46 protein-coding genes, 4 tRNA genes, 1 pseudogene and 1 riboswitch (1 of these 52 only partly in view) are annotated in these 57,165 nt (G+C 71.1%); of the genes and pseudogenes, 25 read left to right on the top strand and 26 right to left on the bottom strand.

Annotated elements, in window-relative coordinates:
• The 4 genes and pseudogenes from WBK31_RS07000 to WBK31_RS06985 all read left to right on the top strand — a co-directional run.
• On the top strand, positions 1-360 hold the 3' portion of the coding sequence (locus WBK31_RS07000) for a hypothetical protein (RefSeq protein ID WP_378784233.1). 15 nt of this gene lie to the left of the window's left edge; the window shows 360 of its 375 coding nt (coding positions 16-375); the start codon falls outside the window, past its left edge; the stop codon is at positions 358-360.
• 16 nt (positions 361-376) lie between these two features.
• Positions 377-919: pseudogene (locus WBK31_RS06995) on the top strand (nucleoside hydrolase); the annotation flags it as partial.
• A gap of 307 nt (positions 920-1,226) precedes the next feature.
• Entirely contained in the window at positions 1,227-1,745 is a 519-nt protein-coding gene (locus WBK31_RS06990) for a hypothetical protein (protein ID WP_406674500.1), read from the top strand.
• 221 nt (positions 1,746-1,966) lie between these two features.
• Entirely contained in the window at positions 1,967-3,175 is a 1,209-nt protein-coding gene (locus WBK31_RS06985) for an MFS transporter (protein WP_406674499.1), read from the top strand.
• Positions 3,176-3,180: 5 nt separating this feature from the next.
• Here WBK31_RS06985 and WBK31_RS06980 read toward each other — a convergent pair whose 3' ends face one another.
• From WBK31_RS06980 to WBK31_RS06965, 4 genes are all read right to left on the bottom strand, one after another.
• Complete coding sequence (locus WBK31_RS06980; RefSeq protein ID WP_378784236.1) at positions 3,181-3,768, bottom strand: AAA family ATPase; 588 nt, start codon at positions 3,766-3,768, stop codon at positions 3,181-3,183.
• A 74-nt stretch (positions 3,769-3,842) separates the two neighbouring features.
• Positions 3,843-7,310: a DNA-directed RNA polymerase subunit beta gene (gene rpoB, locus WBK31_RS06975; protein ID WP_406674498.1), complete on the bottom strand. Its 3,468-nt coding sequence runs from the start codon at positions 7,308-7,310 to the stop codon at positions 3,843-3,845.
• 269 nt (positions 7,311-7,579) lie between these two features.
• Complete coding sequence (locus WBK31_RS06970) at positions 7,580-9,472, bottom strand: cellulose binding domain-containing protein (protein ID WP_364066435.1); 1,893 nt, start codon at positions 9,470-9,472, stop codon at positions 7,580-7,582.
• A 534-nt stretch (positions 9,473-10,006) separates the two neighbouring features.
• Positions 10,007-11,596 (bottom strand): ATP-binding protein, encoded by a 1,590-nt coding sequence (locus WBK31_RS06965; protein ID WP_406674497.1) that lies wholly within the window; start codon positions 11,594-11,596, stop codon positions 10,007-10,009.
• 68 nt (positions 11,597-11,664) lie between these two features.
• Between WBK31_RS06965 and WBK31_RS06960 the strand changes: the two genes are divergently transcribed.
• From WBK31_RS06960 to WBK31_RS06950, 3 genes are read left to right on the top strand one after another with little or no spacing between them, the layout of a single operon-like run.
• Positions 11,665-12,585: a LysR family transcriptional regulator gene (locus WBK31_RS06960; RefSeq protein WP_364066440.1), complete on the top strand. Its 921-nt coding sequence runs from the start codon at positions 11,665-11,667 to the stop codon at positions 12,583-12,585.
• Between the two features lie 24 nt (positions 12,586-12,609).
• Positions 12,610-13,704, top strand: coding sequence for a zinc-binding dehydrogenase (locus WBK31_RS06955; protein ID WP_364066443.1), 1,095 nt, complete (start codon positions 12,610-12,612; stop codon positions 13,702-13,704).
• Between the two features lie 24 nt (positions 13,705-13,728).
• Complete coding sequence (locus WBK31_RS06950; protein ID WP_364066446.1) at positions 13,729-14,271, top strand: TIGR00730 family Rossman fold protein; 543 nt, start codon at positions 13,729-13,731, stop codon at positions 14,269-14,271.
• Between the two features lie 8 nt (positions 14,272-14,279).
• Here the strand turns inward: WBK31_RS06950 and WBK31_RS06945 are convergent, their stop codons facing one another.
• The gene (locus WBK31_RS06945) at positions 14,280-14,807 is read right to left on the bottom strand and encodes a GNAT family N-acetyltransferase (RefSeq protein ID WP_378784241.1); all 528 of its coding nucleotides are present in this window, start codon (positions 14,805-14,807) and stop codon (positions 14,280-14,282) included.
• Between the two features lie 178 nt (positions 14,808-14,985).
• Between WBK31_RS06945 and WBK31_RS06940 the strand changes: the two genes are divergently transcribed.
• The gene (locus WBK31_RS06940; protein WP_378784243.1) at positions 14,986-15,957 is read left to right on the top strand and encodes a zinc-binding dehydrogenase; all 972 of its coding nucleotides are present in this window, start codon (positions 14,986-14,988) and stop codon (positions 15,955-15,957) included.
• Between the two features lie 2 nt (positions 15,958-15,959).
• On the opposite strand, the gene WBK31_RS06935 is transcribed toward WBK31_RS06940, so the two are convergent.
• Positions 15,960-17,228: a sensor histidine kinase gene (locus tag WBK31_RS06935; protein ID WP_406674496.1), complete on the bottom strand. Its 1,269-nt coding sequence runs from the start codon at positions 17,226-17,228 to the stop codon at positions 15,960-15,962.
• Positions 17,229-17,430: 202 nt separating this feature from the next.
• Between WBK31_RS06935 and WBK31_RS06930 the strand changes: the two genes are divergently transcribed.
• Together WBK31_RS06930 and WBK31_RS06925 are read left to right on the top strand one after the other, a co-directional pair.
• Positions 17,431-18,372 (top strand): type II CAAX endopeptidase family protein, encoded by a 942-nt coding sequence (locus WBK31_RS06930; RefSeq protein WP_364066458.1) that lies wholly within the window; start codon positions 17,431-17,433, stop codon positions 18,370-18,372.
• A 77-nt stretch (positions 18,373-18,449) separates the two neighbouring features.
• A complete protein-coding gene (locus tag WBK31_RS06925) occupies positions 18,450-19,433 on the top strand; it encodes a DUF2804 domain-containing protein (RefSeq protein WP_364066461.1) in 984 nt (327 codons plus the stop codon).
• A 3-nt stretch (positions 19,434-19,436) separates the two neighbouring features.
• On the opposite strand, the gene WBK31_RS06920 is transcribed toward WBK31_RS06925, so the two are convergent.
• The 8 genes from WBK31_RS06920 to WBK31_RS06885 all read right to left on the bottom strand — a co-directional run bounded on the left by WBK31_RS06920 (position 19,437) and on the right by WBK31_RS06885 (position 28,949).
• Complete coding sequence (locus WBK31_RS06920) at positions 19,437-19,907, bottom strand: TspO/MBR family protein (protein ID WP_364066464.1); 471 nt, start codon at positions 19,905-19,907, stop codon at positions 19,437-19,439.
• A 407-nt stretch (positions 19,908-20,314) separates the two neighbouring features.
• On the bottom strand, positions 20,315-21,436 hold the full coding sequence (locus WBK31_RS06915; protein ID WP_364066467.1) for a mechanosensitive ion channel domain-containing protein: 1,122 nt from the start codon (positions 21,434-21,436) through the stop codon (positions 20,315-20,317).
• 19 nt (positions 21,437-21,455) lie between these two features.
• Positions 21,456-22,451, bottom strand: coding sequence for a ribonucleotide-diphosphate reductase subunit beta (locus WBK31_RS06910; RefSeq protein ID WP_364066470.1), 996 nt, complete (start codon positions 22,449-22,451; stop codon positions 21,456-21,458).
• A gap of 12 nt (positions 22,452-22,463) precedes the next feature.
• Positions 22,464-24,623 carry a ribonucleoside-diphosphate reductase subunit alpha gene (locus WBK31_RS06905; RefSeq protein WP_406674495.1) on the bottom strand — a complete coding sequence of 720 codons (2,160 nt, stop codon included), beginning with the start codon at positions 24,621-24,623 and terminating at the stop codon, positions 22,464-22,466.
• Between the two features lie 127 nt (positions 24,624-24,750).
• A riboswitch (cobalamin riboswitch) is annotated at positions 24,751-24,955 on the bottom strand.
• A 4-nt stretch (positions 24,956-24,959) separates the two neighbouring features.
• Positions 24,960-25,925 (bottom strand): tripartite tricarboxylate transporter substrate-binding protein, encoded by a 966-nt coding sequence (locus WBK31_RS06900; RefSeq protein ID WP_364066476.1) that lies wholly within the window; start codon positions 25,923-25,925, stop codon positions 24,960-24,962.
• Positions 25,926-26,025: 100 nt separating this feature from the next.
• The gene (locus WBK31_RS06895; RefSeq protein ID WP_364066479.1) at positions 26,026-26,781 is read right to left on the bottom strand and encodes an SAM-dependent methyltransferase; all 756 of its coding nucleotides are present in this window, start codon (positions 26,779-26,781) and stop codon (positions 26,026-26,028) included.
• Positions 26,782-26,839: 58 nt separating this feature from the next.
• Positions 26,840-28,660: a glutamine--fructose-6-phosphate transaminase (isomerizing) gene (gene glmS / locus WBK31_RS06890; RefSeq protein WP_364066481.1), complete on the bottom strand. Its 1,821-nt coding sequence runs from the start codon at positions 28,658-28,660 to the stop codon at positions 26,840-26,842.
• A gap of 13 nt (positions 28,661-28,673) precedes the next feature.
• Positions 28,674-28,949 (bottom strand): hypothetical protein, encoded by a 276-nt coding sequence (locus WBK31_RS06885; protein ID WP_364066484.1) that lies wholly within the window; start codon positions 28,947-28,949, stop codon positions 28,674-28,676.
• Between the two features lie 226 nt (positions 28,950-29,175).
• Here WBK31_RS06885 and WBK31_RS06880 point away from each other — a divergent pair, with 226 nt between their 5' ends.
• From WBK31_RS06880 to WBK31_RS06855, 6 genes are all read left to right on the top strand, one after another.
• Entirely contained in the window at positions 29,176-31,197 is a 2,022-nt protein-coding gene (locus WBK31_RS06880; RefSeq protein ID WP_406674494.1) for an N-acetylmuramoyl-L-alanine amidase, read from the top strand.
• 179 nt (positions 31,198-31,376) lie between these two features.
• Positions 31,377-31,448: transfer RNA gene (locus WBK31_RS06875), tRNA-Gly, on the top strand.
• Between the two features lie 15 nt (positions 31,449-31,463).
• Positions 31,464-31,534 (top strand) — tRNA-Cys (locus WBK31_RS06870).
• A 51-nt stretch (positions 31,535-31,585) separates the two neighbouring features.
• Positions 31,586-31,657: transfer RNA gene (locus WBK31_RS06865), tRNA-Gly, on the top strand.
• Between the two features lie 19 nt (positions 31,658-31,676).
• A tRNA-Val gene (locus WBK31_RS06860) sits at positions 31,677-31,748 on the top strand.
• 550 nt (positions 31,749-32,298) lie between these two features.
• Complete coding sequence (locus WBK31_RS06855) at positions 32,299-33,045, top strand: alpha/beta fold hydrolase (protein ID WP_364066490.1); 747 nt, start codon at positions 32,299-32,301, stop codon at positions 33,043-33,045.
• Here the strand turns inward: WBK31_RS06855 and WBK31_RS06850 are convergent.
• The 3 genes from WBK31_RS06850 to WBK31_RS06840 form a co-directional block, all read right to left on the bottom strand.
• Positions 33,042-33,845 carry a DeoR/GlpR family DNA-binding transcription regulator gene (locus tag WBK31_RS06850; RefSeq protein ID WP_378784251.1) on the bottom strand — a complete coding sequence of 268 codons (804 nt, stop codon included), beginning with the start codon at positions 33,843-33,845 and terminating at the stop codon, positions 33,042-33,044. The two genes, WBK31_RS06855 and WBK31_RS06850, sit on opposite strands and share 4 nt — an antisense overlap.
• 406 nt (positions 33,846-34,251) lie before the next feature.
• A complete protein-coding gene (pdxA, locus tag WBK31_RS06845) occupies positions 34,252-35,250 on the bottom strand; it encodes a 4-hydroxythreonine-4-phosphate dehydrogenase PdxA (RefSeq protein ID WP_364066494.1) in 999 nt (332 codons plus the stop codon).
• Positions 35,247-36,425, bottom strand: a complete 1,179-nt coding sequence (locus WBK31_RS06840) for a four-carbon acid sugar kinase family protein (RefSeq protein ID WP_378784253.1) — start codon at positions 36,423-36,425, stop codon at positions 35,247-35,249. The genes pdxA and WBK31_RS06840 overlap by 4 nt, the downstream gene beginning before the upstream one ends.
• A 263-nt stretch (positions 36,426-36,688) precedes the next feature.
• On the opposite strand from WBK31_RS06840, the gene WBK31_RS06835 reads away from it, so the two are divergent.
• Positions 36,689-37,453, top strand: coding sequence for an HpcH/HpaI aldolase family protein (locus WBK31_RS06835; RefSeq protein ID WP_406674493.1), 765 nt, complete (start codon positions 36,689-36,691; stop codon positions 37,451-37,453).
• 1,179 nt (positions 37,454-38,632) lie between these two features.
• The gene (locus WBK31_RS06830; protein WP_378784256.1) at positions 38,633-39,427 is read left to right on the top strand and encodes a mechanosensitive ion channel family protein; all 795 of its coding nucleotides are present in this window, start codon (positions 38,633-38,635) and stop codon (positions 39,425-39,427) included.
• 157 nt (positions 39,428-39,584) lie between these two features.
• Here the strand turns inward: WBK31_RS06830 and WBK31_RS06825 are convergent, their stop codons facing one another.
• A complete protein-coding gene (locus tag WBK31_RS06825; protein ID WP_364066503.1) occupies positions 39,585-39,896 on the bottom strand; it encodes a DUF6401 family natural product biosynthesis protein in 312 nt (103 codons plus the stop codon).
• Positions 39,897-40,195: 299 nt separating this feature from the next.
• Positions 40,196-41,356, bottom strand: coding sequence for a 4-hydroxybenzoate 3-monooxygenase (gene pobA, locus WBK31_RS06820; protein ID WP_406674492.1), 1,161 nt, complete (start codon positions 41,354-41,356; stop codon positions 40,196-40,198).
• Between the two features lie 80 nt (positions 41,357-41,436).
• Between pobA and WBK31_RS06815 the strand changes: the two genes are divergently transcribed.
• Complete coding sequence (locus WBK31_RS06815; RefSeq protein ID WP_378784258.1) at positions 41,437-42,183, top strand: IclR family transcriptional regulator; 747 nt, start codon at positions 41,437-41,439, stop codon at positions 42,181-42,183.
• 7 nt (positions 42,184-42,190) lie between these two features.
• Here WBK31_RS06815 and WBK31_RS06810 read toward each other — a convergent pair whose 3' ends face one another.
• On the bottom strand, positions 42,191-43,948 hold the full coding sequence (locus WBK31_RS06810) for a thiamine pyrophosphate-dependent enzyme (protein WP_378784260.1): 1,758 nt from the start codon (positions 43,946-43,948) through the stop codon (positions 42,191-42,193).
• Positions 43,949-44,030: 82 nt separating this feature from the next.
• On the opposite strand from WBK31_RS06810, the gene WBK31_RS06805 reads away from it, so the two are divergent.
• Positions 44,031-44,924, top strand: a complete 894-nt coding sequence (locus WBK31_RS06805; protein WP_364066514.1) for an NAD(P)H-binding protein — start codon at positions 44,031-44,033, stop codon at positions 44,922-44,924.
• A 72-nt stretch (positions 44,925-44,996) separates the two neighbouring features.
• Positions 44,997-46,415 (top strand): FAD-dependent oxidoreductase, encoded by a 1,419-nt coding sequence (locus tag WBK31_RS06800; RefSeq protein ID WP_364066517.1) that lies wholly within the window; start codon positions 44,997-44,999, stop codon positions 46,413-46,415.
• Positions 46,416-46,545: 130 nt separating this feature from the next.
• Here the strand turns inward: WBK31_RS06800 and ligD are convergent, their stop codons facing one another.
• Positions 46,546-47,739, bottom strand: a complete 1,194-nt coding sequence (gene ligD / locus WBK31_RS06795; RefSeq protein WP_364066520.1) for a non-homologous end-joining DNA ligase — start codon at positions 47,737-47,739, stop codon at positions 46,546-46,548.
• A gap of 53 nt (positions 47,740-47,792) precedes the next feature.
• A complete protein-coding gene (locus tag WBK31_RS06790; protein ID WP_378784264.1) occupies positions 47,793-48,539 on the bottom strand; it encodes a crotonase/enoyl-CoA hydratase family protein in 747 nt (248 codons plus the stop codon).
• 240 nt (positions 48,540-48,779) lie between these two features.
• Between WBK31_RS06790 and WBK31_RS06785 the strand changes: the two genes are divergently transcribed.
• Positions 48,780-49,670: a hypothetical protein gene (locus tag WBK31_RS06785; RefSeq protein WP_378784265.1), complete on the top strand. Its 891-nt coding sequence runs from the start codon at positions 48,780-48,782 to the stop codon at positions 49,668-49,670.
• On the opposite strand, the gene WBK31_RS06780 is transcribed toward WBK31_RS06785, so the two are convergent.
• Complete coding sequence (locus WBK31_RS06780) at positions 49,647-51,305, bottom strand: acyl-CoA dehydrogenase family protein (protein WP_406674491.1); 1,659 nt, start codon at positions 51,303-51,305, stop codon at positions 49,647-49,649. The genes WBK31_RS06785 and WBK31_RS06780 overlap by 24 nt on opposite strands.
• 31 nt (positions 51,306-51,336) lie before the next feature.
• Here WBK31_RS06780 and WBK31_RS06775 point away from each other — a divergent pair, with 31 nt between their 5' ends.
• Positions 51,337-52,089: a PaaX family transcriptional regulator C-terminal domain-containing protein gene (locus WBK31_RS06775; protein WP_406674490.1), complete on the top strand. Its 753-nt coding sequence runs from the start codon at positions 51,337-51,339 to the stop codon at positions 52,087-52,089.
• A gap of 7 nt (positions 52,090-52,096) precedes the next feature.
• Here the strand turns inward: WBK31_RS06775 and WBK31_RS06770 are convergent, their stop codons facing one another.
• Both WBK31_RS06770 and WBK31_RS06765 read right to left on the bottom strand, forming a co-directional pair.
• A complete protein-coding gene (locus WBK31_RS06770) occupies positions 52,097-53,011 on the bottom strand; it encodes a hypothetical protein (protein WP_378784269.1) in 915 nt (304 codons plus the stop codon).
• 177 nt (positions 53,012-53,188) lie between these two features.
• Positions 53,189-54,586, bottom strand: a complete 1,398-nt coding sequence (locus WBK31_RS06765) for a glutamate--cysteine ligase (protein WP_378784270.1) — start codon at positions 54,584-54,586, stop codon at positions 53,189-53,191.
• A gap of 113 nt (positions 54,587-54,699) precedes the next feature.
• On the opposite strand from WBK31_RS06765, the gene WBK31_RS06760 reads away from it, so the two are divergent.
• Both WBK31_RS06760 and WBK31_RS06755 read left to right on the top strand, forming a co-directional pair.
• On the top strand, positions 54,700-55,737 hold the full coding sequence (locus WBK31_RS06760) for a zinc-dependent alcohol dehydrogenase family protein (protein ID WP_378784272.1): 1,038 nt from the start codon (positions 54,700-54,702) through the stop codon (positions 55,735-55,737).
• A gap of 174 nt (positions 55,738-55,911) precedes the next feature.
• The gene (locus WBK31_RS06755) at positions 55,912-56,880 is read left to right on the top strand and encodes an aldo/keto reductase (protein ID WP_364066544.1); all 969 of its coding nucleotides are present in this window, start codon (positions 55,912-55,914) and stop codon (positions 56,878-56,880) included.
• Here the strand turns inward: WBK31_RS06755 and WBK31_RS06750 are convergent.
• Positions 56,877-57,074, bottom strand: coding sequence for a hypothetical protein (locus WBK31_RS06750; RefSeq protein ID WP_378784275.1), 198 nt, complete (start codon positions 57,072-57,074; stop codon positions 56,877-56,879). The two genes, WBK31_RS06755 and WBK31_RS06750, sit on opposite strands and share 4 nt — an antisense overlap.
• Positions 57,075-57,165 lie beyond the last annotated feature (91 nt).

Here is a 57,165-nt window from a genome sequence, read left to right as displayed (position 1 = left end):
CTCGTCTTAACCCTGGCCCTCACCCTCACCTCCCTCACGACACCGGCGGCGGCCCACCCCCGTCCGCCCGCCGTCATCTTCGACACCGACATGGACTTCGACGACGCGGCCACGCTCGCGTACCTCTCCCAGGAGCACCGGGCGGGCCGCATCGAGCTGCGCGCGATCACGGTCACGAGCGCCGGCGCGGGGCTGCCGGGCCGGGCGATCAGGCACGCCAGGTGCCTGGCCGACCGCCTGGGCCTGCGCGGGGTGGCGATCGCCGACGACTCCCGTACCGGCCCTCACTCCTTCCCCGCCGATCTCCGCGAGCTGTTCGACCGGGTGCTGACGGCCGCGACGCCGGGCTGCCGCCGGTGACGAGAGCCCGTCGCGCACCCGCGCGCCCGAGCTGATCAGGCAGCTCGTCAGAGAGGACCCCGGGATCCAGGTGATCGCCACGGGGCCGCTGACCAACCTGGCCGCCGCGCTGCCGCACTCCCCCGCCCGGCTCACCTCGATGGGCGGTGCGGTGCACGTGCCGGGCAACCTGTGCTGCGGCACACCGCCGGAGTTCGACGGCACGCAGGAGTTCAACTACTGGCTCGACCCGGGAGCGGCGCGGTCGGTGGTCACGCGCGGCACGGGCGTGTTCAGGATGGTGTCGCTGGACGCCGCCAACGAGGTGCTCATCACGGACGCGTTCCTCGACCGGCTCGCCGCCGACCACGGCACGCCGGCCGCGGACACCGTACTGGAGATCGTCACGCATCCCGCGGTGCGGCCGCTGATCGCCGACCGGCTGCTCTACTGGTGGGACCCGCTGGCCGCGATGAGCGCCGTACGCCCCGGGCACGTCGGATTCGCGCGGGGCAGGATCGACGTCGTGACGGACGGCCCCTCGGCCGGCCGGACGGTGCTCTCCCCACCGGACGCCTGATCCAGTACGCCACGACGGCCGGCACCGCCGCCTTCGAGCAGCGTTTCCTCGACGTGCTGAACGGCCGCTGAGAAGCGCAGGGACAAGATCGATCGCCCGCCGTCCCTCGATGACGATGCGTCGATGGACGGCGAGATCGACCGGCGTGGAGGAAAGTCTTAGTGTCCACGCCTCTTCGACAGCGGTCGTTCCGTCTCTTCTTCATCCCACGCGCCGCCTCCTTGATGGGCGGCTCAATGGCTCCGGTCACGCAAGGGCGGCGGATCTTCCGCCGCACCACCTGGCTATGGGTCATCGTGTGCACGTCGTGCGTGTCGAACTGCATCTCCGCCGGTGTCTGAGGGTGATCGGCCCCAGCATCGCCGCCGGCACGTTCGGCGCGGTCACCGGGGGAACGGCGCTCAGCGCGCGAGCCGCCGGAGTGCTCGCCATGAGCATCGCCATGTACCGGTTGACGGTTCGGGCGCCTCTCGTCTTCGGGCGGATCGCGTTCGCACTGACGTGCCCGCCCCTTATCGCCATCGGATTTCACGCTCGCATTCCCCTGCTCATTCTCAGCGCGGCAATAGGAGGATTGGGATCCGGAGCCCTCGCCGTCGCCTGGGAGACGGCTCTCCAGCATGGAGTACCGGAAAGGGCGCTTTCCCGTGTGGCCTCCCACGACGATCTCGGCTCGTTCGCGGCCTTACCGCTCGGCCAGATAGCGGCGGGACCGGCGGCCGGCTCACTGGGCGCGGCCGGCGTGTCGATCATCGGAGGGTTCGTGAACCCGCTCATGTCCCTGCTCCCCTTGGCGTCCACGTCGATCAGGTCATTCAGGACGTGATCTCGGTGGTTGCCACCCCGTCACGGCATCGCGGCGGGGCACGGAACGCGGTCTGCCTGGCGGTCCGCAAGCCCTGAGTTTTCGCACCAAATGAAAAACCCCGTTTCACGAAAAATCGGGAAATGGGGCTGTGCTGACTAACACCATCATGTCGGGAAATGATTGTCGTTATTCCTGCGCACACGTACGCTGTCCCTGACCTTTCGGAGAAAGGACATCTGGTGCGCAAGGCCCTGATCCCGTTACTTCTCACCGTCCTGGTGGTTTTCTCGGCCCAGCAACTTCTGACCCCCGTCCTCGCCCCGCTCTCCCGCGAGCTGCACCTGACCGAGACCCAGCTCGGCCTCGTCGTCACCGCCGCCGCCACGGCGCTGACCGTCGCCAGCCCGCTGTGGGGGCTCGCGCTGCGGCGGCTCGGATTACGCCTGGTGCTGCTGTGCGGGCTCGGCCTGGCGACGGCGGGCATGACCGGGTTCGGGGTCGTCGCCGCCCTGGGGCTCGACGGCCGCCTGTCGTCCCCGCTGCTGTTCGGCCTGCTGCTGGTCACCCGCAGCCTCGTCTTCGGCGCGGGGCTGGCCGCGCTGCCGGTGGCCACGCTCGCCGTCGCCGCCGCGAGCACCAGCACTCAGGATGAGCGCACCCGCGCCACGGGCCTGATCGGCGCGGCTCAGGGGCTCTCGCTGGTGCTCGGACCGGCTGGGGGCGGCGCGCTTGCCGTGGTCTCGCTCATGCTGCCGGTCTATCTGGCGCCCGTGGTGTGCCTGCTGCTCACGGTGTGGGTGCTGGCCACCGTACGGCCGCCGGCGGCGGCGCAGGACCCGCCGCCCGAGCGGCCCCTGGCGAAGCTGCGTCCCTGGAACGCGCGCATGTGGCCGTTGCTCGCGATCGGCTTCTGCCTCTACCTCTCGCTCGGCCTGGTGCAGGTGATCGTCGGCTTCCTGGTATCCGACCGCCTGCACCTCGGACCGCAGGAGACGGCCGGGGCGGTGGGCGTCACGCTGGTCGCGGCCGGGCTGATCCTCGTCGCCGTGCAGGGCGCGCTCATCCCGGTGCTGCGCTGGCCGGTGCTGCGGCTGATGCGGGTGGGCGCCCCGATCACGGCCGTGGCCTTCGCGCTGCTCGCCGCGGCGAACACGCTCTGGCTGATCGTCGCCTCGTTCGTGGTGCTGGGGCTGGGGCTCGGCCTGGCGGCGCCCGGCTTCACCGCCGCGCCGACCCTGGTGGCCGAGCCGGGACAGCACGCCTCGGTGGCGGGGCTGATCAACGCGACGATCGGCGCCACGTTCATCGTCGGCCCGCTGCTCGGCACCGCGCTGTACGAGGTCGCCTCCGTGCTGCCGATCCTGACCGCGTTCGCCGCCGCGCTGACCGCGCTCGCGCTGTCGTGGCTCTCCCCCGCGGTCCGCCAGGCGGTGCCGGTGACCCCGTGATGACGTCAGAAGAGCACCCGTGATGACGGCTGAGAGCGGGCGGGGCAGCCCGCGCCGTCCGCCAGCCGGTACGCCGTCTCCTCGACCAGCGCGATCCGCTCGTCCGGCGGCCCGGCGGGCACGTCGATGAGGTGGTAGCCGAACGCCCGGTAGGTCTCCTCGTGGAGGCGTTCGAACTCCAGGGACTCCTCGAAGCTGATCCTGCGGGCGTCGGTCGGCTCGCAGAAGCCGAGGTTACGGACGAAGAACACGTGCCGGTCGTAGACCCGCTCGCGGGTGATCCGCTCGATCTCGGCGGTGAGCGCGGGCGGCACGGGGTGGCCGGCGTACGTGCTGAGCGCGTGGGTGCACACCGGCGAGCGGTCGAAGAACCGCACCCCGCCCCCGGCCTGCTCCTGCCTGCGCCGCTGCAGCTCGGCGACCTTGCCGATGAACGAGGGGCGGGTCCACGGCTCGGCATCGCCGCGCGCCTGCTCGGCGGCGATGACCGCGGTGGCCGCCTCCTCGACAGTGGCGTGGCCACGCGCGGCCAGGCCGTGCAGGATCGTGGTCTTTCCCGCGCCGGGGGTGCCGGTGAGGATGAAACGCGTCATAGGCGTGGTGATCGCGGGGGTGGGCGGCGCACCCACCGGCGTGCCCGATGGCGTGCCCACCCCCGGGGGCTCGATCAGACCTCGTCCACGCTGCTCGGCTCACGCCGGGACAGATCGATACCGAGCTCTTCCGCCGCGCGGAAGACGTCCTCGTCGGCGTCGCGCATCTCGATGGACATGCCGTCGCTGGAGAGCACCTCGACATTCAGGCACAGCGACTGCATCTCCTTGATGAGGACCTTGAAGGACTCGGGGATGCCCGGCTCGGGGATGTTCTCGCCCTTGACGATGGCCTCGTAGACCTTGACTCGGCCGAGAACGTCGTCGGACTTGATGGTCAGCAGCTCCTGCAGAGCGTACGCGGCGCCGTAGGCCTCAAGGGCCCAGACCTCCATCTCTCCGAACCGCTGGCCGCCGAACTGGGCCTTACCGCCCAGCGGCTGCTGCGTGATCATCGAGTAGGGGCCGGTGGACCGCGCGTGGATCTTGTCGTCCACCAGGTGCAGCAGCTTCAGGATGTAGATGTAGCCCACCGCGATCGGGTAGGGGAACGGCTCGCCGGAACGCCCGTCGAACAGCTGCGCCTTACCCGTCGGCTGCACGAGCCTGTCGCCGTCGCGGTTGACGAGCGTGTTGCCGAGCAGGCCCACGATCTCGTCCTCGCCCGCGCCGTCGAAGACCGGGGTGGCGATCTTCGTCCACGGCTCGGCCTTCTCGTGGCCGTTCTGCTTGAGATGGGCGGTCCACTCCTCCTCGATGCCGGAGATGTCCCAGCCGCGTGCGGCCACCCAGCCGAGGTGTGTCTCCAGGACCTGACCGACGTTCATTCGGCCGGGAACGCCCAGCGGGTTGAGGATGATGTCGACCGGGGTGCCGTCCTCCAGGAACGGCATGTCCTCGATCGGCAGGATCTTGGCGATGACGCCCTTGTTGCCGTGGCGGCCGGCCAGCTTGTCACCGTCGGTGATCTTGCGCTTCTGGGCGACGTAGACGCGCACCAGCTCGTTGACGCCCGGCGGCAGCTCGTCGCCGTCCTCGCGGGAGAACAGCCGCACGCCGATGACCTTGCCCTGCTCGCCGTGCGGCACCTTCAGGGAGGTATCGCGCACCTCGCGGGCCTTCTCACCGAAGATCGCGCGCAGCAGCCGCTCCTCCGGGGTCAGCTCGGTCTCACCCTTCGGGGTGACCTTGCCGACCAGGATGTCACCCTGGACGACCTCCGCACCGATGCGGACGATGCCGCGCTCGTCGAGGTCGGCGAGCGCCTCTTCCGACACGTTGGGGATGTCGCGGGTGATCTCCTCAGGGCCGAGCTTGGTGTCGCGGGCGTCGACCTCGAACTCCTCGATGTGGATCGAGGAGAGCACGTCGTCCTGCACCAGCCGCTGGGACAGGATGATCGCGTCCTCGTAGTTGTGGCCCTCCCACGGCATGAACGCCACCAGGAGGTTCTTGCCCAGCGCCATCTCGCCCTGGTCGGTGCAGGGACCGTCGGCGATCACCTGACCGGCCTCGACCCGGTCGCCCTCGGACACGATCGGCTTCTGGTTGAAGCTCGTGCCCTGGTTGGAGTGCTTGAACTTGGCGATCCGGTACGTGGTGCGGGTGCCGTCGTCGTTGTGCGTGGTGACGTAGTCGGCGCACACCTCCTCGACCACGCCCGCCTGCTCGGCGAGGATCACGTCACCGGTGTCGGTCGCGGCACGGTATTCCATGCCGGTGCCGACCAGCGGCGCCTCGGCCTTGATCAGCGGCACGGCCTGACGCTGCATGTTGGCGCCCATCAGGGCCCGGTTGGCGTCGTCATGCTCGAGGAACGGGATCATCGCGGTGGCCACCGACACCATCTGGCGCGGCGAGACGTCGATGTAGTCGACCTCTTCCTGCCTGGCCAGCTCGAACTCGCCGCCCCTGCGCCGCACCGACACCATCCGCTCGGCGAACGACCCGTCGGGGTTGAGCGCCGTGTTGGCCTGCGCGATGACGAAACGGTCCTCTTCGTCGGCGGTGAGGTAGTCGATCTGGTCGGTCACCTTGCCGTCGACGACCTTGCGGTACGGCGTCTCGATGAAGCCGAACGGGTTGATCCTGGCGTAGCAGGCGAGGTAGCCGATGAGACCGATGTTGGGGCCTTCAGGGGTCTCGATCGGGCACATCCGGCCGTAGTGGGACGGGTGCACGTCACGGACCTCGAAGCCGGCCCGCTCACGCGACAGACCACCGGGGCCGAGCGCCGACAGGCGGCGGCGGTGGGTCAGCCCGGACAGCGGGTTGATCTGGTCCATGAAGCCCGACAGCTGCGAGGTGCCGAAGAACTCCTTCAGCGCCGCCACCAGCGGGCGGATGTTGATCAGCGTCTGCGGCGTGATCGCCTCGATGTCCTGCGTGGTCATGCGCTCGCGCACGACCCGCTCCATGCGGGCGAGACCCAGGCGGACCTGGTTCTGGATCAGCTCGCCGACGCTGCGCAGGCGGCGGTTGCCGAAGTGGTCGATGTCGTCGATCTCGACCACCACGTCACCGCGGGCACCCGGCATCGACTCCTCACCCGCGTGCAGGTGGAGCAGGTAGTCGATCATCGCGGCGATGTCGTCTTCGGTCAGCGTGCCGACCGTGATGTCGGCGTCGACGCCGAGCTTCCTGTTGACCTTGTAGCGGCCGACCTTGGCCAGGTCGTAGCGCTTGGGGTTGAAGTACAGGTTTTCGAGCAGGGCCTGGGCCGACTCCTTGGTCGGCGGCTCGCCAGGCCGCAGCTTGCGGTAGATGTCGAGCAGCGCGTCGTCCTGGCCGATCGTGTGGTCCTTCTCCAGCGTGGCCCGCATGGCCTCGAACCGGCCGAAGCGCTCGAGGATCTGCTCACTGGTCCAGCCGAGCGCCTTGAGCAGCACGGTGACGGGCTGCTTGCGCTTGCGGTCGACGCGGACGCTCACACTGTCGCGCTTGTCGATCTCGAACTCCAGCCAGGCGCCCCGCGAGGGGATGACCCGGCAGCCGAACAGGTCCTTGTCGGAGGTCTTGTCGACGGTGCGCTCGAAGTAGACACCCGGCGAGCGGACGAGCTGCGACGACACCACGCGCTCGGTGCCGTTGATGATGAAGGTGCCCTTCGGGGTCATGAGCGGGAAGTCGCCCATGAACACCGTCTGGCTCTTGATCTCACCGGTGGTGTTGTTGATGAACTCCGCCGTGACGAACATCGGGGCGGAGAAGGTCATGTCCTTCTCCTTGCACTCGTCAACGGAGTGCTTGGGCGGCTCGAACCGGTGGTCGCGGAACGACAGGGACATGGTCCCCGAGAAGTCCTCGATGGGACTGATCTCGTCGAAGATCTCCTGCAGGCCCGACTGGAGCGGTACGTCGGACCGCCCGGCCTGGCGGGCCGCCTCGATGCGGGCGCGCCATCGGTCGTTGCCGACCAGCCAGTCGAACGACTCGGTCTGCAGCGCGAGGAGGTGCGGGACTTCGAGAGGCTCGTGAATACGGGCGAACGAGACGCGACGGGGCCCGGTGAACGCGGCGGAGGCGGTGCGCGAGACTGCCAACAGAGGTCCTTCCGGATGGCACGGATGGGGCAGAGCTCCACGCATGCCAAACGACCCGTCGATCACTAAGGCGAAAGCGGGACGTCACGGCAGCGTGAGGGCAGTAGATTAACGCAGATGAGAAACGAATGTCCACCACTAAGGGGAAGTCAACCCTCCGTGCCGCTTTCACTATGTCACGACGGGGACGGCCCGTCAACAGACCCCGGCGTTCGTGTCATGTCCCCCTCGGCCCGTTTTCTGCCTGGCGGGCCGAGGGGGACCAGGGCTTATGCGCAGGTGTAGCCGGACGGCAGGCTCGTGTCGCCGCTCGGGCGGTCGGCCTGGAATCCGACGCTGCCGTTGGAGGCGCCGGGCGCCAGGGTGCCGTTGTGCGCGACGTTCCTGATGGTCACCGTCTGGCCGCTGACGGTCGCGGTGCCGTTCCAGGAGCCGGCGAGCCGGTGGCCTGCGGGCAGGGTGAAGGTGACGGTCCAGCCGTTCATGGTCGCGGTGCCGGTGTTGGTGATGGTGAGCGGCTGGATGACGTACCCGGTGCTCCACTGCGTCTGCACGGTCGGCACCGCCGTGCACCCGCCTTCCGGCGAGCCCGAGCCCTCCTGGGTGGTGACCTGCACGGTGTTGGAGACCTGCGAGGCGTTGCCGGCGGCGTCGCGCGCCCTGACCTGGTAGCGGTAGGTGGTCGCGGGGGTCAGGCCGGTGTCGGCGTACGAGGTCGTGGCGGACGTGCCGATCTGGGTGAACGTGCCGCCGCTCGCGCCCGGCGCGCGCAGGATGTCGTAGCCGGCCACGCCGGTGTCGTCGGTGGCGGCCGTCCAGGTGAGGGTGGTGCCGGTGGCGGTGGTGTCCGCCGCCGCCAGGCCGGTCGGCGCGGTGGGCGGCGTGGTGTCGTCATCGCCGCCGCCGTCGCCGAGGGTGGGCGTCTGCCAGTCGCGCCACTCGGCCAGGTTGCCGCTCTTGTTGGCGGCGATCCGCATCGAGCCGGTGTAGCTGCCGGTGCCGAGCAGGAACTTCTGGATGTTCTGCTGCAGCGGCGTGCGCCACTCCGATCGGCTCGCGCAGTGGGTGCCGTCCTGCACGGCCGACCAGTACGTGATGTTGCCCTCCGCCCCGAGCGCCTTGTAGATTTCGGCGCCGCCCAGCGCGGCCACGCTCGCGGACCTGGCGGCGAGCCAGTCGATGTGCGGGTTGTCCATGATGAACAGCCCGCGCGGCGCGATCATCCCGATGACCGCGTGGGTGTCCACGGGCAGCCGGGCCGGGCTGCCGGTGAACGAGCCGAACGCGTCGCCGAGCCAGGGCTGCTCGGAGTAGGCGCTGCTCAGCGGCTGGGCGCCGCTCTCACCGGGGATGGCGCGGAAGGCGGCCACGCCGCCGCTGCCCGACTCGATCGGCATGGTCAGCGCGATGCGCTGGTCGAACGCGCCGACGACGAACGCGCCCTTGCCGTAGCGCGAGCAGCCGGTGACGCCGGTCGCGTCCGCCCGCAGGATGCCGCCGCCCGACTGTTCGAGCACGTCGATGATCCGGCTGACGCCCCAGGCCCAGGCGGCGAGTATGCCGGTGGAGCTGTTGGCGCCGTAGATGGTGTAGAAGGCGCCCTGCTTGTTGTCGCGCGGCGTGCCCTCCCTGCCGACGGCGAGGGGGTCGTAGCTGATGACGGCCGCGCCCGCCGCCTTGATCGCGGCGGTGTCGGCGCCGAACCCGCCGAGCACGACGACGGCCGGGAAGGGGCCGTTGCCGCTCGGCAGATCGACGCCCGCGGAGAAGGAGGCGCTCCTGCCGTTGTGGGAGACATTGACGGTGATGCCGGTAGGCGACACCGTGCCCGTGACGCTGGACGGCTTGGGCGGCTTCTCCCCGTAGACGAACTTCTCCGCCAGCCTCTTGATCTCCTCCCGGCGGCAGCGCCAGTCGGACTTGCCGGTGATGCGGGTGCCGTCCAGCTTGGTGAACGGGTCGGGCAGCCGGGAGACGGTGGGCAGCGAGCCCTCGTCGGGCAGGCCGGGGACCTGGCAGTCGGCGCCCTCGTTCTCGACTCCCGAGGCCGCGTGCGCCTCGGCCGGGATCGTCGCCACCGCTCCCGCGGCCGCGAGCATGGCCGCCAGCGCCGACGCGACCATCCTTAACCTGATCTTGGAGCGGGCCAAGCCGGTGATCACTAGAGGGCTCCCTTCCGGGTGGGGTAGTTGGCGATCAGTGTGCGAACGCCTCCGAAAGGTGTCAATCATCGGCCGAAATGTTTCGGGTCTTCTCAGACGCCTCATCGCCCTGAACTGGTAGAACGAGCCGTTGGACGCCGAAATTATCGGAAATTAGGTGAAATTAAGGCTTAAGAGCCGCCCCCACGGAGGCCCAGTGCGGCGCTCTCGGTAGGGGACGATTCGCCCCAGGCGGGGCCGAGCAGGCGGGGCCGAGCAGGCGAGAAACGCTGCCAGAACTCCTCGGCCGGGCGACCGCTGCCATCCCCTGCTCAGCCTTGCCCGATCCCTCGTGTCGGCTCTGCCTGCTCGGCCCCAGTGACCGAGCACGCGCTGGGCCGGCTCCGCACCCGCAGGCTGGGACGGCAGCGCCGCACCGACAGGCGGGACAGCCGGACCGCACCGGCAGGCCGGGCAGGCGGGGCGCATCAGCGGGCGGGGCAGGCGGGGCGCATCGGCGGGCGGGGCAGGCGGGCCGCGCTCCACGGCGGAGCCCTACCGGCCGGACTGTGCCATGGCGGGCGGCTCGTCCGGGTCCTCCGGGCCGGACCACTCGTCCGGATCCTCGGCGCCGGACCCCTCCCCCGAGCGGGACCCCTCCCCCGAGCGGGACCCCTCCCCCGAGCGGGACCCCTCCCCCGAGCGGGACCCCTCCCCCGAGCGGGACCCCTCCCCCGAGCGGGACCCCTCCCCCGAGCGGGACTCCTCCTCCGGGGAGGGCCGCTCCTCCTGGCGGGTCGGCTTCTCCGGATCGGCCAGCGGGAGGCGGAGCACGAAGCGTGCGCCCTTCGGCGAGTCCTCGACGCGCAGCGAGCCGTCGTGAGCGCAGGCGATCTCGCGGGAGATCGCCAGGCCGAGCCCGCTCCCGCCGGGGTCGCGCAGGCGCCCGTCCTCCAGGCGGACGAAGCGTTCGAAGATGCGTTCGCGGTTGGCGGGGTCGACGCCGGGGCCGTCGTCGGTGACCGCAAGCACGGCCTCGCCGTCCTGCGCGGTCAGCGTGACCTCGACGCCCGAGCCGGCGTGCCGCTGGGCATTGGCCATGAGGTTGTTCAGCACCCTGGCGAGCTGCACGCGCGAGCCGAGTACGACGACGCCCTCGGGCGCGTCCACCGCGATGGGCACGCGGCGCGGCAGCGCGGCGATCTCGGCGCGGGCCAGCTCGCCGAGATCGACGGGTTCGGGCGGCACGGGCTCGCCGACCTGAAGGCGGGCCAGCGCCAGCAGGTCGTCCACGATGGCCGCGAGCCGGTCGGTGCTGGTGAGGGCGTCGCGGATGGTCTCGCGCGGGTCGATGTCGTCGGGGTAGCTGACCGCCTCTTCAAGCAGCGCGCGCAGCCCGGCGATGGGGGTGCGCAGCTCGTGCGAGGTGGTGGAGGCGAAGCGGCGCTGCTGCTCCACCGCGTCCTCCAGGCGGGCGAGCGTCTGGTTGGCGGTGGTGGCGAGCTCGGCGATCTCGTCGTCACCGTCCGGTACGGGGACGCGCTTGCTCAGGTCGCTCACGGTGATCTCGGACATGCGCGACCTGATCGCGGCGACCGGCCGCAGCGTGCGCCCGACCACGGTCCAGGTCCGGTACGCCGTGATGCCCACGAACGAGACGATCACGCCGCCGATGAGCAGCTCCAGGCGGTGCCCGACGAGCAGCCCGCCCTCGTGCGCGGCCGCGTAGACGACGCACGACTCCTCGTCGGGGCTCAGCCGGACGGCCATCAGGGCCAGGCAGCCGGTGCCCTCGTCGCATTCGACGTAGCGCTGGAACCGGTCGTTGGGCGGCGGCCGCCGCAGGCTGAGCGGGACGGTCGGCGAGGCGCGCCGGCCGGCGGCCTTCACCTGGTGGTTCGCGCCGACGATCTGGATGAGCTCGATCGGCTCGTACGAGGGAACGGGGCGATCCAGGGCGCCATGGTGCGCGGCCGCGCTCCACTGGCTGGCCGCCCGCTCCATCTTCTCGAACACGGCGGTCTCCAGGTGGTGGCGCACGGCCAGATCCAGCGCCACCCCGAGCGCGGAGTACACGACGAAGGAGAACACGGCGGCGATCACCGTGTACCTGGTTCGGATGGAGCCCTTCCATGACCTCGGCATGACCCCAGTGTCCAAATTATGACGTTTGTTATGCAATACGCTTTTTGTCGGGTTTATACGCTAGGCGCATGGACGTGCAGCTTCGACACCTCCGCGCCTTCGTGGCGGTGGTCGACGCGGGCACTTTCACCGACGCGGCGATCCTCCTCGGCTGCTCGCAGGCGGCCGTCTCCCGTTCCGTCGCCGCTCTGGAGAGCACGCTCGGCACCCGGCTGCTCGAACGCTCGAACAACAGCGTCAAGCTCACGCAGTCCGGCGCCCGGCTCGTCACCCGCGCGCGGCGGGTGCTCGACGAGGTCGCCCGGCTCGAACGAATCGCCCAGGAGGCGTACTCGGAGCTGCGGCTCGGCTATGCCTTCGGCGCCCTGGGCAAGCACACCCGCCACCTGATGAAGGCGTGGGCCGCCGCCTACCCGTGGCTGCCGCTGGTGTTCGTGCACTCCAACACGGCCACGGCGGGCCTCGCCGAAGGCGTCGCCGACGTCTCCGTCCTCCGCCGCCCCCTCGTCGACGACCGGTTCGAGGTGGCCTTGGTGGGTTGCGAGGCCCGCTACGCCGCCATGGACACCGACCACCCGCTCGCCAGGCGCCGCTCCGTACGGCTCGACCAGCTCGCCCGCTACACCGTCGCGCTGGATCCGCGCACCGGCACCGCCACGCCCGAGCTATGGCCGCCGGACGCGCGCCCGGCCATCAGAACCGTGCAGGGAGTCGACGAGTGGCTCACGGTCATCGCCTGCGGCCAGGCCGTCGGCGTGACCGCGGAGTCCACCGCCAACCAGAACCCGCGCCCCGGGGTCGCCTACCGCCACGTCACCGACGCGCCGCACGTCCAGGTACTGCTGGCCTGGTGGAAGGACGACCCGCCGCCGTACCTCGCCGCGCTGCTCGCGATGATCCGCAGCTTGTACGGCTCCGTGCCACCCGGTGACGGCCTGCCGCGAGAGCCCGTGGACAGGGCCGTCGCGGCCACGGGCCGGCGCCGATAGCGGACCTGGCGGAAGGGAGACCGGATGATCTCTGCGGTCGTCATGCCGGGGCCTCGGGCGCCGCTGGAGCCGCGCTCGTACGAGCGTCCCGACCTGGAGCCCGGCGCGGTGCTGCTGAGGACGCTCGGCAGCGAGGTGTGCGGCACCGACGTGCACCTGTGGGAGGGGCGGCTGGCCGGCGTGCCGTACCCGATCATCCCCGGGCACATCAGCGTGGGGAAGGTGGCCGAGCTGGGCCCGGGGCCGCCGGCGCACGATATCTGGGGCGAGGAGCTGGAGATCGGCCAGACCGTCACCTTCCACGACGTGCACGGCACCTGCGGCCGCTGCTGGTTCTGCACGGTCGCACACGCCACCACCCGCTGCCCGGAGCGGAAGGTGTACGGGGTGACGATGCCCGCCGACGAGGGGCTGTTCGGCGGCTGGGCCGAGTACATCCATCTCAAGCCCGGCGTGCACGTGGTGGCCCTGCCGCCCGACCTGGACTGGCGGTCGTTCCTGGCGGGCGGCTGCGGCCTGCCGACCGCGCTGCACGCGGCCACGCTCGGCGAGATCGCGTACGGCGACACCGTCGTCGTCCAGGGCATCGGCCCCGTCGGACTGTGCGCGGTGGCGCTGGCCCAGCTCCGCGGCGCCGGACAGGTGATCGCGATCGGCGGCTCGCGGGTGCGGCTGGACGCGGCCGCGCGGCTCGGCGCCGACCTCGTGCTCGACATCGCCGCCATGACCGCCGACGAGCGCCTGGAGACGATCATGGACGTGACCGGCGGCCGGGGCGCGGACGTCACCATCGAGGCCACCGGGGTGCCGTCGGCGGTGCCGCAGGGCATGCGCCTGACCCGGGATGCCGGCCGGTACGTCGTCGCCGGCCAGTACACCGACACCGGCGAGGCCACGTTCAACCCGCACCGCGACCTCAACCGCCGCCACCTGGAGCTGCGCGGCTGCTGGGGCAGCGACGCCGGGCACCTGTGGCGCGGCGTGCAGGTGCTGGCCCGCTACCAGCGGCTGTTCCCGTGGTCGAGCCTGGTCAGCGGCGAGTACGCCCTGCGCGACGCGCAGCGCGCCCTGGAGGACGTGGCGGCTCAGCGGGTGGTCAAAGCGCTGATCGTGCCGTGAGCGCACGGGCGTACAGTGGCCGGCGTGAACATCTGCGTCTTCTGCTCCGCCGCCGACCTCGACGACCGCTACACCGTGCCCGCCCGCGAGTTGGCGAAGCTGATCGGCGAGGGCGGCCACACATTGGTGTGGGGCGGCTCCGACTCGGGACTGATGAAGGTGATGGCCGACGGCGTGCAGGAGGCGGGCGGGCGGCTGGTGGGCATCTCGGTCGAGTTCCTCGCCCACCTGGCCCGTCCCGGCGCCGACGAGATGGTGATCACTCGTGACCTGGCCGAGCGCAAGGCGCGGTTGCTGGCCCGTGCCGACGCGTTCGTCGTCATGGTGGGCGGCAGCGGCACGCTCGACGAGGCCACCGAGATCCTTGAGCTGAAGAAGCACGGCATGCACGCCAAGCCCGTCGTGCTGCTCAACACGGCCGGCTTCTACGACGGGCTCAAGCAGCAGTTCGAGCGCATGGAGGCCGAGGGCTTCCTCCCCGTCCCCGTCACCGAGCTGGTGTTCTTCGCCGAGGACGCCGTCGGCGCCCTCGCCTATCTGGAGGAGCGGGCCGGCCTGCGGAGCTGACGTACGGGCTACTTCAGCTCGTGCTCCAAAAGGCCCATCATCAGGTAGTCGTAGCGCTTGCCGCGGGCGCGGAACGCCTCGCGGCGGCGTCCCTCCTCCACGAAGCCCACCTTCTTGTACGCCTGCACCGCCCGCACGTTGTCGGCCACCACCCACAGCATCAGGCGGTGCAGGCCCATCTCCTCGAACGCGTAGCGGCTTATCACGCGGACGGCGTCGGTGCCGTAGCCGCCGCCCCGGTAGCCGGGGTCGCCGATGGCGACGCTCTGCAGCACGGCCTCGCCGCGCACGAAGTCGGTGTCGCCGAGCGCGACGTAGCCGATGAACTTCTGCCCTTCCAGGGTCTCGATGCCGAGCTGCATCTGCTCGAACGTGTTGCGCGGCCGGTTCTGGCCCTTCTCCATGTTCTGGGCCAGCGAGATGGGCGGGCCGGCGTCCATCCACCGGCCGACCTCGGGATCGTGGTACCAGCGCCACATGGCCTCGCTGTCGGCGGGCTCCAGGGCCCGCAGCCGGACGAGCGCACCGGTGAGCATCGCGACATCCCCCTCATCGTCGGAGAACGCCAGGTCTACCAACCGGCCATGACGAGGGACAACGCATTTTCCCTCCAGCCCCCGGATAAGCGGAAGGGCATCGTCCGGTAAGCTGATTAAGCGGAATAACATCGTCCGCTAAGCCCGCGCATGCGCGCGATGAAGGAAGGCGAGACCCGTGAAAGCAGTGGTCATCCAGGAGTTCGGCCCGCCCGAGGGCATGGAGGTCGTCGAGCTGCCCGCCCCGGTCCCCGGCGAGGGGCAGGCGCTCGTCGCGGTCGAGGCCACCGGCGTCGCGGGCGCCGACGTGCTGATCCGCAGCGGCGCGCTCGCCGCGTACGGCTTCAAGCCCGGCCACATCCCCGGCGGCGAGATCGCCGGAACGGTGACGGCGGTCGGCCCGGGGGCGGATCCGGCGTGGGTGGGGCGGCGCGTGTGGGCGGCCACCGGAGTGGGCGGCGGCTATGCCGAGCAGGTCGCCGTGCCGGTCACGGCCCTGCACCACCTGCCCGGCGGGCTGGACGCCGTGGACGCCGTGGCGCTCGGCGGCGCGGGCGTGGTGGCGCACTTCGGCCTGCGGCACGCCCGGTTCGCGCCCGGCGAGTCGGTGCTGGTGCGCGGTGCCGCAGGAAGCCTCGGCATCATGACGGTGCAGCTCGCCGCGCGGCAGGGCGCGAGCGTGGTGGCCGTCACGACCTCATCGCGGGAACGCGGCGAACGCCTGCGCGGGCTCGGCGCGACGCACGTGCTCGACCGCTCAGGCGGCGGCGACCCGGACGCGCCCGGAACGTACGACGTGATCATCGACGTCGTCGCCGGTCCCGGGCTGCCCGCGTTCCTCACCCGGCTCAACCCGAACGGCCGCATGGTGGTGGTCGGCACCGTGGCGGGCCCGCCGCCCGCGGACTTCGGCATGGAGCTGCTCACGGCGTTCCAGCGGTCGCTGTCGTTCGCCACCTTCAGCGCGGCCACGGTGCCCGAGGGCGAGCGGCGCGAGGTGACCGCCCAGCAGCTCGCCGCCGCGAGCCGGGGCGAGCTGGCCGGCGTGGTGCACGGGGTGCTGCCCCTGGAGCGGGCTGTGGAGGCGCACCGCGCGATGGACGCGGGCGAGGTGTTCGGCAGGATCGTGCTCACCGCGGCGGGGAGCTGACCTCACACGCCGCAGGGCAGCTCCACCCGGACGACGGTCGGCCCTCCCGGCGGGCTGGAGACCTTGAACGTGCCGTCGTGCGCCTCGACCCGGCCCCGCATCCCGTCGAGGCCGGAGCCCGCGCGCGCGTCGGCGCCGCCGCGCCCGTCGTCCACGACCTGGAGATACAGCCGGTCGCCGCGGCGGCGCACCTGCACGGCCGCGCGGGCGGCGCCGCTGTGCTTGGCGATGTTGGTCAGCGCCTCGGCGACCACGAAGTAGGCGGTGGCCTCGACCGACGCGGCGGCCCTGACCGGCACGTCGGCGTCGACCCGGCAGGGGACGGGACAGGACGCGGCGAGCCCGGCGAGCGCGTCGGGCAGGCTCCGGTCGGTCAGCACGGGCGGCAGGATCTGCCGTACCACCTGGCGCAGCTCGGCGAGGCCCAGTTCGGCGGCGCTCTGCGCGCGTTCGAGCGGCTCCCTGGCGGTCGCGGGGTCGCGTTCGAGCGCCCGCAGCGCCGCCCCGAGCAGCACGTTGACCGTGACCAGCCGGTTCTGGGCGCCGTCGTGCAGGGCCCGCTCGATCCTGCGCAGCTCGGCGGCGTGCGCGTCGAGCGCGGCGGCGCGGGTGGCGGTGAGGTGCGCCACCCGCAGGGCCAGGTCGGCGTCAGGGTCGGGGGCGAGCAGCCGCCTGCCCGGCCATGCCTGCAGGCGGGCGAGGAGCGGCGAGACGGCGACGGTGACCGCGAGGTGGCCGGGTGTGAAGAGGATCACGGCGAGCGCGCTGGGCAGGTCGTCGACGATCCACAGCCCCAGTGCGGCGGTCGCCGCCTCGTCGGACGGCACCAGCCACCACCAGGCCCAGAAGGTCGCGTCCTGCACGGCGTGGATGGGGAAGGTGAGCCCGAGCAGGCCGACGAGCAGCCCGAAGGTGCCGTGCACGACCATCCAGGCCGCCTCGCGCCGCACCGTGGGGTCGCTCAGCGCGGGCTTCAGCCGGGCGAGCGGCGGCCCCGGCTCGACGAGGTCGGGCCCCCACTCGGACAGGCGGCGGCGCTCGCGGTCGGCCGCCTGGCGCAGGCCGCGCAGCGCCAGGGGCGCCAGCTTGCCGCCGAGGCCGATCAGGCAGCCGAGCAGCATGATGAGCACCAGCAGCGCGGTGAGCAGCGCGAGCACGGCGGTGCCGAACCCGGTGGCGAGCCGCTCAAGCGCGTCGATGGTGAGCCGGCCCCGGGCGAACGCGGCGCGCCGCAGCTTCAGCCGCCGATGTCCCCCGGTCGTGGCCGGCATGTGCTCCTCCTCACCGGATGCACGAGATCATCGTCGAACCGGGAGCAGCCTACACGGATCAGTGCGTTTCGGTCACGGCGCGTGTCAAGAAACGGTACCCCTGGCTATACCTGCATTGGGGCGTACGCGGGAACGACGCGAGGGGGTTCCGGCTGATGTGCTTGTCCTGTCCGTCAAGCAGACCTCCAAGGAATACCTACACATGGCTGTCGACAGCACCCCCGCCACCCAGGCTTCGCCGAGCCAGGGCGGGCTCGCAGGTTTCATCCGCCGCCGCCCGCTCATCAGCTTCTTCGTCCTGGCCAACCTGCTGAGCTGGGTGGCATGGACGCCGTACGCGCTCTCGAACCAGGGCCTCGGCATCTGGGACTTCGACTTCCCCGCCCTGCTCGGCACGACCCAGTTCCTCGGCGTGCTGCCGGGCGCCTACCTCGGCCCGATCTTCTCCGCCTACCTCGTGACGCGAATCACCGAGGGTAAGGAGGGGATCCGCCGCTGGGTCGGGCGCATGACCAAGTGGCGGGTGCGCTGGTTCTGGTACGTGATCACCGCCGTGGGCGTGCCGGTCACCCTCGTCATCACCTCGCTGGCACTCTCCGACGGCGCCGTGAAGATGCCGCCCGCGGCGGTGCTGGCCGCCTACATCCCCGGCCTGCTGATCCAGATGGTCACCACGGGCCTGGCCGAGGAGCCCGGCTGGCGTGACTTCGCGCTGGCCCGCATGCAGCGCAAGTACGGCCCGTTCGGCGCCACCATGATCCTCGGCCCGCTGTGGGGCATCTGGCACCTGCCGCTCTTCCTCACCGAGTGGGGCGGCTACCCCAACGTCACGCTGGAGCACGTCCTGGTGTTCATCGGCTTCGCCTGGTCGTTCAGCTTCGTGATCACCTGGGTGTTCAACCGCACCGGCCAGAGCCTGCCGCTGATCATCGTGCTGCACGTCAGCGTCAACAACTTCATGTCGATCGCCTTCTCGGACATGTTCCCGACGATCACCGACCCCGACACCGCCGGCATGGTCACCCTGCTCGCCGGCCTCGGCGGCGCCCTGGTGGTCCTGCTCCTCACCCGCGGCCGCCTCGGCTACAAGCCCGAGGAGGACCCGAGCGCCGCCCCCGCGCTCCAGGCCGTGAACGAGAACTGAACCAGCACTGAACGCGCGTAGCCGGGCGGGCGCGGAGGCCGTATGGGCTTCCGCGCCCGCCCGGCTACGCTGCGATCATGACGACCCACGAGCGGGAGATCACCGAGGCCGTCGACCTGTGCCTGCCGGACGGGCGGCTGAACCCCCGGGCGGTCGGCTGGACGCGCCGCCCGCTGCACCGGGCCAACCTGCGCGGCTGGGGCCGCACCAAGCGCTGGGAGTACTGGGGCGTGGTCACGCCGTCCCACGTGATCGGCCTGGTGGTGTCCTCGCTCGACTACGCCGGCGTGCACGGCCTGTACGTGCTGGACCGCGCGACCGGCGACGAGCACGTCAAGGACGCGGTGGTGCCGCTGGCGCGCGGGAGCGTGCTGCCGGAGCGCAGCGGCGAGGGCACCGCGTCGGCCCGCGCCCCGGGGCTGGCCGTCGATCTGGTGCAGCGGCCGGACGGCGCCTCGATCCGGGCCGTGACCGCGCAGGCCGAGGTCGAGCTCGATATCCCGCTGCCCGAAGACCACGAGTCGCTGGGCGTGGTGGTGCCGTGGGGGCCGCGGCGCTTTCAGTACACGGTCAAGGACGTCGGCCGTCCCGTACGCGGCCGGCTCAGGCTCGGCGCGGCCACGTACGAGATCGGCGGCCCTGATGCGTTCGCCGTGCTGGACCACGGGCGGGGGCGCTGGCCGTACCGGGCGGTGTGGAACTGGGCGGCGGGCAGCGCGCCCGGCCGGGCGATCCAGCTCGGCGGCAAGTGGACCGACGGCACCGGGATGACGGAGAACGCGCTGTTCCTCGACGGCCGGCTGCACAAGATCGGCGAGGAGCTCGCCTGGCAGTACGACCGCGGCGACTGGATGAAGCCGTGGCGGATCACCGGCGAGCGGGTGCAGGCGGTCTTCACGCCGTTCCACGAGCGCGTCGCCCGCACGGAGCTGGGCGTCGTGGGCTCCGAGACGCACCAGTGCTTCGGTCACTTCGGCGGGCGGGCGCGGGCCGACGACGGCACGTGGGTCGAGCTCGACGGCCTGACCGGCTGGGCGGAGGAGGCCCGCCAGCGCTGGTGACGGTCAGGCGCCGGGGTTGCGGCGGGCGATGGCGCCGTTGAGCGCGGCGGCGAACACCGTCCAGCCCGCGTACGGCGTCAGCAGCAGCGCGGCCTTCCTGTCGGCCGCCCAGGTCCTGCGGATGAGCAGCGCGTTGGAGGCGTTGAGCAGGAGGATCTCGGCGAGCGCCAGCCTTGGGGTGCGGGTGCGGAAGAACAGCGCGGGCCAGGCCGCGTTGAGCGCCAGATTGGCGGCGAGCGCGCGGGTGAACGCCTGTTTCCGCTCGGCGTCCGCGCGGGAGGCGGCGCGGGCGCCCGCGTACGCGATGAGCCCGTACAAGGGGGTCCAGACCAGCGGGAACGCCTGCGGGGGCGGCTGCCAGGACGGTTTCTTCAGCCGCTGGTACCAGGTGGAGCGGGGGTCGGTGCCGAGCGAGCCGGCGACGGCGGTGGCGGTGACCGCGAGCGCGGTCTTCAGCAGGACTTTGCCTTTCATGACCGTCCACTGCCCCGGCATCGGCGATCGACGCGCGGACGGAGGTTTCGGGCCCCGGGCCCGGGCGTGAACCGGCCCGGGGCGAGGGCGGGGTCCGGCCGGGGGGCGCCATTCCCGACGGCCAGGCCGTGGCCCGGCGGCCCTTTCCTTTCAGGGCCGCGAGTCCGGACGTGAGGAGCTGATCAGGCCGCCCCGCGCCCGGCGCGTACATGACAGCAAAGCCGCCTCGGAGGGGGCGAGGCGGCTTTCCCGATTGCGTTCAGAAGAACGCTCAGACAAGCCGTCGCCGCAGCTCAAGGAGGATGGCGGACGGCCTGCCGAGGCACGTGTCGCGCATTTCTCCCGCCTTTCTCCCGTCGCTGGACGCCTTCCACGATAGGCGGGCGATCAACGCCGCGGCCACCGATTTATTCGCCGGCGTCCCGTACGACGCTGTTTCCAGCGTTGTTTCCGAGGCTGTTTCCGGATGCATTGCCGACGCCGAGGCGGCTCTCCGGGGTTTCCACGCGGAAGCGCGGGAGCGAGTCGGGGTAGTTCTCCCTGATGTAGTTGACGAGGAATTCGCGCACGTCGCACTTGAGGTCCCACGCCGACGGCGAGTCGGCGGCGCTCATCAGGGCCCGCAGCTCGACCAGGCCGTTCTCGTGCACGTCGGTGACCTGGAGCGTCCAGTCCTTCTGGTCCCACAGGGCGTTCGTCTGCAGGAACTCATAGAGGGCGTCGCGCAGCTTGGGCACCGGCACCGACCAGTCCACCCGCAGGTACACCACGGCGAGCACGCGGCTGCCGTGCCGGGTCCAGTTCTCGAACGGGTTCTGCGTGAAGTACGACACCGGCAGCACCAGGCGGCGCTCGTCCCAGAGCCTGAGCACGACGTAGGTGAGCGTCAGCTCCTCGATGCGCCCCCACTCCTTCTCCACCACGACCACGTCGTCGATCCTGATCGCGTCGCTGAAGGCGAGCTGCAGCCCGGCCACCACGTTGCCGAGCGTGGGCTGGGCGGCGATGCCGACGATGGCGCCGGCGATGCCCGCCGAGGCGAGCAGACCGGCGCCGAGCGCCCGCACCTGCGGGAAGGAGAAGAGCATCGCGCCGATCGCGATGACGATGATGGCGGCGGCGGCGATGCGGCGGACCAGCGCGATCTGCGTCATGATGCGCCGGGCCCGCCGGTTGCGCTCACCCTCGACCCGGACGAGCCGTTCGAGCACGACGTCGGTCAGCGCGTACGTGGCCTGCACGATGAGCCAGGTGACGGCGGCGATGGTGACCAGGCCGAGCACCTGCTGGACGGTCCTGGCCAGGGCCCGCTCGCCCGGCGTGTCGCCGAACATGCCGGGCCCGAAGACCAGGTTGAACGCGACGACGGCGGCGGTCAGGAAGGCGGGCCACGTGCAGTGCTCCAGGAGGTGACGGGCCGGGTCCCATTTGCGGCTGGCCCTGCGAAGCAGCCGCCTGGCCACCTCCACCAGGAGGATCGAGCCGATCACCGAGATCCCGAGGATCGGCCAGTCCGCTGGAGAGTGCACGTTACCTGCCCCCTATGTCTTAGAACGTCTCGTCAAAGCTCACATTGCCCTCTACTGCCACTTGGTACGCCGAGACACGCCGTTCGAAGAAGTTGGCGAGTTCCTGGACGTCCTGCAATTCCATGAAGGCGAACGGATTGGCAGAACCGTACCTCTTGGGCAGACCCAGACGAACCAGTCGCTGGTCGGCCACGTATTCGAGGTAAAGGCGCATCTGCTCGACGCCCATGCCCGGCATGCCGTCGCCGCACAGGTCCTCGGCGAAGGCCAGCTCGGCGGCCACGGCCTCCTCCAGCATCTCCGTGACCTGCTTGCCCAGCTCGTCGTCGAACAGCTCGGGCTCCTCGGCCCGTACGGTGTCCACGACGCTGAAGGCGAACTCCATGTGCATGGACTCGTCCCTGAACACCCAGTTCGTCCCCGTGGCCAGGCCGCCGAGCAGCCCGCGCGAGCGGAACCAGTAGACGTAGGCGAAGGCGCCGTAGAAGAACAGGCCCTCGATGCAGGCGGCGAAGCAGATGAGGTTGAGCAGGAACTGGCGGCGCTGCGCGGCCGTCTCCAGCCGGTCCAGCCCCTGGATGGAGTCGATCCACTTGAAGCAGAACTCGGCCTTGTCGCGGATCGACGGGATGTGCTCGATCGCGGCGAACGCCTTGGCCCGCTCGTCCGGGTCCGGCAGGTACGTGTCGAGCAGCGTCAGGTAGAACTGCACGTGCACCGCCTCCTCGAAGAGCTGCCTGCTCAGGTACAGGCGCGCCTCGGGGGCGTTGACGTGCTGGTAGAGGTTGAGCACGAGGTTGTTGGCCACGATCGAGTCGCCGGTGGCGAAGAAGGCGACCAGCCGGTTGATCAGGTGCCGCTCCTGCGGCGTCATCTTCGCCAGGTCGGCGAGGTCGGAGTGCAGGTCCACCTCCTCGACCGTCCAGGTGTTGCGGATGGCGGCGCGGAAGCGCTCGTAGAAGGCGGGGTAGCGCATGGGCCGCAGGGTGAGGTCCATGCCGGGGTCGAGCAGCATCGTCGGGGCTCCTTACTGGCAGGCTTCGCAGGTCTCGGGGTTCTCAAGAGAGCAGGCCACCGCCTGCGCCGGGGGCGCGGCGACCGTGGTCTGCGCGATGCGCGTCGCGGGCCGCGAGCGCAGGTAGTAGGTGGTCTTCAGGCCCTTCTTCCAGGCGTAGGCGTACATCGACGAGAGCTTGCCGATGGTCGGGCTCGCCATGAACAGGTTGAGCGACTGCGACTGGTCGATGTACGGCTGCCGCGCGGCGGCCAGGTCGATGAGCGCCTTCTGCGGCAGCTCCCAGGCCGTGCGGTAGAGCTTCTTGAGGTCGCCGGGCACGGCAGGCACCTGCTGCACCGAGCCGTCGGCCCGCTTGATGTCGTCGCGCACCTGGTCGGTCCACAGCCCGCGCGCCTTCAGATCGGCCACCAGGTAGCGGTTGACCTGGAGGAACTCGCCCGACAGGGTCTCGCGCTTGAACACGTTGGACACCTGCGGCTCGATGCACTCGTAGCAGCCGGCGATCGAGGCGATGGTGGCGGTGGGGGCGATCGCGACCAGCAGCGAGTTGCGCAGGCCGGTCTCGGCGATCTTCGCGCGCAGCGCGTCCCAGCGCGGGCCGGTGGCCGCGCCGTAGTGGTCGGGGTGCAGCACTCCCCCGGCCGCCCTGGTCTCGTCGTACGAGGGGTGCCGGCCGCGCTCGGCCGCGAGGTCGGCCGAGGTGTCGTACGCGGCCAGCGCGATCTCCTCGGCGATCCTGGTGGACAGCTCGAGAGCCTGCGGCGAGTCGAACGGCAGCCGCAGCGTGAAGAACACGTCGGCGAGGCCCATCACGCCGAGCCCGATCGGCCGCCACCGCTTGTTGGCCGCCTCGGCCTGCGGCGTCGGGTAGAAGCCGAGGTCGATGGTGCGGTCGAGGACGCGTACGGCGGTGCGCACGGTGCGGCGCAGCCGCTGCCAGTCCATGTCACCGCCGTTCAGGTGGGCGGCCAGGTTGACCGAGCCGAGGTTGCACACCGCCGTCTCGGCGTCGCTGGTGACCTCCAGGATCTCGGTGCACAGGTTGGACAGGTGGATGACGTTCTCCGGGCGGGCCGTCTGGTTGGAGGTGCGGTTGGCGGCGTCCTTGAACGTCATCCAGCCGTTGCCGGTCTGGGCGAGGGTGCGCATCATGCGGCCGTACAGGGTGCGAGCGGGAATCTGCCGGACATATCGCCCGGCGGCCTCGTAAGCGCGATATCTCGCGTCGAACTCCTCCCCGTACAGGTCGGTGAGATCCGGCACCTCCTTCGGGTCGAACAGCGACCACATCTCGTCGGCCTCGACCCGGCGCATGAACTCGTCGGGCACCCAGTTGGCGAGGTTGAGGTTGTGGGTGCGGCGGGCGTCCTCGCCGGTGTTGTCGCGCAGCTCCAGGAACTCCTCGATGTCGGCGTGCCAGGTCTCCAGATAGACGCAGGCCGCGCCCTTGCGCCGGCCACCCTGGTTGACCGCCGCCACCGAGGCGTCGAGCGTGCGCAGCCACGGCACGATGCCGTTGGAGTGACCGTTGGTGCCCCTGATCAGCGAGCCGCGCGAGCGCACCCGGGTCCACGAGATGCCGATGCCGCCCGCGTACTTCGACAGCCTGGCCACCTGGCCGTACCGCTCGTAGATGGCCTCCAGCTCGTCGCGCGGCGAGTCGAGCAGGAAGCACGACGACAGCTGCGGGCGGCGCGCGCCGGAGTTGAACAGCGTGGGCGAGCTGGGCAGGTAGGACAGCGTGGACATCAGCGCGTACAGCTCGGCCGCCTCCGCGACGGTGCCGGAGAGCCCGCAGGCCACGCGCATGAAGAAGTGCTGGGGCCGCTCGAGCACCGCCCGCGTCTCGGGGTGGCGCAGCAGGTAGCGGTCGTAGACCGTACGGAGCCCGAAGTACTCGAAACGGGCGTCCGCCGCGTCCGAGACCAGCGCGTCCAGCTCGGCCGCGTGCGCGGCGACGAACTCGGCGAGGCGGTCCTGGATCAGCCCGGCCGCGTGCGTGGCGGCGATGGATTCGGAGAACGTCCGCACGCCCTGCCCGGCCGCCTCGTCGGCGATCTCCTCGGCCAGCAGCCCGGCGGCGACCCGGGAGTTGGCCGGATCGGCGATCACCCGGGCGGCGGCCTCCTCGATGGCCAGCCGGCGGTCAACCTCAACGATCTGGGTCACGTGCTCTCTCCCCTCGCGAGCCTCCCCTCGAAAGGCAGGCGAGAGCACGGCGGAGCGCGGCGCGGCGCGCCGATCCCGCGTGTGCCCGGCCCGCCCTCGAGGCCATGAACACTGCGCGCACGGGCGCACGGCCCGGCGCATCGCTGGCAGGTCTTCGGGCTCGCGGGCACGCTCCAGCTCCGTGGAGCACCTACTGGCCGTCGCTTCCCGGATCTCTCCAGTGCTGATGACGGCGGTCGTTCCCGCTCACCGCTGCGGGGCAGCCCCGGAATCTCACCGGGTTCCCTTTTGCTCCGCCTCCGATGAGGCGAACCAGCGACGAGCGAGATCCTACATCTAGTGGCCGTTCCCGCAACTACCCCAGCATGTTGTGGCTTTGGTCGTGTCGACCATGCCGAGGTCCCGCAGCACGGCGCGGGTGCGGGCCAGCTCGGTGTGCAGCCAGCGGGCGAAGTCGTCGCCGGCCAGCGGGATCGGCAGCCAGCCCGCGGCCCGGCAGGCGGCCTCCCACGCGGAGGAGCCGAGCACCTCGTCGCACATGTGCACGGCGGCCTCGCGGCCCTCCTCCGCCATGCCTTCCGGGCCGAACGCGCCCACCCAGTCGGAGAAGTCGACCCGCACGCCGCACTCCAGCAGGGTCGGCGCGTCCAGCTCGGGCAGACGGGTGGCCGACGAGACCGCAAGCGGCCTGATCCGCCTGCGCTCGATCCCGGCCCGCCAGGTGGACAGCGGACCCGCGGCGGCCACGGCCCTGCCGGACAGCAGCGCGGCCATGACCTCGCCACCGCTGGGGTAGCCGGTGTAGTCGACCTGCCGGGTGTCGGCGCCGAGCGCCCGCGCGATGAGACCGAACAGCAGGTGGTCGGGCTCGCCCGGCGAGCCGCCGGCCAGCCGGGTGCGCCCGGGGTCGGCCAGCATCCGCGCGCCGAAGTCGCCGAAGTCCTTCAGCGGCGAGCCGTCGGGGACGACCACGACCAGGGCCTCGCCGCTGAGCCTGGCGAGCGGGGTGGCGGTCTCGAGAATGCTCTGGCTGTTGTTGAGTTCGGCGGCGGCCGCCGCGGGCAGGCCGCTCAGTGCCAGGTCGAAGCCGCCGCCCGGCTGGTAGCCCACGGCCTGCGCCGCCCCGGCGAACGCCTGGCCGACCCGTTCCCAGCGCCGTCCGTCCGGCTTGAGCGTGAACCCGGCGACCGGCACGGCTCCCCCGGCCCGCTCGGTCCCGCAGCCGGCGACGGCGGCGGCCATGCCGAGGCCGCAGGCCAGAAAGCGCCGGCGGCGCATGTGCTTCTCCCCCGAAACCCCCATTACTCCAGGTTATTAACCCATTACGGCAGGCTATACACCGGGGTCACGGTCGTTATTCAAAATCGCTATAGTTCACGATTTTTCTTGATTTTTGGGCTTATTAGGCTTTACGGGCAACTCCGGCCATGAGGGACGACGGCAGCGACCAGTCCCCCACCAGCTTGGGCCGGTCCGGCCGCCAGTCCGTGGCCTGCACCAGGCCGGGCGGCTCCAGCGGGAAGTCGCCGAAGAACTCCCTGATCCGCGCGGGCGAGCGATCGGTCCCGCTGCCGGGGCGGGTGTACGACGGCTCGTCATCGTCGGCGCGGCCCGTCGTGGCGTGGGAGATCACCAGGTGGCTGCCCGGCGCCAGCCGCTCGCGCAGCGCCGCCACAGCCCCCTGCGGATCGTCGGAGTCGGGGATGAAGTGCAGGATCGACACCAGCAGCACCCCGACGGGACGGTCGAAGTCGAGGAACTCCCCCGCCTTGTCCAGCACGTCGCCGGGATCGAGCAGGTTCGCCTGAACGAAACGGGCCCTGCCCGGCGAGCGCCTGAGCAGGACCGCGGCGTGCGCCCGCACCACGGGGTCGCAGTCGACGTAGACCACCTTGGCCTCCGGCGCCACCTCGTGCGCGCTGCCCTGCGTGGGCAGCCCGCTGCCGAGGTCGAGGAACTGGTCGACCCCGGCGCGGGCGACGTAGCGTACGGCACGCTGAAGGAAGGCCCGGTTCGCGCGGGCCAGCGGGACCGCCTCCGGGATCAGCTCGGCGAGCTGATCGAGGGCCTGGCGATCGACCGCGAAGTTGTCCTTCCCGCCGAGCATGTAGTCATACATGCGTGCGGGATGGGGCCTGCGATGGTCGAACTGCCGCACACTTTGAATTTATGACGTCCGCGGCGATTTAACGATAGGCTGGGCCATTTTGGATTAGCTACTCCACCGTAACGCTCTTGGCAAGATTACGTGGCTTGTCGACGTCGCGGCCGAGTGCCACCGCGGCGTAGTAGGCGAAGAGCTGCAGCGGAATGGTCAGCAGGATCGGGTCCAGCTCGATCTCGTTCTTCGGGATGACGATGACGTCGTCGGCCAGCTTGGGGTCGGGCTCGCGGTGGCCCACCATGAGCACCTGGCCGCCGCGGGCGCGGATCTCGCCGAGCGTGGTGAGGTTCTTGTCGAGCAGCTCGTCGTCTGGGACGATCGCGACCGTCGGCATGTCCGGGCCGATGAGCGCGAGCGGCCCGTGCTTGAGCTCGCTCGCCGGATACGCCTCGGCGTGCACGTACGAGATCTCCTTGAGCTTCTGCGCGCCCTCGCGCGCCACCGGGTAGCCGCGCACGCGCCCGACGAACATCATGCTCGGGTGCGGGGCGTACTTCTTGGCCAGCGCGGCGATGTGGTCGCTCTGCCCGAGTATCTGCTCGATCTGGCCGGGCAGGCGGCGCAGGCCCTCGACGATGCGCCGGCCGTCGGCGGGCGACAGGTCGCGCACCCGGCCGAGGTGCAGCGCGAGCAGCGCGAACGCCAGGCAGGTCGAGGTGAACGCCTTGGTCGAGGCCACCGAGACCTCGGGGCCCGCGTGCAGGTAGATGCCGCCGTCCACCTCGCGCGCGATGGCGCTGCCGACGGCGTTGACGATGCCGATGACCCGGCCGCCCTTGCGCTTGAGCTCCTGCACGGCGGCCAGCGTGTCGTAGGTCTCGCCCGACTGGCTGATCGCGACGTAGAGGGTGTCGGGGTCCACGACGGGGTTGCGGTAGCGGAACTCGCTGGCCGGCTCGGCGTCGGACGGGATGCGTGCCAGCTCCTCGATGAGCTGCGCCCCGATCTGCCCCGAGTAGTACGCCGACCCGCACCCGATGATCTTCACGCGGCGGAAGCCGCGGGTCTCGCGGGCGTCCATGTTGAGCCCGCCCAGGTGGGCCACGTGGAAGCGCTCGTCCAGCCGCCCGCTCATCGTCCTGGTGATGGTCTCGGGCTGTTCGGAGATCTCCTTGAGCAGGTAGTGCTCGTAGCCGCCGGTGTCGTAGTGCCCCGCGTCCCAGTCGACGGTCAGCGGCTCCTTGGCCGTCTCGCGGGCGTCGCTGGAGAAGGTGTGGAAGCCGTCGGCCTTGATCACCGCCAGCTCGCCGTCCTCCAGGTGCACGACCTGGCGGGTGTAGCGGACCAGCGCGGCCACGTCGGAGGCGGCGAACATCTCCTTCTCGCCGATGCCCAGCACGATCGGGCTGCCGTTGCGGGCCACGACCACCTCGCCGGGCCGCTCGGCGTCGATCACCGCGATGCCGTAGGTGCCGACGACGCTCTTGAGCGTCTTCCTGACGGCCTCCTCCAGCGTCTCGTTCTCGTCGACGGCGTGGGCGATCAGGTGGGCGAGCACCTCGGTGTCGGTCTCGGACGCGAACACCACGCCGTCGGCCTCCAGCTTGGCGCGCAGCTCGGCGGCGTTCTCGATGATGCCGTTGTGCACGACCGCGATGCGCTCGTCGGCCGACAGGTGGGGGTGCGCGTTGACGTCACTCGGCACGCCGTGGGTGGCCCACCGCGTGTGCCCGATGCCGAGGCCGCCCTTGAATCGCGCCGGCACCACCTTGGCCAGGTCGGCGACCCGGCCCTTGACCTTGCGTACCTTCAGCCCCTTGTTGGACACCACGATTCCGGCCGAGTCGTAGCCCCGGTATTCCAGCCGCTGCAGCCCCTCCAGCAAGATGGGCGCGGCGTCCTTGGGGCCGACATAGGCCACGATTCCGCACATCGAGGTCTCCTTCTCATCCGTAGACGATCCTGCGGAGCTGCCTGAGGGACAGCTCCGGAGCCGCGACCCTGCGGCTCCGTAACTCCGAGGCGATCCGGGGGAAGATCTCGTCGTTGGTCAGGCCGCGCGCCTTCAGCTCGCCGTGCCGGCGCCTGACGAACTCCTCCGTGGACTCGGAGAAGTAGGCCAGCACGTCGGCGATCACGCGGGCGGCCTCGCCGGGGCCGAGCGGGCTCGTCCGCGTGAGGTGCGCGATGAGATCTTCGTACGGATGCCGTGCCGTGGACACAGACGAGGACCATACGGCTCTGGAACGAGACACGCCAACATCCTGCCCGATATCGGGCAGGAAATGCGCCGAGCGGTGTCGGCCGATCACTCTCACATGATCAAGATGCCACGTTCGCCGCGAGATCAGGCTGATCACATGCGTATCAACCGACCCGTCTGACACATCCCTTTCTGGGAATGGTTACGCTGAGTAGTCATATCGTGACGTTCCTGGGGAGATGTACATGCAGCTCTGGCTCGCCGCCGGCCTGGTCGCCGGCGTCCTCACCGTGCCGGCCGGCCTCCCCCTCACGACCTCGCCGGCCACCACCTCCGCACCCGTAGCCGCGGCGGCGACGGGCCGCCAGGCGGACTTCGCCGCCGCAGCCCGGGAGTACGGGGTGCCGGAGAGCGTGCTGCTCGCGGTGTCGTACCTGGAGTCGCGGTGGGACGCCAACGGCGGGCGGCCCAGCACCGCCGGCGGTTACGGCCCGATGCACCTGGTGGACGCCTTCCCTGCCGGCGCCGCCGGTCATGAGCACCTCGGCGACGGGCACGCCGACCCGCGCGGCGACGAGAGCAGGCCGATGTCCCCCAAGGTCGACGCCATCACCCACGCGGCGATGCGCACCGCCGCCGCCCGGCAGCCCACCACGCTGCCGGAGGCGGCCAAGCTCGCCGGGCTGCCCGAGGAACTGCTGCGCCGCGACCCGGCCGCCAACATCCGCGCAGGCGCCGCCCTGCTCGCCTCCTACCAGGACCGCCCCAGCACCGACCCGGCCGACTGGCACGCCGCGGTCGCCAAGTACGCCGGGGCCGGCGATCCGAAGTCGGCCAGGGCGTTCGCCGACGAGGTGTTCGCGGTGATGCGGGAGGGCGCGCGGCGGCGTACCGACGACGGGCACGTGGTGGAGCTCGACCCCATCCCCGACCTGCAGCCCGACACCATCTGGGACCCCGCCGCGTTCCCCGAGCTCGCCGACCCGGGCGACTTCGTCTCCGGCGATGACCTCCCCGAGCTCGACGAGGAGGACGAGCCCGGCACGCCCAAGGGGCACACGGCGGGCGGCAAGGCCGAATGCCCCGCCTCGCTGCACTGCGAGTGGATGCCCGCCGCGCACAGGCGCTTCGGCAAGAAGAAGAACCGCGACTACGGCAACCACGACCGCCTGTCGCGCAAGCGCTCGGTCGACTACATCGTCATCCACGACACCGAGGGCGGCTACCAGGGCATCCCCTCCCTCATCCGCAACCCCAAGTACGTGAGCTGGCACTACACGATCCGCTCCCGCGACGGGCACGTGGCCCAGCACGTCGCCACCAACGACATCGCCTGGCACGCCGGCAACTGGGACGTCAACACCCGCTCCATCGGCATCGAGCACGAGGGCTACCTGGCCAAGGGCGGCACCTGGTACACCGAGGCGATGTACCGGTCGTCGGCCCGCCTGGTGCGCTACCTCGCCGCCAAATACCGCATCCCGCTCGACCGCGCCCACATCCTCGGCCACGACAACGTGCCGGGGACGACGCCCGCGACCGTGGCGGGCATGCACGAGGACCCCGGCCCGTACTGGGACTGGGCGCACTACTTCGAGCTGATGAAGAAGCCGTTCAAGGCGGCCAAGAACGGCAACTCGATCATCATCAGGCCCGACTACGACAGCAACCGGCCGCGCTTCACCGGCTGCGAGGCCACCAAGCCCGACAAGGCGTGCCCGTCGCACGGCGCCTCCACCGTCTGGCTGCACAAGTCACCCAGCCACAGCGCGCCGCTGGTGAACGACATCGGCAAGCATCCGGGCAAGCCGAGCACGTACAGCGTGTACGACCACAGCGCCCGCGCCTCCACCGGCCAGCGCTACGCCGTCGCCGAACGCAAGGGCGACTGGACGGCCATCTGGTACCTGGGGCAGAAGGCGTGGTTCCACAACCCGGCCGCCAAGCCGACCGCGATCCCCGCCAAGGGCCCGCTCGTCACGCCCATCTCGGGGGCGGTCAAGGTGTACGGCCGCGCCTACCCCGAGAGGTCGGCCTACACCAAGGCGTCGCCGCAGCCGCTGACGCCGCTCAAGTACAAGATCCCGCCGGGGCAGACGTACACGGTGGGCGACACGATCACCGGCACCCACTACTCCGCCAACGCCTTCCGGCCTTCCAAGCACGTCACCACCACCGGCAAGACCCGCTACCACCAGATCCAGCTCGGGCACCGGGTGATGTTCGTGATGGCATCGGACGTACGGCTGGTGGATCCGAAGGCCTGACGCCGGCGCCTCACCGTCACGAACGGGCGATCGGCCGGCCACGAAGCGGCGATCCACCGCCGCGAATCGGCGATCGATCGCCGCGAATCGGTTTTCGACGGCCCGCGATGCGCACGGGCACTCCGTGGAGACGATATGGTTTTCCCGTGAGCCCGGCGCATCGCCGCCGGAGCAGACACGCGGAAGTGGCTCAGGGGTAGAGCATCACCTTGCCAAGGTGAGGGTCGCGGGTTCGAATCCCGTCTTCCGCTCGGAGCGTGACTCCTGGTGGAGTGGCCGAGAGGCGAGGCAGCGGCCTGCAAAGCCGTCTACACGGGTTCAAATCCCGTCTCCACCTCGGCCGGTCTTCGGAGCCTTCGGGATCCGGTAAAATAAAGACCAACGCCTCGCGGAAGTGGCTCAGGGGTAGAGCATCACCTTGCCAAGGTGAGGGTCGCGGGTTCGAATCCCGTCTTCCGCTCTGAGTGACAACTCAATATGGACGATTAGCTCAGCGGGAGAGCGCTTCCCTGACACGGAAGAGGTCACTGGTTCAATCCCAGTATCGTCCACACGTCCCGCACCGAGGCCCCAGGCGATGTTCCTGGGGCTTTTCGCTGTCGTAAGGGGCGGTGCCCGGTGGGTGGAGCCGCCGAGCCCATGCCACCGTACGACGCGCACGAGTCGCTGCCGTTCTCACCCGCACCGGCCGAAGGCCATGCCTGCCGTCCAGACGCGGCGCGCCGCCCGCGCTGCCCTGCCTGCTTTCCGGGCCGCCCGCACTTGCCCCGCCTGCTTTCTGGGCCGCCCGCACTTGCCCGCTTGCCTTCTGGGCCGCCCGCACTTGCCCGCTTGCCTTCTGGGCCGCCCGCACTTGCCCGCTTGCCTTCTGGGCCGCCCGCACTTGCCCGCCTGCCTTCTGGGCCGTCTCCTCCGGCAGTCCTGTGCAGGCGCTCGAGCAGCGGGCGATCGGTCTGCGGCGTGCCGCCGTCCGGCCGCCCGGACGTACGACGAGGAATCGGCCACCCGGCGGCGGTCTACGGCGGACACCACGCACCGGCCACCTGGCCGCGCAGCGAAATCGCTCGCCTTACCGGCGGACATTCCGCTGTAATCCACCTCATGCAGATCACCTCGGAGACCGTCACCGACGGCATCCGCGAGCAGCTTTTCACCATCGGAGACGTCCCCGGGGTGCTCTGGACGCCCGCCGAGGGATCCGGTCCTCGGCCGCTGGTCCTCATCGGGCACGGCGGCGGTTCGCACAAAAAGGGCTGGGAGGTCGTCTCCCGGGCCTTCCCGTACGTCACCGCCTGCGGCTTCGCGGTCGCCGCCATCGACGCTCCCGGCACCGGGGACAGGCCCGAGCACCCGGAGATCCGGCGGCTCGTCGCGGAGATCCAGGAACGCGAGGCCGCAGGCGAGCCCTTCGGCCCGGCCTGGCCCGAGCTCAACGAGGTCGTGGCGGCCGAGCTGATCCCCGACTGGCAGACCACCCTGGACGCACTCCAGCAGCTCGGCTCCGTCGGCGACGACCGGCCCATCGGCTACTACGGGCTTTCACAGGGCGGCGAGATGGGCATCCGCCTCGTCGCGGCCGAGCCCCGGATCACGGCGGCCGTGCTCGGCCTCGTCGGCAGCGAATGGCTCATCGGCACCGCGGCGAAGATCACGGTTCCGGTGGAGTTCCTGCTGCAGTGGGACGACGAGAGCAATCCGCGGGACGCGGTGATGCGCCTGTACGACGCGCTCGGCTCCGCCGAGAAGACCCTGCACGCCAACCCCGGCGGCCACTTCCGCGTCCCGCCGTTCGAGATCGACAGCTCGATCCGCTTCTTCGCCCGGCACCTGGGAGGCCCAGCGACCTAGATGGCGATCACCGTCTCCACGCCTCGCGCCGCGAACGGCTCCAGGAGGTCGTCCGTGGCGGATGCGTCCGTGACAAGCGTCCAGCGGTCCGGCATGCGGGCCCAGGCGTGGAACGGGCGGCGGCCCAGCTTCGCGGCGTGGACCAGGACGTAGACGTGCTGGGAGCGGGCCATCATCAGCTCCTTGAGCCGGGTCTGCTGGAGGCTCGCCTCGCAGATGCCGTCCTCGGCCGTCACCCCGTCCGCGCCCAGGAACGCCCGGTCGAACGTCATCCGGCTCAGCGCCGCCTCCGCGAGCGGGCCCACGAAGCCCTGGCTGACGTGCCGCAATGTACCGCCGAGGCATTCGACGTGCACGCCGGTCGCGCCCACCAGCTCCTGCAGTGCGGTCAGGCCCGTGGTCGCCACCGTCAGGTCGGCGGCGTTGCGCAGCTCGTGGGCCAGGGCCCCGGTGGTCGAGCCCGAGTCGAGCAGGATCGTCTCGCCCGGGCGGACCTGCGCCGCCGCCCAGCTCGCGATGGCCCGCTTGGCCTCGAACGCCTCCCCGATGCGCTGCCGCAGCGACGCCTCCGGGTGGGTCACCACCGCCATCGCGCCGCCGTACGTGCGGGCCAGGAGCCCGGCCGCCTTGAGGTGGGCCAGGTCGCGGCGGATGGTGGACTGCGTGACGCCCAGCCGGGCCGCCAGCTCCTCGACGCTGGCCAGGCCGGTTTCGGTGGCCAGGCGTACGATCTCGTCTCGCCGCGCGTCCGCTCCCCGTCCTTTCGGCCCTCGTCCCTTCACCTCCTGCCTCTTCGCCACCGGCCCCTTCGCTACCTGCCTTCCCGGCTTCTGCCCCTTGGGCTCCGGCGCCGCTGGCCCTCGCCCCTTGGGCCCTTGCGCTGTGAGCCCCTGCATCTCGGCCCCCTGTGTTTGAGGCTCCTGATCCTTGGGCCCCTGTCCCTTGGGCTCTTGATCCTTGGGCCCCTGCACACTGAGCCCCTGCGCCGTGACCCCCTGCGTCTTAGGTTTTCGCGCCATGGGCGTTTGCGCCCTTGCAGGCTGCTCCCCGCGCTCTGGCCCGTCGCGGTCCGCGTCCTCTCAGCACGATCCTTCGCAGGTTGCTCCCCGGCGGCTCGATCCCCCGTGGTCCGCCCGTTCAGCCCCTTCTGCGCTCCCCCGGCGGCGTCCCCGACCAGCGTCGGGCGGGGGTGTGGTGATGGGGCCGTCATGACGTCTGCGCCTGGGAGAGTTCGGCGGCCTGGCGGAGGGCTTCGATCATGCTGCCGGGGTCCGCGAGGCCCTTGCCCGCGATGTCGAACGCGGTCCCATGGTCCACGGAGGTCCTGATCACGGGCAGGCCGACGGTGATGTTGACGCCCGCCTCCAGGCCGAGAATCTTGACGGGGCCGTGTCCCTGGTCGTGGTACATGGCCACGATGAGGTCGTAGTCGCCGCGTCCGGCCAGGAAGAAGGCGGTGTCGGCGGGGAGCGGCCCGTGCACGTCCATGCCCTCGGCCCGCAGACGTTCGACGGCGGGCACGATCTTCTCCTCCTCCTCGCCGTACCCGAACAGGCCGTTCTCGCCCGCGTGCGGGTTGATGCCGCACACGCCGATCTTGGGACGCTCCAGGCCGGTGCCGCGCATGGCCGCCTCGCCGCGCCGGATCGTCCGTTCGACCAGGCCGGGCTCGATGCGCGCGACCGCGTCGATGAGGCCGATGTGGGTGGTGACGTGGATGACCTTGACCTTGGCGGTCGAGAGCATCATCGACACCTCTTCTGTGCCGGTCAGGTGGGCGAGCAGCTCGGTGTGGCCGGGGTAGATGTGTCCGGCGGCGTGCAGGGCCTCCTTGTTGAGCGGGGCCGTGCAGATCGCCTGCACCTGGCCGGACATCGCCAGCTCCGCGGCCAGCCGTACGTACTCGTAGGCCGCGTTGCCCGCGACCGCCGACACCTCGCCCCACGGCAGGTCGGCCGGGAGCAGGCCGGGGTCGATGACGTTGATGCGGCCAGGCTCGAACACCGCGTCCGCCACCCCGTCCACCGTCTCCACCCTGGCGGTCACGCCGAGGATGCCGGCGGCCTGGCGCAGGCGTCCGGCGTCGCCGATGACGAGCGGGCGGCAGAACGCGGCCGGTTCGGGGGCGTTCAGCGCGCCGACGATGACTTCGGGACCGACGCCGGAGCCGTCCCCCATGGTGAGGGCGATCAGAGGTGTGCTCATGTGTGCCTTTCGAAGTGGTGTGGCGCGAGGTGGGCGGTCATGCGCAGCAGGCTGTCGCGGCCGCCGAAGCCGCCCGGCCTGGTGATGACCGCGTGGCCCTGGGGCGTGTGGCAGTGGACGGCGCCGTGGTGCACCTGTCCGACCGGGGTCAGCTCGCGGACGCCGAGCGCGTCGAGGACTCTTCTGGCCGTCCCGCCGCCGGTCATGACGAGGTTCGCGGGCCGGTCGCCGAGGGCGTCCTGAACGATCTCCTCCAAGGCGTCGGGCAGGGGGCCCGAGGTGGTGAGCACCGTGGGCCCCGTGTCCAGGGCTCGGCGTAAGCGTGGCGCTGTGATGTCCGGTGGCTCGGCCGGGTCCAGGGCGACCTGCTGAACGCCGTACCGGATCAACAGCTCGACCTGGTCGGACACGCCGGGGTGTGCGGTCCCGACGATGACCAGCAGGGGCGCGCCGGGAGGCGGCCCCTCGGGCGGCGGCGGGTGGCCCTCGCCGTCCGATCCCCCGTCGCGGGCGCGGGCCAGGGCGGTGGCGAGGCCGCCGGCTCCCACCAGGCGGGTACGCGGGTCGGCGGCGAACGCGGCGGCCACCACCGCGTCGAGGTCGGCGTCCGTCTCCGCGTCGCAGATCGCCACCCGGCCCGCCGCGCCGAACGCCCGCGCGAGCGCCTCCGTCAGGGTGGGGTGACCGGCGCGGACGGTGGCGAGGGGTATGTGCGTGAAGGGGTGGCCGTCGAGCGCTTCGGCGACCGTCCTGGGTGCGGGCCTGGGCTCGATGTGCCATGTGCGCGTTTCGCGCAGCGGGACGCCTTGGACGTACGGCACTCCGTCCACGACCGTGCGGCCGGCTGACGGCAGTGCGGGGGCCATGACCACGGGCGCGTCGAGGGAGGCGGCGGCGACGGTGGCGGCGACGTTCCCGCGCAGCAGCGAGTCGATCTTGATGAGGACGGTACGGCCGTCCGCGTCCGCGAGTGCCGCCCGTACCAGGGCTTTCGCGTCGGGGTGATAGCGGGTGCCGAGGTCGCCGACCAGCACCGGCGGCGCGGACGTGAACGGCGGCCCGGACAGCGCGATCAGCGCGGCGCCGGCGGCGGGCATGAGCACAGCGGCCGTCTCCGCCGCCCCGGTCAGATCGTCGGCCAGCACCAGCACCGCATCCGCTTGTGCGCGAATCACGCAACCAGCATTGCACGAAACGCGCAAATCATGCCACAGTGGCGGAAGGGCGGCGTGCTCGGAAGCCGGTTGGACGCCGATCGGGCTCGCCGTGCACGTGGGTCATCCGCTGCCGGGACCGATGTCCGGCCTGCCACGCATGCGGGTTCCGGCGTCCGGGGCGTCCTTCGCGCGGGCTCCGGACGGCGGGATCCTGGCACGGTGGCGGCGAGCAGCCTGAAGCCGCCCGTACGTGGCCCGCACGCGACGAGTCAGGAGATGCCGTGACCGCAGCCGAGTTCGCCAGGAAGATCCGCAACCGGGAACGATGCGTCGGCTACTGGGTGGTCCTGGACGCGCCCGTCGCCACCGAGCGGCTGGCCCGCCTCGGCTACGACTACGTGGCACTCGACGGCCAGCACGGCTTCATCGGCACCGATGGCCTGCTCGCCAACCTCATGGCGATCGACGCGGGCGGCCGGTCCGCCGGGCTCGTACGCGTGGAGTCCGGCGACCCCGCGATGATCGGCAGAGCGCTGGACTTCGGGGCGGCCGGTGTGATCGTGCCGCTGGTGGACACCGCCGACGACGCCGCCCGGGCGGTCTCCGCCGCGCGTTACCCGGCCGCGGGACGCCGCTCGTACGGGCCTATGCGCTCGATGCTGCGCATCGGGCCGACGCCTGCGGAGGCGGACGAGAGCGTGCTGGTCCTCGCCATGATCGAGACGCCGGACGGGCTGGCGAACATCGAGCGGATCTGCGCCACGCCGGGCCTGGACGGCGTGTACGTCGGCCCGTCCGACCTGTGCCTCGCCGTGGGCGGCCGGTTCCCGAACGACCCCGAGGTCGCCGATGTCTTCGAGGCGGCGCTCGAACGCATCCGTACGGCGGCGGCCAACGCCGGCATCGCGGCCGGCATCCACAACCCGAGCGGCGAGCAGGCGGCACGGCGGCTGGCGGAGGGCTTCACCTTCGCCACCGTCGCCTCCGACCTCCTCCACCTGGAACAGGCCGCCGCCGCCCACCTGAAGACCGCCACCTCCGGCTGACCTGCCCCTCCCCTCCTTTCCGCGCCAGCGCCCTTTCCCCTCTAGCGCCCTTTTCGCACCAGAACCCGGCCGTACCGAGAACCGCCGCGCCTCCGCCATTCCGCGCTCCGAGTCGCGGCGCCCCTCAGCCGTCGCGCCCTCCGCCGCCAGGAGCGGCCTGCCACCGCGCCCCCTCCGCCGACGGGAGGTGATCCACCGCCCGCACACCCTCCGCCACCAGGAGCGGTCCACCGTCGCACACCCTCCGCCGCCAGGAGCGGTCCGCCGCCGCGCACCTGAAACGCGCCGTGCACGGCTCGCGCCATCCGGAGGCGAGCCACTGCACCTCCCCTGCCTGTGGAAGGAGGAGGTGCAGTGACGGCCCTTGACGTGAACGCGCGGATTCGCGTCAGGCGGAGGCTGTGCCACGCAGTGGAGAACTCGCTCCTGTGCTGTGCGAGGAAGGTGATGGACGGCGCTCGGCGTGGATACTCGGAAGCTGGGCGGCAGGTAGACCGGTGGCCCGGCAGGGCGGTAACTCGGCAGGGCCGGCAGCCCGGCGGCCGGTAGCCCGGCAAGGCCGGTAACCCAGCACGGCCAGCAGCCCAGCACGGCCGGTAACCCAGCACGGCCAGCAGCCCAGCACGGCCGGTAACCCAGCAAGGCTTGTGGCCCGGGAGAGCCGGTGGGCCGACCAGGGGCGGTGGCGGACCAAGGCCGAAACCAGCGCCCAGCCGGGGACCGAGACCAGCAGCCAGCCGAGGCCGAGATCAGCGGCCTGCCGAGGGCCGAGACCGATAGCCTGCCGGGGGCCGAGACCAGCGGCCAGCCGAGGGCCGAGACCGATAGCCTGCCGGGGGCCGAGACCAGCGGCCAGCCGAGGGCCGAGACCGATAGCCTGCCGGGGGCCGTGGTTTCGGGTGCGGGGACCGAAGCCGGCCTGTCATCGGCCCGAAGCGCGCCGCCCTTTCTCGCACGTTCCGAACCGTCTCATCCCCCGGTCCGTCTCACGCGTCCCGCATCGTCTCACGGGTCTCCCACCGTCTCACGCGTCCCGCGCCTTCCCACGACCACCGCACCCGCAGCACTCGTGCCATATGGGAAGTTTTGACCATAAAGCGAACTAAATGGCGGCGCTCCGTGTATAGGCGGTTTCTGTCCGGGTAGCGCCGAGGCATTGGCTCCTCGGAGGAGGAAACCGTGGACATCAACCTCGGCCAAGGCATATCGGACGCCTGGCGGTCAATAGCGACGTTCGTTCCCAAGCTGGTCGCGTTCCTGGTGATTCTCATCATCGGGTGGATCGTGGCCAAGGCTCTGGAGAAGGTCGTCGACAAGGTACTCGATCGGGTCGGTTTCGACCGGGTGGTCGAGCGCGGCGGGATGCGGCGCTGGTTTGAGCGCAGCAAGTACGACCCGAGCAGCCTGATCGCAAGGATCGTCTTCTACGCGATCCTGCTGATCACCCTGCAGATAGGCTTCAACGTCTTCGGGCCCAACCCGGTCTCGTCGTTGCTGGCGGCAGTGGTGAGCTGGCTGCCTCTCGCCATCGTGGCCATCGTGATCATCGTGGTGACGGGCGCCATCGCCAAGGCCGTCAGGGACATCCTGTCCGGCGCGCTCGGCGGCCTGTCGTACGGACGGTGGATTGCGACCGCGGCGGCGGTGTTCATCTGGGCGCTCGGCATCATCGCGGCGCTCAACCAGATCGGCGTCGCCACGGCCGTCACCACGCCGGTGCTGATCACCGTGCTGGCCACCATCGGCGCGATCGCGGCCATCGGCGTCGGTGGTGGGCTCGTCCGGCCGATGCAGCAGCGCTGGGAGCGCTGGCTGGGCCGCATCGAGGCGGAGGCTCCGCAGGCCAGGGCGCACGCGGAGGCGTACCAGCGCGGGCGGGAGGACGCTCGCGCGATGAGCGGCGAGGAGACCGAGCCGATGCGCACCACGCCGCGCGGCGGCGGCGCCACCCGCTCGGACATGCCGCCCGGCTGACCCGGCGCACGCAGGCGCTCCAGCGCCCTCGGCGTCTCCGGTGCCCTCGGCGTCTCCGGCGCTTCCGGCGCCTCAGGGCGTCTTCGCGCAGCCTCGCCGGCGGCGCCACCGGCACGAGCCCCGGGCGATCCGCTTGGGGCACGTGCCGCGCCGGGGATCAGGCCGGGTGGCCGTCCTCCAGGAGGCCCAGCTCGCGGGTCAGCCAGCACACCGCGGTCAGCCGCAGGGACGCCGCGTCGGGCTCGCCGGTGTAGGTCCAGCCGCGGTGGCGAAGCTCGTCGAGGAAGCCGAGCAGGTAGTCGCCCAGCGTCTCCCGGTCGAGCGGGATGGCGTCGCGCAGTGCCGCGGCGTGCTGGTCGATCGCGGCGACCAGTCCGGGGTCACTGCCCATGCGGGCGAGCTGGGCTTCGCCCAGGGTGTCCATCAGCCAGCGCAGGGGCGAAACCGCCCATCCATCCTCGAAGACCACCCGCACACTTTAAAGCATTGTTCAAGGTCAGCCCCCTGAAGGGCCAGCTGGTCGCCGCTGCCGGCGAGCGTCACAGTGGCGGCCTCCAAGGGAGGGACGGAAGGAGGTCAGCCCCCTGAAGGGCCAGCTGGTCGCCGCCGTCGGCGAGCGTCACAGTGGCGGCCTCCAAGAGTGGGACGGAAGGAGGTCAGCCCCCTGAAGGGCCGGCGCGACGCTGTGCGGGTCGCTCTCCGGAGGCGTCGTGACGGGGGTCTTCGGGGATAGGACGAAGCGGTCAGCCCGCCCGAGGTGACCGCCTCCTAGAACGGCAGCCCGACGTAGTTCTCGGCGAGCGTCGTCGCGGCGGCCTCCGACGAGGTGACGTAGTCCAGGTACGACAGCTGCAGCCGCCGTGCGTACGCGTCGTCCTCGTCGAAGGTGTGCAGCAGCGTCGTCATCCAGTACGAGAAGTGCTGCGCCCGCCACACCCGCTTGAGGCAGGTCTGCGAGTACGCGTCGAGCAGCTCGGTCGTGCCGTCCTTGAAGTACGCGGTGAGCGCCTCGGTGAGCACCCGCACGTCGGCCACGGCCAGGTTGAGCCCCTTGGCGCCGGTGGGCGGGACGATGTGGGCGGCGTCGCCGGCCAGGTAGAGGCGGCCGTACTGCATGGGCTCGGCCACGAAGGAGCGCATGGGCGTGATGCCGCGTTCCAGGATCTCGCCGGTGGCCAGCTCGAAGCCGGGCACGGTCTCCAGGCGGGCCTTCAGCTCGCCCCAGATGCGCTCGTCCGGCCAGTCGTCGAGCCGCGCGTCCGGCGGCACCTGGAGGTAGAAGCGGCTGATGGCGGGCGTACGCATGCTGTGCAGGGCGAAGCCGCGCTCGTTCCTGGCGTAGATGAGCTCCTCGGAGGAGGGCGCGACGCGGGCGAGGATGCCGAGCCAGGCGAAGGGGTAGTTACGCTCGTAGATCGTCAGCACGCCTTCGGGGATGGACGGCCTGGACACGCCGTGGAAGCCGTCACAGCCGGCGATGATGTCGCAGTCGAGCCGCTCGCCCCCGAAGGTCAGGTACGGCCGCTCCGAATCCACGTCGTGCACCGCGACGTCCTCGACCTCGAAGCGCAGGTCACCGCCGGCGGCGAGGCGGGCGGCGATGAGGTCCTTGACGACCTCCTGCTGCCCGTAGACGGTGATGGACCTGCCGGGCACCAGCTTCTCGAAGGCGATGCGGTGGCCCGCGCCGCCGTACCTCAGCTCGATGCCGTGGTGCGGCAGGCCCTCGCGCAGCATCCGCTCGCCGACGCCGGCCTCGACCAGCGTGTCCACCGTGCCCTGTTCGAGCACGCCGGCCCGCACCCGGCGCTCGACGTACTCGCGGCTGCGCTTCTCCAGCACCACGGAGGAGATGCCGCGCAGGTGAAGCAGATGAGACAGCAGCAGTCCAGCAGGACCTGCACCGATGATCCCGACCTGAGTTCGCATGAGGGAAAGCATGGTGGTTCGAGGTGATCTATCCGAGAGGCCCCTTCCACTGAGCGGAAACGCGGTGCAGGATCGTGAACATGTCAGGCGGTTCCCGCGAGGCTGGGCGCTCGGTGACGTCCAAGGTCCTGGCCATACTCGGCGCGTTCGACGCGGCGCATCCCCAGCTCACGCTGACCGAGCTGGCCCGGCGCAGCGGGCTGCCGCTGAGCACCGCGCACCGGCTGGTCGGCGAGCTGGAGGCGTGGCGGGCGCTGGGGCGCGGGCCGGACGGCCGGCTGCGGGTGGGGCCGCGGCTGTGGGAGCTGGGCCAGCTCGCGCCGAACCGGCTGCAGGAGCTGGCGCATCCGTGGCTGCAGGAGCTGTTCGCCTCGACGGGCGAGAACGTGCACCTCGCAGTCAGGGACGGCCTCGAGGTCCTGTACGTGGACAAGGTGTACGGCAGGCGGGCGGTGCCCATCGTGTCGCGGATCGGCGGCCGGCTGCCGATGCACCCGACGGGCGTGGGCAAGGCGCTGCTGGCGTACGAACCCGACTGGTTCGTCAAGTCCTACCTGGCGCGCAAGCTCGAACGCCCCACCCCGCACACGATCATCGAGCCCGGCCGGCTGGCCAGGGAGCTGACGGCGGTGCGGGCCCAGGGGTACGCGCTGACGTACGAGGAGATGACGCTCGGCTCCTGCTCGGCGGCGACCCCGGTGCTGGTGGACGGGCGCGCGGTGGCGGCGCTCGGCATCGTGCTGTCCTCGCGGCGGGCCCGCGAGCTGCCCCGGTTGGTGGAGCCGCTGCGGGCCGCCGCCGCCGGGATCGCCCGTGCGCTGTCATGAGACGGGTTCAGAGCTTCTGGATGCGGTCCCTGAACAGGGTGGTCGCGATGGCCGACCGGTGCGGCTGCCCCTTGAGGAACGCCTGCGCGAAGCTCTTGGCCTGGTCGTAGGAGACCTTGCCGGGCATGGGCGGCTCGTTCGGGTTGACGTCCACGTCCACCAGGGCCGGGCCGTCGTGCGCGAGCGCCTGGCCGACGGCGTGGGCGACGTCCTCCGATTTGGACACCTTCGCGCCGAACCCGCCGCACGACCTGGCCCAGGCCGAGAAGTCCGCCTCGGGCTCGGCGTAGCGCACGCCGTGCTCGGGGAAGCCGAGCACCATCTGCTCCCACAGGATCTGGCCGAGCGCGTTGTTGTTGTTGATGATCACCTTGACCGGCAGCCGCTGCTGCACGGCGGTGAGGAACTCGGCCATCAGCATGGAGAAGCCGCCGTCGCCGACGTAGGCGATGACCTGCCGGCCGGGGAAGGCGTGCTGCATGGCGATGGCGTACGGCAGGCCGTTCGCCATCGAGGCGAGCGTGCCCGACAGGTAGAACTCGCGCTCGCCGCGGATCGTCCAGTGGCGCGCCGCCCAGGTGGCGACGGTGCCGCTGTCGCAGGTCAGGATCGCGTCGTCGGTGGCCAGCTGGTCCAGGATGGACATGACGTACTGCGGGGCGATGGGCTCGCGGTCGGGGTTCTCCAGCGCCTCCATGTCGGCGCGCCACTTCGCCATCATCTTCTGGTACTTCGCCAGGTGGCCGCGGTCCTTGCGGGCCAGCAGCGGCAGCAGCGCCCGCAGCCCCTCCTTGGCGTCGCACACGACCGGCACGTCGGTCGCGATGCGCGCGCCCGCCCTGGTCGGGTCGGCCTCGAACTGCACCACCCGGGCGTCGCGCGTCTCGGGCAGGAACTTCGAGTACGGGAAGTTCGTGCCGACCATGAACAGCACGTCGGCGTCGTCCATCAGCTCCTCGCTCGGCCGGGTGCCGAGCAGTCCGAGCCCGCCCGTCGTGTACGGCGAGTCGTCCGGCACGACCGCCTTGCCGGGCAGCGTCTTGACGATCGGCGCGCCCAGCGCCTCGGCCACCTCCAGCACCTCCTGGCGGGCGTGCAGCGCGCCCTGCCCGACCAGCATGGCGGGGCGTTCCGCCCGGTTGAGCACCTCGGCCGCCCACTCCAGGTCCTCTTTCCTGGGCAGGCCGGACGGCTGGAGGTAGACGGGCGCGGTCTCGGGTGCGCGGGCGGGTGCGACGTTCCGGTACGGGTCCCAGCCCTCCTCCGCCACCTGGATGTCGTTGGGCAGCGCCAGGTGGGCGACGCCGCGCCGCGCGTAGGCGGTCCTGACGGCGAGGTCGACCAGCGACGGGAGCTGCACCGGGTTGGTGATCATCATGTTGTACTCGGCCACGTCGGCGAACAGCTTGTCCAGGTGGACCTCCTGCTGGTAGCCGGTGCCGAGCACGGAGGTCTCCTGCATGCCGGTGATGGCCAGCACGGGGTGGTGGTCGAGCTTGGCGTCGTACAGGCCGTTGAGCAGGTGGATGGCGCCGGGGCCCGAGGTGGCCAGGCAGACGCCGATGCGGCCGGTGGCCTTGGCGTAGCCGGTGGCCATGAAGGCGGCGGCCTCCTCGTGGTGGACGAGGACGAAACGGATCCGGTCACGGTGGCGGCGCAGGGCCTCCATGACGCCGTTGATGCCGTCACCCGGAAGCCCGAAGACGGTGTCGACTCCCCATGCGGCGAGGCGTTCGACCAGCGATTCCGATGCGATACGAGCCATGGGACGCGCCCTACCCCGCCCGGAGGACGACATACGCACTGATCTACGGACATTTCTCCATGTGGGCGGGTAGGGGGCCGTCATGCGCATACTGGTCACGGGAGCCACCGGCACACTCGGCGGGGCGCTGGTACCCGCCCTGCTCAAGGCGGGGCACGAGGTGCGCGCGCTGAGCCGGGCCAAGCGGGAGGATCGCGGCAGCGTCGAGTGGATCTGGGGCGATCTGATCTCCGGCAACGGGGTCGAGGAGGCCGTCGAGGGGGTGGACGCGATCGCCCACCTCGCCACCAGCGGCCGCAAGGGGCGCGGCGCGGTGGACGTGCCCGGCACCAGGGCGCTGCTGATCCTGGCGCGCGCGGCGGGGGTGCCGCACGTGCTGTTCACCTCGATGGTCGGCGCCGACAAGGCCGCGTACGGGCACCTCCGGCACAAGCTGGAGGCCGAGCGGCTGGTCATGGAGAGCGGCCTGGGCTGGACGATCCTCCGCACGACCCCGTTCCACCAGTGGCTGCACCGCAGGCTGAGCGACCTGTCGTCGCTGCCGGTGCTGCCCGTGGACCGCTCGCTGCCCTGGCAGCCGGTGCACACCGGCGAGGTCGCCACGCGGGCCGCCGCACTGCTCAGCGCCTCGCCGGCCGAGCGGGAGATCGAGTTCGGCGGGCCGCAGGTGATCGACACCGAGGAGCTGGTCACGGTGTGGCTGCGGTCCTCGGGACTGCGCCGGCCGTGCGTTCCCGTACGGTATCCGGGCCGTCTGTACGCCGCCCAGCGAGCAGGCGCGCTGCTCACGGATGCCGAGCCCAAGGGCGAGATCGGCTGGCGCGACTACCTGCTCCCGCCCGAACCGATGCTGTCCGACGACTTCGCCACCGAGCACACCGCCTCGCCCACGAGCCCGGCGAACCAGCCTGAGCATGACCCCGACCTGCGCGTTTACGGGGGCGACGAGGGTTACGAGCGTCAGACACGCAGCTAGTGGTTTGTCCTGTTTCATTACACTTCGCCGACTTGTTGGTCTGGCGAGTGGTACTGGACAATGTGTCCGGTGATGAGAGGCATCCCGCTGACCAGAGACTTCGCCAACGGCGGCGTCTCCTTCTGGTACCGGCAGATCGGCCTGCCCGCACGGCGGCCCGCGCTGCCCGGCCCCCGTGACTACGACGTCGCCATCGTCGGCGGCGGCTACACCGGCCTGTGGACCGCGTACTACCTCAAGAAGGCCGACCCCGGCCTGCGCATCGCGATCCTGGAGAAGGAGTTCGCCGGGTTCGGCGCATCCGGGCGCAACGGCGGATGGCTGTCGGCCGAGTTCGCCGGCTCCCGCAAGCGCCACGCCAAGGCGCGCGGCAAGCAGGCCATGATCGATCTGCAGCGGGCCATGTTCGCCTCCGTGGACGAGGTCATCGACGTCACCCGCGCCGAAGGCATCGACGCCGACGTGCACAAGGGCGGGCTGATCCACGTCGCCACCAACCCGGCGCAGCGGCGGCGGCTGCGCGCCGAGGTCGCCGACCTGCGCCGCTGGGGCTACGGCGAGGCCGACATGCGCATCATGGAACGTGCCGAGCAGCGCGAGCGCGTCCAGGTGGCGGGGGCGATCGAGGCCGCGTACTCGCCGCACTGCGCCCGCATCCAGCCCGCCAAGCTCGCCGTCGGGCTCGCCGCCGTCGTGGCCGGGCTCGGCGTGGACATCTACGAGGACACCACCGTCACCGAGATCCGCCCCAGGAACGGCGGCGGCAAGGCGACCGCGCTCACCACCCGGGGCGACGTCACCGCCGAGTACGTCATCCGCGCCACCGAGGGCTTCACCGCCAGCCTCCACGGCCAGCACCGCCAGTGGCTGCCGATGAACAGCTCGATGATCGTCACCGATCCGCTGCCGCCCGACGTGTGGAAGCACATCGGCTGGCAGGGCAGCGAACTGCTGGAGGACGAGGCCCACGCCTACGTCTACGCCCAGCGCACCGCCGACGACCGGATCGCGATCGGCGGGCGGGGCGTGCCGTACCGGTTCGGCTCGCGTACCGACCGGCGCGGCGTCACCCAATCGCAGACCGTCGCGCTGCTGTGGCGGATGCTGGTCAAGCTCTTCCCCGCCGCCGTGGACGTGCCGGTGGCGCACGCCTGGTGCGGAGTGCTCGGCGTGCCCCGCGACTGGTGCTCGACCGTGCACCTCGACCACGCCAGCGGGCTCGGCTGGGCCGGCGGCTACGTCGGCAGCGGCGTCACCACCACCAACCTGGCCGGGCGTACCCTGCGCGACCTGGTGCTGCGCCGCGACACGCCGCTGACGCGGCTGCCGTGGGTGGGCCGCCAGGTGCGGCAGTGGGAGCCCGAGCCGCTGCGCTGGATCGGCGTGCAGCTCATCTACGCGCTGTTCCGGGCCGCCGACCGGCACGAGAACGAGCGCGGCACCCGGACCTCGCCCTACGCCCACCTGGCGAACTTCATCGCCGGCCGCTGAACGCGCGGGCACGACCCGGGTCCGCCGGTCGGCCGGAGGCCGCCGGTCCGCCTGGCCTGGAAGCCTCCGAAGCCGCAGACACCCGCAGGCCGACCGGAGGCCGGCTTGCCGGCCTCCGGACCCGCTCCGGTCAGTCCGAGGCGCCGCGCCAGGGGTCGTAGTCGACCTCGAGCGGCTCCTGCGGGGGCCGCTCGCCTTCGGGCACGTGCTGCAGGTTGACCCGGATGCGGTACCAGACGCTGCTGCGCCCCCGCATGCCGTCCACCAGCACATCGGCGGGCTCCAGGTGGGCCGCGGCCTTCGGATGGCGGGCCTTCCACCGTTCGAACCCGGCCATCGCCTCGTCCTTGTGCTCGGCCCTGGCGATCTCGATCAGCGGCTTGGTCTGCCGCCTGCGCCCGGTGCCCTTGGGCGGCTTGGGCGGCGGGCCCAGCTCCTCGGCCAGCGCGAGCAGGCCGTCGAGTGAGCCGGGGTGAAGGTCCATGTCCTCCCAGGGGTCGCCGCGCTCGGCCAGCCGCGCCGGCACGGTGTCGATCGTGTACGCCTCAGGACGGCAGCCCGGCACCTCGTCCCACGTCAGCGGCGTGGAGACCCGGGCGTCCTCGACCGCCCGCACCGAGTAGGCGGAGGCCACCGTGCGGTCGTAGGCGTTCTGGTTGAAGTCGACGAACACCCCGTGGCGCTCCTCCTTCCACCACCGGCTGGTCGCCAGGCCGGGCGCGCGCCGCTCCACCTCGCGGGCCACCGTCTCGGCCGCCTTGCGCACCTGCGAGAACGGCCACCGCCGCTCGATGCGGGCGTACACGTGGAAGCCTCGCGAACCCGACGTCTTGGGCCAGGCCACCAGCCCGTGGTCGGCCAGCACCTCCCGCGCCACCTGCGCCGTGGCCAGCACGTCGGCCCACGCGACGCCCGGCACGGGGTCGAGGTCGATGCGCAGCTCGTCGGGCCTGGACAGGTCGTCGGAGCGTACGGGATGGGGGTTGAGATCGACGCAGCCCAGGTTGACCACCCACAGGAGCTGCGCGAGGTCGGTGCAGACCACCTCCTCGGCGCTCAGCCCCGAGCGGTACTTCAGCTCCGCCACCTCGATCCAGTCGGGCCGCTTGGCCGGGGCCCGCTTCTGGAAGAACGCCTCCTGCTCGATGCCGTGCACGAAGCGCTTGAGCACCATCGGCCGCCCGTGGACGCCCCGCAGCGCCGCCTCGCCCACCGCCTGGTAGTAGCGGACCAGGTCGAGCTTGGTGTGCCCGGTCCGCGGAAAGACCACCTTGTCGGGGTTGGTGATGCGGACCGCACGCCCGGCGACCTCGATGTCAGGCATACGGTCACCATACGCGCGCCCACCGACAACCCCCGGGAAGGCGACACGGGCTCCTAAGCGGGGAAGGCGCCGTGGCGGCCGGCGCCCGCCGCGAAGCGGGCCGCGCCTTCGGAGGCGTCCGGCAGCGACATCAGGCCGTGGCGCAGCTCGTTCCGCATCGCCTCCTCCTCCGTCAGCCCCTCCTGCTCCAGCACCGACATCCGGTCGCCGCGCAGGCACGCCTGCGGGAACCGGGCGATCTCCGCGGCCAGCTCCTCGGCGTGGCGCCGCGCGGTGCCGGTGGGGACGAGCCGGTTCGCCAGCCCGATCTCGTACGCCTCCCGCCCGCCGACCGGCCGTCCGGTGAGGATCATGTCCATGGCTCTCGAGGTGCCGATGAGCCGCGGCAGCCGTACGGTGCCGCCGTCGATGAGCGGCACGCCCCACCGGCGGCAGAACACCCCGAACACCGCGTCCTCCTCGGCGACCCGCAGGTCGCACCAGAGCGCGAGCTCCAGCCCGCCCGCGACGGCGTGCCCGGCGACGGCCGCGATGACCGGCTTGCCGAGCCGCATCCTGGTCGGCCCCATCGGCCCGTCGCCCTGCTCGGCGACGCGGTTGTCGAGCGCCTTGAGGTCGGCTCCCGCGCAGAACGTGCCGCCCTCGCCCCACAGCACCGCCACGCTGGCGTCACTGGCCTCGAACTCGCGGAACGCGTCGGCCAGCGCGTCGGCGGTCTTGCGATCGACGGCGTTGCGCGCCTCCGGCCTGCTGATCACCACGGTGGTCACCGGCCCCTGGCGCTCCACGCGTACGGTCATGTGACCCTCCTCGGGGATACGTGCCTCGGAGAACGTGCCGAGCGTACGCCCTCACCCCTCTCCCGCCCAGCGCCCACTTCGAAGCGATTTTTCAGCCGAAAGCCGTAAATAGCCTCCAGACTTCCGTTTGGTTTAGAAGAAAGAGCCTGCGAGATAACGCGAAAGGCCATCACTTTGCCGTTCCTTGGTGCAATGATGTGCGCCATGCCGTCAGCGAACCATGACGCTCTCGTCAAATTGATGACCGAACGGCCGTCCCTGGCAGTGGAGTTGCTGAGCAACCTCAAGGGCGTGCGCTTGCCGGAGACTCCACTCGTCCGCGTAGAGAATCCATCCTTCAGCACTCGTCGCTCTGAGGACATAACGGCCGATCTGGTGCTCATCATGGGCGGGCCCGAACACGCCTTTCACGCCGTCATCGTGGAGGCCCAATTCGATCGCTCTAAAGAGCCCAGGCAGCTGGCCCGCTACGCCGCCGCGCTGTGGCTCATGCAGCGATGCGACGTCACGGTCCTCGTCATCTGCCCGAATCGGAAAGATGCGGCATATTACGCTACTCCTATCGAATCCGGCCTCACCGGCTATCGTCTGCAGGCCCAGGTTCTCGGACCTGACGACATACCGCCCATAATCGACCCAAAACTGGCAGCTGAGCACCTCGAACTCGCGGCCCTGTCTGTCATGATGCACGGCCGAAACCGCAAGGTCGTGGAGACATTCACCGCAGCCATCCGCGACAGCAAAGACGAGGACAGGCCGAAGTACTATGAGTACGCCTACAACATGTCCGCGCCTGAGACTCGGCAACTCATGGAGGAGATTCTCATGTCATCCACTTATTGGCCGGTCTACAGCCCCTTCGCGAAAGAGCACTTCGGACGCGGAAAAGCGGAGGGCAAGGCCGAGGGGAAGGCCGAAGGGAAGGCCGAGGGCCTGGCGAAGGGCATTCTGACCACTCTGGCCTTCCGAGGGCTGGAAGTCACAGACGACGTCCGCGCCCGCATCTCCTCCTGCACGGACCTGGCCCAGCTCGAAGCCTGGCTGAACCGTTCCTACACCACCCCCACCGTCGAAGCGCTGTTCGGCGAAGACGGCGAGACGGCGGGCTCAGAGGGTGACCGAGCCTGCTAGGAGGGTGTCGAAGGGGTCGGTGGCGGGGCGGTCGAGGCCGCGGAGTGGGCCGGGGTCGGTGAGGTGGGTTTCGGCGTAGAGGCGGGCGACGAGGGCCTTGCGGTCGTCGTCGATGCCCCACGTCGCCTGGTTCTCCAGCAGCGCGGCGGCGTACACGTCGGCCATGAACTGCGCCAGCGGGTAGAGGCGGGCCTCGGCGGTGGCGCGGTCGAGCCCCGACCAGACCTCGATGGCCTTGGCGAGGTCCTCCACACGCGCCTGGACGAGGTCTGAGGTGGCGAGCGTGCGCAGGTGGGCGAGGAAGGGCAGGTGGGCCTGCTCCTTCTCCATGGCGCGCCGTACGTCGAGGCAGAGGATGTTGTCGCCGCCCTCCCAGATGGGGTTGACCTGGGCGTCGCGCAGGAGCCTGGCGACGGGCCACTGTTCGATGTAGCCGTTGCCGCCGTGCACCTCGATCGCGTCACTGGCGGCGGTGACGCCGAGGCGGGAGGCGCGCAGCTTGATGAGGGCGGGCGCGAGCCGCAGCCGGGGCCCCACGTGCCCGTCGAAGACCATGGCCTGCGCGGCCTCGACCTCGACGATCAACTCGCTGAGCTTGCGGCGCATCAGCGGCTGCTCGATGAGGGGCCTGCCGAACGCCTCGCGGGCGGAGGCGTAGCAGACCGACTCGACGAGCGCGCGCCTGGCCACGCCGACGCCCATCATGGCGACGCCGAGCCGCGAGGTGTTGGTGAGCTTCATCATGGTGCCGAGCCCGGAGCCGCCGCCCGCGGGGTCGGCGAGCAGGAAGGCCTCGGCGCCGGTGAGCTCGACCTCGGCGGACGCCACCGATCTGGTGCCGAGCTTGTCCTTGAGCCGCCGGATGCGTACGCCGTTGCGGCTGCCGTCCCGCCGCTCCCACAGCACCAGGAACGGCGCGACCGCCCCCTCGGGCAGCCGGGCGAGCACGACGAAGGCCGAGCCGCCCGCGTTGGAGGCGAACCACTTGAGGCCGTCCAGCAGCCACGCGTCGCCGGCGGGCGTGGCGGTGGTCTCCAGCGCGGCGAGGTCGGAGCCGCCGGTCCGCTCGGTGAACATCTGGGCGGCCTCGCCGGAGTAGTAGCCGTTGGCGAAGATCTCCCTGACCCGGTCGCGTACGTCCGGGGGCGCGTGCTTCTCGGCGAGCGAGACCACCATGTCGCCGCCGGTGCCGAGCGCGCAGCCCATGCCGATGTCGGCCTGGTCGAGCAGGTACGTCCAGGCGGCGGCCAGCGCGGCCGGGTCGGCCCCGTTCGCACGGGCCTGTTCGGCGAAGGCGGGCGAGGTGAAGTTGTCGGCCATGAGCGCGTCGCGGGCGGCGTGGAAGGACGGCGGCGTGACGACCTCGCTGACGTCCCTGCCCCACTTGTCGTACTTCTCCAGCCGCGGCGGGTTGCGGTCGGTCTCCTCGGCGCAGCGCGCGATGAGGCCGCCCATCAGCTCGCCGAGCCGGTCGAGGTGCGGCTCGGCCCAGGCGTAGCCGTCGCCGAGCAGGCGGCGCATGAGCAGGCGGAGCGTGGGGTCGCAGCGCCACCAGTTGCGGCCCTGCGCGCCCTGGTAGCGCTCGGTGGCGTAGCGGTCGCTGTGGTCGTACGGCTCGACGAGATACCGGCTCATATTCGCGGATGTTACATATACTCGACACGCGATGGAAGAGCGTAATCGAACGCTGAGCGCCCGATCGGCGGTGCTGAGCGCGCTGCTGGGCAGCCACCCGCCCCGCCTGCCCGCCCGGGACCTGGTGCGCATCGGGGCGCTGTTCGGCATCGCCGAGGGCACGGTGCGAGTGGCGCTGTCGCGCATGGTCGCGGCGGGCGACCTGGTGCAGTCAGGCGGCATGTACGCGCTGTCGCAGCGCCTGGTCGAGCGCCAGGCCAGGCAGGATGAGAGCCGCGCCCCCCATGTCAAGCCGTGGGACGGCACGTGGGAGGTGGTCGTGGTGACCGCCGAGCGGCGCGCGCCCGCGGACCGGGCCGCGTTCCGGCACACCATGACCGCGCTGCGCCTGGCGGAGCTGCGCGAGGGCACCTGGATGCGCCCGGCGAACCTGGTGCGGGTCTGGCCGGAGATCGTCACCGCGCAGTGCACGCTCATCGACGGCCGCCCGCACGACGATCCCACTCCCCTGCTGTGGGACCTGGACGGCTGGGCGGCGGAGGCGGTGCGGCTCGAACGCGCGCTGGACCGGGTGCTGGAGACCGGTCTCGGCGGGGCGCGCGAGACGGGCGGGCTGGCCGAGGGCTTCCTCGTCTCGGCCGCGGTGCTGCGCCACCTGCTCGCCGACCCGCTGCTGCCCGGTGAGCTGCTGCCGGACGGCTGGCCCGGGGCCCGGCTGCGGGAACGCTACGACGACTTCGACCGCCGCTACCGGGAGGTGCTGCAGGAGCACCTGCGCAGCTAGGTAACGGTCACAGCGGCACGGCGAAGATCGTGCGCTTGTTGCGGAACTCGGTGACGCTCCACAGCCTGCCGTCCTGCACGGTCAGGTCCTCGGGGCCGATGGGGAACGGCCGGGTGGTCAGTGTGTCGCCGTCGAAGACCCGGAGCCTGCCGTTGGTGGTGGCGTTGACGGCCTGGCTGAGGTACCACTTGCCGTCGTACGACACCGCGCCCTGGATCTTCTCCTGCCCCGTGATGTAGGCGTCCTCGGGCGCCCCGCCCTCCATGTCGAGCGGCCAGCGCGCCACCCACCCGTTACCGTCGCCCTCGCGGTACTCGCCGGTGATGAGCCTGGGCGTGTCGCCGCTGCGGTCGATGGCGACGTACGAAAAGCGTGGCCCGGCCTGGGTGACCCGCCAGAAGTCGGTCTGGGGGACGATGTAGCGGTAGCCGAAGGCGTGCAGCTTGCCGCCGTGCCGGCCGATCCTGTCGGGGTCGCCGAGGTCCTTCTGCGCGGTGCGCAGGTCGAGGATGTGGCGGAGGTCGAAGACGCGCAGGCCGCGCACGGTGTCGGCGACGTAGAGCAGGTCGCCGTGGCAGGCGATGCCGCCGGCGTGGATGTTGATCGGCCCGTACGACCCGTCGGGCTTGGCCAGCACCAGCAGCGCGTGCTGGTATTTCAGCGTCTGGGGGCTGAAGAACGAGACCCTGATGCCGCGCTCGCCCGCCGTCGGCTTGAAATACCAGCTGATCATGAACGCCGGGACGCCGATGCCGCCGGAGTCGTCGCTGCCGGTCAGGCCCTGGGGGTACCAGTCGGGGGTGTTCTGGTCGCCGTTGTCGAAGGCGTACCAGATCGGCGGCCGGGGATTCATCGATCCCATCGCGGCGGCCGCGCCCTTGTTCGTGCCTCTCCTGTTGGCGTTGGCGAGCACCGCCTCCACGGCGGTGCTGCCGATTTCGCCAGCGAGTTTGTCCGCTCCCTCCGCCAGATCGCCCGTCGCCCGATTCAGCGCAAAACGTGCTGTATCGGTGGATACCATCCCCGATGCCGCCATATTGTCCTCACCTTTTCCGTCTCTTGACCAGTTTGACGGACGGGCGAGAAATATGGTTTGCACTTACTTCCACAAATGCACGGGCAGCCCGGAAAGCGCGAGTTCACGGTAACGCCGCACCATGCGCCCCCGGTCGCCGCCGAAACGCGCCAGCGCCTCGCGCTGCCACACAGAACCGGTGCGCCGCAGCCTGGTCCGCTGCGCGACGACGTCCAGCGCCCGGTCCGCGTCCGACGCCGTCACCCCGGCCTTGAGCAGGCCGTCCCGCGCCTCGGGCAGCAGCGAGAGCACCAGCTCGGCGGCCTCGTACTCGCCGTCCCTGCCGGGCCACGACAGCTTGGCGTCGAGGCCGTCCATGGCCGCGCGGTAGAAGTTCTGGTACGCCTGCGCGAAGCGGTAGCCGGTCAGGTCCCGCTCGGCCTGCGACAGCGTCAGCCCCAGCAGGAACGCCGTGTTGGCGGCCATGTCCGCGCAGGACGGCCCCGCGGGCAGGGCGCGCAGCTCGATCCGCAGGTGACCGCCGTCCGCGGGGTCGTAGACGGGGCGGTTCCACTGCCAGATCGTGCCCTGGTGCAGCCGCAGCTCCGGCACCTCGTGCTCCGGCGCGCCCTCGGTGATGTCGGGCACGATGGGGTCGTAGTCCCGTACGTACCGCTCGAACAGCTCGTGCGCGCCCTCGCGCACCCAGTCGGAGCCGAACGTCACCCGCCCGTCCCTGCGCTCCGGCCGCTGCACGTCGCGGTCGTCGGCCGCCTCCTCCATGAGCGCGATCCGCGTCTCCTCCCACAGCTCGCGCCCCAGGAAGAACGGCGAGTTGCCGCACGCGGCCAGCACCGGGCCGATCGCGAGCTGCGCGGCGTTGAACAGCCGGGCGAAGCTCTCCGGCGGGGTGCGGATGTGCACCTGCCAGGAGGTGTTGGCGCTCTCCAGGATCACGTCCTCGACGGAGAGCTCCAGGTTGCCGATCTTCACCAGGAACGGTTCGAGCCGCAGCCGCCGCAGGCCCCTGCTCATGGCGCGGTAGCGGTTCTGGTCGCTCATCGCGCCCAGCGTGAAGTGCCCGGCGTCGAGCGTCGGCAGGATGCCGATGGGCAGCGCGCCGCCGCCCGCCACCGCGCCGTCGATCTTGGTGATGGCCTCCTGGACCTCCGCGCCCAAGGTCTCGAACGGCCGCCCCGCCAGCGGGATGGGGGTGAGGTTGACCTCTATGTTGTAGCGGCCCAGCTCGAGCACCACGCGGGGGTCGCCCAGGGCGTCGCGCACCTGGTCGTTGCGCTGCAGCGGCATGCCTTCGTCGTCGATGAGGAACAGCTCCAGCTCGGCCCCGATCGTCACGGGACCCTCGCCGAAGCCGGGGGTGGTGAGCAGCTCGCGCAAGACCGAGAGCTGCTGCTGGATGCGCTCGCCGAAGCGGGCGAACTCCGCCTCGGTGAATCGCTCCTTTTCGAGATCCTTACCCATCACCCTCTTCTGTCCAAGAGTTGGTCGTTAACACGTGTTCCGGCGGAGGTTCAGGTCACATGCCGCTCCCGGGGTATTGCGCGACCTGCGGCGACGCGCTCTAAGCTCGGGGGATGCGCGCGGTTGCCTTTGACATCTTCGGTGGTGAGCTCGACGTTCGTGAGCTGCCCGACCCTTCCCCCGCCCCGCACGGCGCGGTGATCAGAGTCGAGGCGACGGGGTTGTGCCGGTCCGACTGGCACGGCTGGCAGGGGCACGACCCCGACATCAAGGTCCTGCCTCACGTGCCGGGCCACGAGCTGGCGGGCGTGGTCGAGGCGGTCGGCTCCGACGTACGGGGCTGGCGGCCGGGGGCGCGGGTCACGGTGCCGTTCATCTGCGCCTGCGGCTCCTGCCCCTCCTGCGCTACCGGCGATCAGCAGGTCTGCGAGCGGCAGACCCAGCCCGGCTTCACGCACTGGGGCTCGTTCGCCGAGTACGTCGCCATCGACCACGCCGACGTCAACCTCATCGCCGTTCCCGAGGACATGGCCTTCGCCACGGCGGCCGGGCTCGGCTGCAGGTTCGCCACCGCGTTCCGCGCCGTGGTCCAGGTCGGCGAGGTGCGTCCGGGCGAGTGGGTGGCCGTGCACGGCTGCGGCGGCGTCGGCCTGTCGGCCATCATGATCGCCACGGCGGCCGGGGCCAGGGTCGTCGCGGTCGACATCAGCACCGACGCGCTGCACCTGGCCGAGCTGGCCGGCGCCACCCACTTCGTCAACGGCTCGGCCGGCGACGCGGCCGCCCAGGTCAGGGAGCTGACCAGAGGCGGTGCGCACGTCTCGCTCGACGCGCTGGGCAGCCCGCAGACGTGCGCGGCCTCCGTCGAGAGCCTGCGCCGCAGGGGCCGCCACGTCCAGGTCGGCCTGCTGCCAGGCGGGCCGACGCCGGTGCCGATGGCCCGCGTGATCGGCCACGAGCTGCGGCTGCTCGGCAGCCATGGCATGGCGGCGCACGCGTACCCGCCGATGCTGGAGATGATCAGGGCCGGGATCCTGCACCCCGACCAGCTCGTCACCCGCACGATCGGGCTCGCCGACGCGGGCAAGGCGCTGGCGTCGATGGGCTCGGTGCCGGGCGTCACCATGATCACCCCTCGCTCCGCACCCTGACCATCCGCTCCGCACCCTGACCATCCGCCCGGACCTCGGGACCCCCGCCCGGCCATCTCGCCGGACCTCCCGCCCGGGGCGCCCGACCGGCCGGGCGCCCCGCTCGCCGGCCCTCGTGATCGGCCGTACACCCCTCACCGGATGAGCGGGAGGCCGGGACGTAGGGTGAGGTTCATGGATTATGTGCGTCTTGGTAATACGGGTCTGAAGGTCTCCCGGGTGTGCCTCGGCATGATGAGCTACGGCGACCCCGCCAAGCTGGAGTGGTCGTTGCCGTACGACCAGGCCGAGCCGCTCATCCGCAGGGCCGCGGACGGAGGCGTCACGTTCTTCGACACCGCCGATGTCTACAGCACCGGCGAGAGCGAGGTCGTGACCGGCAAGGCGCTGCGCGCGATCTTCCCCAGGCGGGAGGACTACGTGCTGGCGACCAAGGTGTGCTTGCCGATGGGCGACGGCCCCAACGACCGCGGCTTGTCACGCAAGCACATCCTCGACAGCATCGACGCCTCGCTGCGCCGCCTCGGCACCGACTACGTGGACCTGTACCAGATCCACCGCTGGGACGACGAGACGCCGATCGAGGAGACGATGGAGGCGCTGAACGACGTGGTCAGGGCCGGTAAGGCCCGCTACATCGGCGCTTCCAGCATGTACGCCTGGCAGTTCGCCAAGGCCCAGCACGTGGCCGAGGTGAACGGCTGGACGAAGTTCGTCTCGATGCAGAACCACTACAACCTCCTCTACCGCGAGGAGGAGCGGGAGATGCTGCCGCTCTGCGCCGACCAGGGCGTGGGCGTGATCCCATGGAGCCCGCTGGCGCGCGGCGTACTGGCCAGGGCCGGTTCGTCCGCCTCGACCGCGCGGGCCGGATCCGACCAGCGCATCGCGTACCTGTACGACCCCGAGAACGACAAGCTGATCCTCGACCGGGTCGCGCAGCTCGCGGCCGACCGGGGTGTGCCCGCCGCGCAGCTCGCGCTGGCGTGGGTGCTGCGCCGTCCCGAGATCACCGCGCCCATCGTGGGGGCCACGAAGGAGGGTCACGTGGACGACGCGCTCGCCGCCGTGTCGGTGACGCTGACGGACGACGAGGTGCGGTTCCTGGAGGAGGCGTACCGGCCGCGCGAGGTGCGGCTCTAGGAGGCGTCGCCTTCAGGGCGGTGGCCGGCCTTGGCCTGCCGGACCAGCTCGTACACGCGTGACCGCGGCTCGGCGGAGCGCGGCAGGGATCGGGTGGTGAGCTGGTCACGGCGGTCCGGCGGGCCGGACGCGGCGAGCGCCTCGTCGCGCACGTCGAGCATGGGCGTCACGTCCGCCCGCGGGGCGGTGGTCATCTCAGCCTTTCCACTGGGTGGCCCGCCGGCCGGTGTACCAGCGCAGCAGCCGGGCCTCCGCGGCCCTGAACCCCGGTAGTCCGGAGAAGAT

This window comes from Nonomuraea sp. N2-4H, assembly GCF_045291505.1.
In the GTDB taxonomy this organism is placed as follows: domain Bacteria; phylum Actinomycetota; class Actinomycetes; order Streptosporangiales; family Streptosporangiaceae; genus Nonomuraea; species Nonomuraea fastidiosa.
The sequence above is the reverse complement of the archived record's forward strand: the minus strand, read 5'-3'. Positions and strand labels throughout refer to the sequence as shown.

Excerpts from the sequence above, each read along its gene's own strand:
- WBK31_RS06935 (WP_406674496.1), bottom strand. The coding sequence starts at position 17,228 with ATGCCGGCCACGACCGGGGGACATCGGCGGCTGAAGCTGCGGCGCGCC.
- WBK31_RS06920 (WP_364066464.1), bottom strand. The coding sequence starts at position 19,907 with ATGAAAGGCAAAGTCCTGCTGAAGACCGCGCTCGCGGTCACCGCCACC.
- WBK31_RS06750 (WP_378784275.1), bottom strand. The coding sequence starts at position 57,074 with ATGACCACCGCCCCGCGGGCGGACGTGACGCCCATGCTCGACGTGCGC.
- WBK31_RS06955 (WP_364066443.1), top strand. The coding sequence starts at position 12,610 with ATGATCTCTGCGGTCGTCATGCCGGGGCCTCGGGCGCCGCTGGAGCCG.
- WBK31_RS06945 (WP_378784241.1), bottom strand. The coding sequence starts at position 14,807 with ATGCTCACCGGTGCGCTCGTCCGGCTGCGGGCCCTGGAGCCCGCCGAC.
- WBK31_RS06855 (WP_364066490.1), top strand. The coding sequence starts at position 32,299 with ATGCAGATCACCTCGGAGACCGTCACCGACGGCATCCGCGAGCAGCTT.
- WBK31_RS06900 (WP_364066476.1), bottom strand. The coding sequence starts at position 25,925 with ATGGGGGTTTCGGGGGAGAAGCACATGCGCCGCCGGCGCTTTCTGGCC.
- pdxA (WP_364066494.1), bottom strand. The coding sequence starts at position 35,250 with ATGAGCACACCTCTGATCGCCCTCACCATGGGGGACGGCTCCGGCGTC.
- WBK31_RS06960 (WP_364066440.1), top strand. The coding sequence starts at position 11,665 with ATGGACGTGCAGCTTCGACACCTCCGCGCCTTCGTGGCGGTGGTCGAC.
- WBK31_RS06780 (WP_406674491.1), bottom strand. The coding sequence starts at position 51,305 with ATGAGCCGGTATCTCGTCGAGCCGTACGACCACAGCGACCGCTACGCC.
- WBK31_RS06755 (WP_364066544.1), top strand. The coding sequence starts at position 55,912 with ATGGATTATGTGCGTCTTGGTAATACGGGTCTGAAGGTCTCCCGGGTG.
- WBK31_RS06925 (WP_364066461.1), top strand. The coding sequence starts at position 18,450 with ATGACGACCCACGAGCGGGAGATCACCGAGGCCGTCGACCTGTGCCTG.
- WBK31_RS06765 (WP_378784270.1), bottom strand. The coding sequence starts at position 54,586 with ATGGGTAAGGATCTCGAAAAGGAGCGATTCACCGAGGCGGAGTTCGCC.
- WBK31_RS06790 (WP_378784264.1), bottom strand. The coding sequence starts at position 48,539 with ATGACCGTACGCGTGGAGCGCCAGGGGCCGGTGACCACCGTGGTGATC.
- WBK31_RS06815 (WP_378784258.1), top strand. The coding sequence starts at position 41,437 with ATGTCAGGCGGTTCCCGCGAGGCTGGGCGCTCGGTGACGTCCAAGGTC.
- WBK31_RS06760 (WP_378784272.1), top strand. The coding sequence starts at position 54,700 with ATGCGCGCGGTTGCCTTTGACATCTTCGGTGGTGAGCTCGACGTTCGT.
- WBK31_RS06910 (WP_364066470.1), bottom strand. The coding sequence starts at position 22,451 with ATGCTGCTCGACCCCGGCATGGACCTCACCCTGCGGCCCATGCGCTAC.
- WBK31_RS06810 (WP_378784260.1), bottom strand. The coding sequence starts at position 43,948 with ATGGCTCGTATCGCATCGGAATCGCTGGTCGAACGCCTCGCCGCATGG.
- pobA (WP_406674492.1), bottom strand. The coding sequence starts at position 41,356 with ATGCGAACTCAGGTCGGGATCATCGGTGCAGGTCCTGCTGGACTGCTG.
- WBK31_RS06775 (WP_406674490.1), top strand. The coding sequence starts at position 51,337 with ATGGAAGAGCGTAATCGAACGCTGAGCGCCCGATCGGCGGTGCTGAGC.
- glmS (WP_364066481.1), bottom strand. The coding sequence starts at position 28,660 with ATGTGCGGAATCGTGGCCTATGTCGGCCCCAAGGACGCCGCGCCCATC.
- WBK31_RS06880 (WP_406674494.1), top strand. The coding sequence starts at position 29,176 with ATGCAGCTCTGGCTCGCCGCCGGCCTGGTCGCCGGCGTCCTCACCGTG.
- WBK31_RS06785 (WP_378784265.1), top strand. The coding sequence starts at position 48,780 with ATGACCGAACGGCCGTCCCTGGCAGTGGAGTTGCTGAGCAACCTCAAG.
- ligD (WP_364066520.1), bottom strand. The coding sequence starts at position 47,739 with ATGCCTGACATCGAGGTCGCCGGGCGTGCGGTCCGCATCACCAACCCC.
- WBK31_RS06980 (WP_378784236.1), bottom strand. The coding sequence starts at position 3,768 with ATGACGCGTTTCATCCTCACCGGCACCCCCGGCGCGGGAAAGACCACG.
- WBK31_RS06805 (WP_364066514.1), top strand. The coding sequence starts at position 44,031 with ATGCGCATACTGGTCACGGGAGCCACCGGCACACTCGGCGGGGCGCTG.
- WBK31_RS06930 (WP_364066458.1), top strand. The coding sequence starts at position 17,431 with ATGGCTGTCGACAGCACCCCCGCCACCCAGGCTTCGCCGAGCCAGGGC.
- WBK31_RS06965 (WP_406674497.1), bottom strand. The coding sequence starts at position 11,596 with ATGCCGAGGTCATGGAAGGGCTCCATCCGAACCAGGTACACGGTGATC.
- WBK31_RS06800 (WP_364066517.1), top strand. The coding sequence starts at position 44,997 with ATGAGAGGCATCCCGCTGACCAGAGACTTCGCCAACGGCGGCGTCTCC.